The sequence below is a fragment of the Microcystis sp. M083S1 genome, assembly GCF_020246405.1.
In the GTDB taxonomy this organism is placed as follows: Bacteria; Cyanobacteriota; Cyanobacteriia; order Cyanobacteriales; family Microcystaceae; genus Microcystis; species Microcystis aeruginosa_C.
Window position 1 is genome coordinate 1 of record NZ_JADBTB010000027.1, and the last position, 53,011, is coordinate 53,011.

The 53,011-nt window shown below is 43.0% G+C and carries 52 protein-coding genes and 1 pseudogene; 28 read left to right on the top strand and 25 right to left on the bottom strand.

The features are described 5' to 3' along the window. The first annotated feature begins 573 nt into the window (after positions 1 to 573). Positions 574 to 1,035 (top strand): Hsp20/alpha crystallin family protein, encoded by a 462-nt coding sequence (locus IM450_RS02345; protein ID WP_287669394.1) that lies wholly within the window; start codon positions 574 to 576, stop codon positions 1,033 to 1,035. A gap of 102 nt (positions 1,036 to 1,137) precedes the next feature. On the opposite strand, the gene IM450_RS02350 is transcribed toward IM450_RS02345, so the two are convergent. The 3 genes from IM450_RS02350 to IM450_RS02360 all read right to left on the bottom strand — a co-directional run bounded on the left by IM450_RS02350 (position 1,138) and on the right by IM450_RS02360 (position 3,396). Beyond that, entirely contained in the window at positions 1,138 to 2,352 is a 1,215-nt protein-coding gene (locus IM450_RS02350) for a DUF790 family protein (protein ID WP_287669397.1), read from the bottom strand. A 78-nt stretch (positions 2,353 to 2,430) separates the two neighbouring features. Continuing rightward, a complete protein-coding gene (locus tag IM450_RS02355) occupies positions 2,431 to 2,775 on the bottom strand; it encodes a hypothetical protein (RefSeq protein ID WP_002804083.1) in 345 nt (114 codons plus the stop codon). Between the two features lie 426 nt (positions 2,776 to 3,201). Next, positions 3,202 to 3,396 (bottom strand): hypothetical protein, encoded by a 195-nt coding sequence (locus IM450_RS02360; protein WP_002761266.1) that lies wholly within the window; start codon positions 3,394 to 3,396, stop codon positions 3,202 to 3,204. A 358-nt stretch (positions 3,397 to 3,754) separates the two neighbouring features. Between IM450_RS02360 and IM450_RS02365 the strand changes: the two genes are divergently transcribed. The 3 genes from IM450_RS02365 to IM450_RS02375 all read left to right on the top strand — a co-directional run bounded on the left by IM450_RS02365 (position 3,755) and on the right by IM450_RS02375 (position 5,682). Then, positions 3,755 to 4,105: an STAS domain-containing protein gene (locus IM450_RS02365; protein WP_002761268.1), complete on the top strand. Its 351-nt coding sequence runs from the start codon at positions 3,755 to 3,757 to the stop codon at positions 4,103 to 4,105. A gap of 292 nt (positions 4,106 to 4,397) precedes the next feature. Beyond that, the gene (locus tag IM450_RS02370) at positions 4,398 to 5,327 is read left to right on the top strand and encodes a CoB--CoM heterodisulfide reductase iron-sulfur subunit B family protein (protein WP_272081885.1); all 930 of its coding nucleotides are present in this window, start codon (positions 4,398 to 4,400) and stop codon (positions 5,325 to 5,327) included. A 22-nt stretch (positions 5,328 to 5,349) separates the two neighbouring features. Next, positions 5,350 to 5,682, top strand: a complete 333-nt coding sequence (locus tag IM450_RS02375) for a hypothetical protein (protein ID WP_004160639.1) — start codon at positions 5,350 to 5,352, stop codon at positions 5,680 to 5,682. 113 nt (positions 5,683 to 5,795) lie between these two features. Here the strand turns inward: IM450_RS02375 and IM450_RS02380 are convergent, their stop codons facing one another. Next, positions 5,796 to 6,713, bottom strand: coding sequence for a glycosyltransferase family 2 protein (locus IM450_RS02380; RefSeq protein ID WP_287669404.1), 918 nt, complete (start codon positions 6,711 to 6,713; stop codon positions 5,796 to 5,798). Between the two features lie 261 nt (positions 6,714 to 6,974). On the opposite strand from IM450_RS02380, the gene trpA reads away from it, so the two are divergent. Continuing rightward, the gene (gene trpA / locus IM450_RS02385; protein WP_002804074.1) at positions 6,975 to 7,769 is read left to right on the top strand and encodes a tryptophan synthase subunit alpha; all 795 of its coding nucleotides are present in this window, start codon (positions 6,975 to 6,977) and stop codon (positions 7,767 to 7,769) included. 82 nt (positions 7,770 to 7,851) lie between these two features. Here trpA and IM450_RS02390 read toward each other — a convergent pair whose 3' ends face one another. The 8 genes from IM450_RS02390 to IM450_RS02425 form a co-directional block, all read right to left on the bottom strand. Beyond that, entirely contained in the window at positions 7,852 to 9,207 is a 1,356-nt protein-coding gene (locus IM450_RS02390; protein WP_287669406.1) for a tetratricopeptide repeat protein, read from the bottom strand. A gap of 143 nt (positions 9,208 to 9,350) precedes the next feature. After that, positions 9,351 to 9,509, bottom strand: coding sequence for a hypothetical protein (locus IM450_RS02395; protein WP_287669409.1), 159 nt, complete (start codon positions 9,507 to 9,509; stop codon positions 9,351 to 9,353). A gap of 470 nt (positions 9,510 to 9,979) precedes the next feature. Then, positions 9,980 to 10,204, bottom strand: a complete 225-nt coding sequence (locus tag IM450_RS02400; protein ID WP_272078265.1) for a type II toxin-antitoxin system MqsA family antitoxin — start codon at positions 10,202 to 10,204, stop codon at positions 9,980 to 9,982. Positions 10,205 to 10,209: 5 nt separating this feature from the next. Next, positions 10,210 to 10,491 carry a DUF4258 domain-containing protein gene (locus tag IM450_RS02405; RefSeq protein WP_287669413.1) on the bottom strand — a complete coding sequence of 94 codons (282 nt, stop codon included), beginning with the start codon at positions 10,489 to 10,491 and terminating at the stop codon, positions 10,210 to 10,212. Positions 10,492 to 10,647: 156 nt separating this feature from the next. After that, positions 10,648 to 11,382 carry a peptidylprolyl isomerase gene (locus IM450_RS02410; protein ID WP_287669415.1) on the bottom strand — a complete coding sequence of 245 codons (735 nt, stop codon included), beginning with the start codon at positions 11,380 to 11,382 and terminating at the stop codon, positions 10,648 to 10,650. A gap of 100 nt (positions 11,383 to 11,482) precedes the next feature. Further along, entirely contained in the window at positions 11,483 to 12,937 is a 1,455-nt protein-coding gene (locus IM450_RS02415; protein ID WP_287669418.1) for an HlyD family efflux transporter periplasmic adaptor subunit, read from the bottom strand. Positions 12,938 to 12,939: 2 nt separating this feature from the next. Then, positions 12,940 to 15,558, bottom strand: a complete 2,619-nt coding sequence (locus IM450_RS02420; RefSeq protein WP_287669420.1) for a peptidase domain-containing ABC transporter — start codon at positions 15,556 to 15,558, stop codon at positions 12,940 to 12,942. 7 nt (positions 15,559 to 15,565) lie between these two features. Next, complete coding sequence (locus tag IM450_RS02425) at positions 15,566 to 16,033, bottom strand: helix-turn-helix domain-containing protein (RefSeq protein WP_002804058.1); 468 nt, start codon at positions 16,031 to 16,033, stop codon at positions 15,566 to 15,568. A gap of 557 nt (positions 16,034 to 16,590) precedes the next feature. On the opposite strand from IM450_RS02425, the gene IM450_RS02430 reads away from it, so the two are divergent. Both IM450_RS02430 and IM450_RS02435 read left to right on the top strand, forming a co-directional pair. After that, the gene (locus IM450_RS02430; protein ID WP_002735961.1) at positions 16,591 to 17,190 is read left to right on the top strand and encodes a peroxiredoxin; all 600 of its coding nucleotides are present in this window, start codon (positions 16,591 to 16,593) and stop codon (positions 17,188 to 17,190) included. Positions 17,191 to 17,359: 169 nt separating this feature from the next. Beyond that, positions 17,360 to 18,619, top strand: coding sequence for an L-lactate MFS transporter (locus IM450_RS02435; protein ID WP_287669424.1), 1,260 nt, complete (start codon positions 17,360 to 17,362; stop codon positions 18,617 to 18,619). A gap of 420 nt (positions 18,620 to 19,039) precedes the next feature. Here the strand turns inward: IM450_RS02435 and IM450_RS02440 are convergent, their stop codons facing one another. Then, on the bottom strand, positions 19,040 to 19,324 hold the full coding sequence (locus IM450_RS02440; protein WP_287669426.1) for a DUF4926 domain-containing protein: 285 nt from the start codon (positions 19,322 to 19,324) through the stop codon (positions 19,040 to 19,042). Between the two features lie 139 nt (positions 19,325 to 19,463). Between IM450_RS02440 and IM450_RS02445 the strand changes: the two genes are divergently transcribed. Continuing rightward, positions 19,464 to 19,730: a hypothetical protein gene (locus IM450_RS02445; RefSeq protein ID WP_004161646.1), complete on the top strand. Its 267-nt coding sequence runs from the start codon at positions 19,464 to 19,466 to the stop codon at positions 19,728 to 19,730. A 396-nt stretch (positions 19,731 to 20,126) separates the two neighbouring features. Here IM450_RS02445 and nrtS read toward each other — a convergent pair whose 3' ends face one another. From nrtS to IM450_RS02465, 4 genes are read right to left on the bottom strand one after another with little or no spacing between them, the layout of a single operon-like run. Beyond that, on the bottom strand, positions 20,127 to 20,378 hold the full coding sequence (gene nrtS, locus IM450_RS02450; RefSeq protein WP_287669429.1) for a nitrate/nitrite transporter NrtS: 252 nt from the start codon (positions 20,376 to 20,378) through the stop codon (positions 20,127 to 20,129). Between the two features lie 3 nt (positions 20,379 to 20,381). After that, the gene (locus tag IM450_RS02455; RefSeq protein WP_002804048.1) at positions 20,382 to 20,945 is read right to left on the bottom strand and encodes a GUN4 domain-containing protein; all 564 of its coding nucleotides are present in this window, start codon (positions 20,943 to 20,945) and stop codon (positions 20,382 to 20,384) included. 53 nt (positions 20,946 to 20,998) lie between these two features. Further along, positions 20,999 to 22,129: a CO2 hydration protein gene (locus IM450_RS02460; protein WP_287669432.1), complete on the bottom strand. Its 1,131-nt coding sequence runs from the start codon at positions 22,127 to 22,129 to the stop codon at positions 20,999 to 21,001. A 31-nt stretch (positions 22,130 to 22,160) separates the two neighbouring features. Further along, positions 22,161 to 22,517: a DUF1823 family protein gene (locus IM450_RS02465; protein ID WP_002804042.1), complete on the bottom strand. Its 357-nt coding sequence runs from the start codon at positions 22,515 to 22,517 to the stop codon at positions 22,161 to 22,163. Positions 22,518 to 22,714: 197 nt separating this feature from the next. Here IM450_RS02465 and IM450_RS02470 point away from each other — a divergent pair, with 197 nt between their 5' ends. From IM450_RS02470 to IM450_RS02480, 3 genes are all read left to right on the top strand, one after another. Beyond that, positions 22,715 to 23,608: a DMT family transporter gene (locus IM450_RS02470; RefSeq protein WP_287669435.1), complete on the top strand. Its 894-nt coding sequence runs from the start codon at positions 22,715 to 22,717 to the stop codon at positions 23,606 to 23,608. A gap of 484 nt (positions 23,609 to 24,092) precedes the next feature. Beyond that, a complete protein-coding gene (locus IM450_RS02475) occupies positions 24,093 to 24,587 on the top strand; it encodes a type 4 pilin (RefSeq protein ID WP_287669437.1) in 495 nt (164 codons plus the stop codon). Beyond that, a complete protein-coding gene (locus tag IM450_RS02480; protein WP_287669439.1) occupies positions 24,565 to 25,227 on the top strand; it encodes a pilus assembly FimT family protein in 663 nt (220 codons plus the stop codon). Before IM450_RS02475 ends, IM450_RS02480 begins: the two co-directional genes overlap by 23 nt. A 152-nt stretch (positions 25,228 to 25,379) precedes the next feature. On the opposite strand, the gene IM450_RS02485 is transcribed toward IM450_RS02480, so the two are convergent. Then, a complete protein-coding gene (locus IM450_RS02485; RefSeq protein ID WP_002804032.1) occupies positions 25,380 to 25,763 on the bottom strand; it encodes a hypothetical protein in 384 nt (127 codons plus the stop codon). Between the two features lie 84 nt (positions 25,764 to 25,847). On the opposite strand from IM450_RS02485, the gene hslO reads away from it, so the two are divergent. The 5 genes from hslO to IM450_RS02510 all read left to right on the top strand — a co-directional run bounded on the left by hslO (position 25,848) and on the right by IM450_RS02510 (position 34,076). After that, positions 25,848 to 26,762, top strand: a complete 915-nt coding sequence (hslO, locus tag IM450_RS02490) for an Hsp33 family molecular chaperone HslO (RefSeq protein ID WP_287669442.1) — start codon at positions 25,848 to 25,850, stop codon at positions 26,760 to 26,762. Positions 26,763 to 26,825: 63 nt separating this feature from the next. After that, positions 26,826 to 28,781, top strand: coding sequence for a chromosome segregation ATPase (locus IM450_RS02495; RefSeq protein ID WP_287669444.1), 1,956 nt, complete (start codon positions 26,826 to 26,828; stop codon positions 28,779 to 28,781). 456 nt (positions 28,782 to 29,237) lie between these two features. Next, positions 29,238 to 30,449, top strand: a complete 1,212-nt coding sequence (locus tag IM450_RS02500; RefSeq protein ID WP_002804028.1) for a pentapeptide repeat-containing protein — start codon at positions 29,238 to 29,240, stop codon at positions 30,447 to 30,449. 110 nt (positions 30,450 to 30,559) lie between these two features. Continuing rightward, complete coding sequence (locus IM450_RS02505) at positions 30,560 to 32,218, top strand: Ppx/GppA phosphatase family protein (protein WP_287669447.1); 1,659 nt, start codon at positions 30,560 to 30,562, stop codon at positions 32,216 to 32,218. A 208-nt stretch (positions 32,219 to 32,426) separates the two neighbouring features. Next, positions 32,427 to 34,076 (top strand): alpha/beta hydrolase, encoded by a 1,650-nt coding sequence (locus IM450_RS02510; protein WP_287669450.1) that lies wholly within the window; start codon positions 32,427 to 32,429, stop codon positions 34,074 to 34,076. A 110-nt stretch (positions 34,077 to 34,186) separates the two neighbouring features. Here the strand turns inward: IM450_RS02510 and IM450_RS02515 are convergent, their stop codons facing one another. Both IM450_RS02515 and IM450_RS02520 read right to left on the bottom strand, forming a co-directional pair. Continuing rightward, the gene (locus IM450_RS02515) at positions 34,187 to 34,477 is read right to left on the bottom strand and encodes a DUF3082 domain-containing protein (protein WP_002804024.1); all 291 of its coding nucleotides are present in this window, start codon (positions 34,475 to 34,477) and stop codon (positions 34,187 to 34,189) included. A 53-nt stretch (positions 34,478 to 34,530) separates the two neighbouring features. Continuing rightward, positions 34,531 to 36,798, bottom strand: coding sequence for a GspE/PulE family protein (locus IM450_RS02520; RefSeq protein WP_287669453.1), 2,268 nt, complete (start codon positions 36,796 to 36,798; stop codon positions 34,531 to 34,533). A 320-nt stretch (positions 36,799 to 37,118) separates the two neighbouring features. On the opposite strand from IM450_RS02520, the gene IM450_RS02525 reads away from it, so the two are divergent. Then, positions 37,119 to 37,313, top strand: a complete 195-nt coding sequence (locus IM450_RS02525; protein ID WP_002804018.1) for a hypothetical protein — start codon at positions 37,119 to 37,121, stop codon at positions 37,311 to 37,313. A 26-nt stretch (positions 37,314 to 37,339) separates the two neighbouring features. Here the strand turns inward: IM450_RS02525 and IM450_RS02530 are convergent, their stop codons facing one another. Continuing rightward, positions 37,340 to 37,756 carry a DUF1816 domain-containing protein gene (locus IM450_RS02530; protein WP_002804017.1) on the bottom strand — a complete coding sequence of 139 codons (417 nt, stop codon included), beginning with the start codon at positions 37,754 to 37,756 and terminating at the stop codon, positions 37,340 to 37,342. 503 nt (positions 37,757 to 38,259) lie between these two features. On the opposite strand from IM450_RS02530, the gene IM450_RS02535 reads away from it, so the two are divergent. Beyond that, positions 38,260 to 39,372, top strand: a complete 1,113-nt coding sequence (locus IM450_RS02535; protein WP_002804016.1) for a sensor histidine kinase — start codon at positions 38,260 to 38,262, stop codon at positions 39,370 to 39,372. 142 nt (positions 39,373 to 39,514) lie between these two features. Here IM450_RS02535 and IM450_RS02540 read toward each other — a convergent pair whose 3' ends face one another. Beyond that, positions 39,515 to 40,069 (bottom strand): hypothetical protein, encoded by a 555-nt coding sequence (locus tag IM450_RS02540; RefSeq protein WP_287669458.1) that lies wholly within the window; start codon positions 40,067 to 40,069, stop codon positions 39,515 to 39,517. Positions 40,070 to 40,192: 123 nt separating this feature from the next. On the opposite strand from IM450_RS02540, the gene IM450_RS02545 reads away from it, so the two are divergent. The 9 genes and pseudogenes from IM450_RS02545 to tumE all read left to right on the top strand — a co-directional run bounded on the left by IM450_RS02545 (position 40,193) and on the right by tumE (position 47,804). Next, on the top strand, positions 40,193 to 40,465 hold the full coding sequence (locus IM450_RS02545; RefSeq protein ID WP_287669460.1) for a DUF1345 domain-containing protein: 273 nt from the start codon (positions 40,193 to 40,195) through the stop codon (positions 40,463 to 40,465). Between the two features lie 191 nt (positions 40,466 to 40,656). After that, positions 40,657 to 42,408 carry a mechanosensitive ion channel family protein gene (locus IM450_RS02550; RefSeq protein WP_002804012.1) on the top strand — a complete coding sequence of 584 codons (1,752 nt, stop codon included), beginning with the start codon at positions 40,657 to 40,659 and terminating at the stop codon, positions 42,406 to 42,408. Positions 42,409 to 42,486: 78 nt separating this feature from the next. Beyond that, positions 42,487 to 42,918 (top strand): DUF29 domain-containing protein, encoded by a 432-nt coding sequence (locus tag IM450_RS02555; protein ID WP_002804010.1) that lies wholly within the window; start codon positions 42,487 to 42,489, stop codon positions 42,916 to 42,918. A gap of 124 nt (positions 42,919 to 43,042) precedes the next feature. Beyond that, a pseudogene (locus tag IM450_RS22645) lies at positions 43,043 to 44,311 on the top strand (NACHT domain-containing protein); the annotation flags it as partial. A gap of 1,542 nt (positions 44,312 to 45,853) precedes the next feature. Further along, positions 45,854 to 46,201, top strand: a complete 348-nt coding sequence (locus IM450_RS02565; RefSeq protein WP_253851994.1) for a DUF1257 domain-containing protein — start codon at positions 45,854 to 45,856, stop codon at positions 46,199 to 46,201. A gap of 244 nt (positions 46,202 to 46,445) precedes the next feature. Continuing rightward, the gene (locus tag IM450_RS02570) at positions 46,446 to 46,670 is read left to right on the top strand and encodes a DUF433 domain-containing protein (protein WP_002804005.1); all 225 of its coding nucleotides are present in this window, start codon (positions 46,446 to 46,448) and stop codon (positions 46,668 to 46,670) included. Next, positions 46,667 to 46,999, top strand: a complete 333-nt coding sequence (locus IM450_RS02575; protein WP_287669465.1) for a DUF5615 family PIN-like protein — start codon at positions 46,667 to 46,669, stop codon at positions 46,997 to 46,999. Before IM450_RS02570 ends, IM450_RS02575 begins: the two co-directional genes overlap by 4 nt. 201 nt (positions 47,000 to 47,200) lie before the next feature. Continuing rightward, positions 47,201 to 47,431, top strand: a complete 231-nt coding sequence (gene tumA, locus IM450_RS02580) for an antitoxin TumA (RefSeq protein WP_002804003.1) — start codon at positions 47,201 to 47,203, stop codon at positions 47,429 to 47,431. Continuing rightward, a complete protein-coding gene (tumE, locus tag IM450_RS02585; RefSeq protein WP_002804002.1) occupies positions 47,421 to 47,804 on the top strand; it encodes a toxin TumE in 384 nt (127 codons plus the stop codon). The genes tumA and tumE overlap by 11 nt, the downstream gene beginning before the upstream one ends. A gap of 120 nt (positions 47,805 to 47,924) precedes the next feature. Here the strand turns inward: tumE and IM450_RS02590 are convergent, their stop codons facing one another. From IM450_RS02590 to IM450_RS02600, 3 genes are all read right to left on the bottom strand, one after another. Continuing rightward, positions 47,925 to 49,268: a chloride channel protein gene (locus IM450_RS02590; RefSeq protein WP_287669468.1), complete on the bottom strand. Its 1,344-nt coding sequence runs from the start codon at positions 49,266 to 49,268 to the stop codon at positions 47,925 to 47,927. A gap of 307 nt (positions 49,269 to 49,575) precedes the next feature. Beyond that, the gene (cobJ, locus tag IM450_RS02595; protein WP_287669470.1) at positions 49,576 to 51,021 is read right to left on the bottom strand and encodes a precorrin-3B C(17)-methyltransferase; all 1,446 of its coding nucleotides are present in this window, start codon (positions 51,019 to 51,021) and stop codon (positions 49,576 to 49,578) included. Continuing rightward, positions 51,018 to 51,746 carry a Uma2 family endonuclease gene (locus IM450_RS02600; protein ID WP_287669473.1) on the bottom strand — a complete coding sequence of 243 codons (729 nt, stop codon included), beginning with the start codon at positions 51,744 to 51,746 and terminating at the stop codon, positions 51,018 to 51,020. The genes cobJ and IM450_RS02600 overlap by 4 nt, the downstream gene beginning before the upstream one ends. 341 nt (positions 51,747 to 52,087) lie before the next feature. Here IM450_RS02600 and IM450_RS02605 point away from each other — a divergent pair, with 341 nt between their 5' ends. Further along, on the top strand, positions 52,088 to 52,795 hold the full coding sequence (locus IM450_RS02605) for a hypothetical protein (RefSeq protein WP_002803997.1): 708 nt from the start codon (positions 52,088 to 52,090) through the stop codon (positions 52,793 to 52,795). Positions 52,796 to 53,011 lie beyond the last annotated feature (216 nt).

Sequence of the window (53,011 nt, forward strand, 5' to 3'; positions counted from 1 at the left end):
ATGCAAGGGTGATGCAAGGGTGATGCAAGGGTTTTAAGAGATTCTAGCAGATTTAAGTGCATTTGGGAAGCTCTCAATCAAGCTAAAAGCCCTTTCCTGTAAGGTTTTTACCATTATTCAGCAAACCCTAATTAGGGTTTACTAAAAAAGTCTCTTGGTGGAGTCAGTTATCAGTTATCAGTTATCAGTTATCAGTTATCAGTTATCAGTTATCAGTTCACTGAGAAAACACCCCACTTCCCCCGCAACGGCTCGACTGAGCCTCACCGAACGTCCGAACGTCCGAACATCGCGCACGAAGTGGTCTCCCCATTTCCCACTCCCCAATTCATAATTTATAATTCCCAATTCATAATTTATAATTCATAATTCATAATTTATAATTCCCACACCCCACACCCCACTTCCCGACGCAAAACTTTTTCACCTAGCTCTAGTATAGAAGATAGTACGGGAATCTGGAAAAACTCAATAGCGAAAACCCTACCCCGGTCTGAGAATCTTTTATCTACCCTAAAAGTGTAGAGATAAACCAACATCTCTAGCGTTAAGAAAACTTCGGAGGTGACTTATATGGCACTTATACGTTGGGAACCTTTCAGAGAAGTAGAAAGCCTACAAAAAGAAATGAATCGCTTGTTTGACCGTCTTGTGCCGACTGATGTAGGCAATGGCGAAAAAATGGGGTTGTCCTTCATCCCAGCGGCGGAAATTACCGAAACGCCAGAGGCAGTTCAGCTTAAACTGGAAATACCTGGTATGGAAGCCAAAGACCTCAACGTGGAAGTAACAGCCGATAGTCTGACCATTAATGGTGAAAGAAAATCGGAAATTAAAACCGAAGAAGAAGGATTTACCCGCACTGAATTCCGTTATGGTAAATTCCATCGGGTTATTCCTCTACCGGTTCAGGTTGATAACAATAACGTGGCTGCTGAATACAAAGATGGCATTCTCAATCTCACCCTCCCGAAAGCGGAAGAAGAAAAAAATAAAGTGGTGAAAGTGTCCATCAATCCTGCCATTGCTCAATGATGTAGCTCTCATTGTCCGGTCTTGAGCGAAAGAGTTAACCTAGTCTGATTAAACCAAAGCGGGAGTATTAAATCATACTTCCGCTTTTAGCTTCTTAACCCTTTAATTTAAAACTTCTAACACTGCTTGGGGTGATAATTTATCTTTAAACCAGATAACCTGAGCGGGTAGATTTTGAAATTTAACTCCAGCTTTTTCTAGATTTAACCGTTCCGATACGGCTAAAATTAGATTGTTTGCTTGGGCCGATTTGACCTGTAAAAATTTCTTTTGTAGGTATTCTGGTCGCCAATAACCAACAATTTCCAGGAGAAAAACGCGACCATCGGGATGTACTAAACGGAAATCGGGAATCATCACTCCTCCGGGTAAAGGCAATAAATCCACTTCCCTTTCTAGTTGCCATTCAGTTTTTAACTGTAACCAACGTTTAGCGAAAGATTCCTCTAACATACTATCGTAGGGTTTACCCGGGGAATAATGGGACACCAGACCACAGTTATCCTCTAAATTGAACTGTTGTTTTTTAATAGTTCCTGTATAGGAATCTTTATACTGTAATTGTGCCTTCAAATTCCAGTGAGTCACATGGAGTAAGGCAGGAATTAATTTAGCGATTTCAATGCCATAACGACTATTAGCTTTAAATAAACTGGTGGGACCATCGATAGTAATAGTAAATCCCGTGTCGGCATCCCCTTCGATATAAGTCATTAAACGAAATAGTTTTAGATAGCGAAAGAGATATTTATATTCCCCCGGATCATTGCGATGGACGTTGATAATTAAATAACTGGCCCGATAAAAAATACCTTGAATTTGCGAGAGGTTAAAACGATGAATTAAGTTTTCGGGGGTGGGAGCATCAAATTGAGTGAGAATTTTATTCTCCGCTAAATCAGCATAGAGTCCTTTTTCTAGAGCCACTGGAAAAATTTCTTGATTTAATTCTTGGCTGAGTTGCTGGGCAATTTTCCCCAGAATTAGCGATCGATTTTGGGGAATAGGGACAAAGTTAGCCGCTTGTTCAAAAACTCTTTTTCTTAATTCCTGCGGTTCTAAGGGACTAATAATCTCAAAGGTGGCAAAATGATTGGTTAATAGGTGAGCAAATCCCCGTTTAATTTTATAATCGGGACTGTCTCCCTCCAAGATTAGGAGTTTTTGGCTTAATTCTCCCTTAGTTTCACCGATACTTTCCTGAAAACAGCTGATTTGTTCTTTGGCGATCGCCAGATAGTCGCCAGCGAGCGGTAAGCGTTTGGGAATAATTGTCTCGCCATTTTGACGGGAAATCAATAAATCGGTCGGTAACATGGCAAGCTAGAGAAGAATAATCAGATGGGGAGAGGTGGGACGACAGGGAAAGGTCGAAACCCCAAAAATCCCCCGATTCTAACTATTTTGGTCGATATAACGCTCTAAATCCTCGATTACACGGGTTAATTCTGCTTCTGTGGTTAAGCGTAGGCGATCATCACGAACCGTTAACAAAACTTTAGCCGAAAAAGGACTCGGATAAATATTGGGATTACAAAACACTTCCAGAAATACATCACCAGTGTGCTGATATTCCAGCGGTTTTTGGGGTTGGGGTTTACCCCCACTAGCGGCATTACTGGCGATCGCTTTCAGGCGATCGAGTAAAATGTTAATTTCCCTTTGCAAATCCAGAGCAGCACTGGGACTGAAACGAAAAGTAACGGAACCTTGCAAGAGATTAAGAGTTAAAGGAATCATCGAAAAAATCAGGTTAGGAGAAGGCCTGAAGTTAATTATATTAATTTGGGGAAATTTGGGGAAATTGGGTTTTGGCGGATGGTTCGGTAATCAGTAAACAGTAAACAGTAAACAGTAATCAGTAATCATACTAAATCCTGTTTAAAAAGTATAGGATAGTGGGGTGTGGGGTGTAGGGTGTAGGGTGTGGGGTGTGGGGAGAAACAATTCATAACTTGAGAGTTAATCACACTATTAAAAACGGATTTGGTATCAGTGAGGTTCTTCGTTACTTGGTCTGGTTCGATCGGGGGGCTTAAATCGACCAAATCTTTATCTGGTAAGATACTTAATTGATGCGTTCGTTCTTGAGCGAAAACAATTGACAAAAATCGCAGCAATGTCTTTCTCTACTGATAACTGATAACTGATAACTGATAACTGAATTTACCGACGCGGAACGAGATTAATCCGGCCTTCGTCCATTTCATCCATGAGTAACTCGAGGGCCTCATAATCCACATCGGAAACGTAGCCAAGACGAGCGAGGAGTTCATTAATTCCGTTTTCGATTTCTGGCGTGATTTGACGATAATATAGGGCTTGTTCCACTAATTGGCGGATAGTCGGCTGGGTATCCACAATTTTCTTACTCTAGTTCAATAAATCTAGTTTCTGTATCAGGCTTTACTTTATTTCAGCAAAAATACCAGTATAATGCTGGTTCATCATCAGTCATTCGGGATTAGAGCTTAAACCTAACGACTTTCCCCTGGTATTCGCCCTAATAAGCCTTGATCACTGTTCCTCTTTACTCCCCGGATCATCAGGTTAACCTAAAAGTGGTTCCTTCCCACAGGGGAAAGATTAAAAAAAGATTAATCTTTTCAGGAGAGAGGAAATTTATCAAGACCGGGGTTGCAAAATCAGAAAGTTAGGACATAATAGCGGTATCTGATCTCCAGTTAAAAGGTTCATTTATGAATTTCAAAGCCCAGCCATGAAAAGTCCTGTAAAAGTCCCGGAAATTGCTCTATTTGAGCCAAACGGCTATATTACCGCCGCTAACGTCCTAGAATTTCAAGAGCAGCTCACCAATCTGGTTAACCAGAGTCGCTCTATCACTTTTCTCGTGGATATGAGTAGGGTGGAATTCCTCGACAGCGCTGGATTAATGGCTTTAGTTACTGCCTTTCGTCTGGCTCAAAGTCAAGAAAAATCCTTCAATATCTGTTCTATTCCACCTTCAGTCAAGATTATCTTTGAATTAACCCAACTCGATCGGGTTCTCTCGGTTTTCCCTAGCCGTGCTGACTTTGATGCTGTTATCACCCTCCCTCAAGCGGCGTAAGCAGACAAAATAGGGTTTCTGGCCGTAATTTCTCGGCTGCACTCTCAATTCTACCGGTAAATCACCTCTTGACCGGACAGATTGCCATTGGTACAACCGACTCCTCAAAACAACAATTTTTCTCAAGGAGAGGCATTATACTGTTGAGATGGCTCTCCTCGTTTTTGGATATTATTTCGGGGGGCAAACTAGCATACACTTGTTGGGAGCAGCTCACAAAAGGGTGTCTATTAAGAAATTCCATGACTTTAGTGATGACAGAGGGGAAGGGGTCCAAGATGATAGATAGGTAATGAGTAGTAATTTCCTAGAATCCATGACAGTCAACAATCTCCAGTATGCTTATTTTCCCGGTTGTGTCGCCCAAGGTGCCTGTCGGGAACTATATTTATCCACGGCAGCCCTGACGGAAGCTTTGGGGATTAATTTAGTCGAACTCAAAAAAGCTGCCTGTTGTGGTTCGGGAACCTATAAGGAAGATTCGCAACTCTTGGAAGATGCCGTCAATGCGCGTAATATTGCCCTAGCGGAAGCCCTCAATTTACCCCTGTTGACTCACTGTAGCACCTGTCAAGGGGTGATCGGTCATGTGGATGAGCGCTTGAAGGAAGCAAAGCATAATAATCCCAATTATGTTGAGGAAGTTAATAATTATTTACAGAAAGAACATTGTTCCCCCTACCAAGGTACGACGACGGTTAAGCACCTACTCTGGGCAATTGTCGGCGATTATGGCTTAGATAATCTGGCGGCCAAGGTGATTCGTCCCTTATCAGGCTTAAATTGTGCCGGTTTTTATGGTTGTTATCTCCTGCGGGCCCAGGATACTCTCCCCTACGATAATCCTTTTCAGCCGGAATCTCTAGAAAATGTCTTTCGGACCGTGGGGGCCAATCCGATTTATTATCAAGGACGCACTCAATGCTGTGGTTGGCCCCTGTCCAGTTATGCCACCACCCAATCCTTCCAAATGGCAGGAAAACACATTTTAGAGGCCATGGCAGCGGGGGCCGATTGTTTAGTCACCCCTTGTCCTTTATGCCATCTTAATCTTGATTCCCGACAACCGGAAGTGGCAAAAGCGATCGGTCGAAGTTTAGGTTTACCCGTGTTACATTTTTCCCAATTAGTCGCTTTAGCGGTGGGAGTCAGTCCCGATCGTTTAGGATTAGATCGACACATCGTTTCCACCAAATCCCTCTTAAAGAAATTGGGGTTTTAGAACTCAATCAGGAGTGTTAGCAATGGATTGGTTAAAAAGAATTTTTGGCTTAGATAAACCGGCCGATGCCGCTAGTGCGATCGCAGGGAAAGCCGCTGCTGCGGGTATTCCCCCCGAAAGAGTCGGATTAGATGGAAAATACGACGAAAGCGGCCTAGCTAAACGAGTAGTTTTAGCTTTTGACGAGACACCGGATTTAGCTGATGAAGACAAATTGTGGGTCGCTCAAACTGGTAGTAAAGTTGTACTAAAAGGCAAGGTTTCCAATCAGGCGACTTTAAATAAAATGGTAGCAATTGCCAGTAAAGTGCATGGGGCAACCAGCGTCGATACCAGTCAAGTAACTATTGGGTGAAGTCAAACGGCTATATTCCCCGTGAAAATTAACCACTGAGTAGGTGGATTGGCATTTTTTTTGTCCCTAGGTTGTTGTTAGGTGATTGCCGGCTGATTAATCATGGTTGAATGTTAATCGGCTTTTCCTTTTAAGGAGACGAAATCGGGACTATGGGAATTACTATTGTTACCATTTTGCGGGGTATGAAAACGATTTCTCACTTCGGGGGGAGTGGGTAAACCCTGTTTCATTTCTGCCACTTTTAAGAGGATCAAATACTCATAAAAAGCTTGCAGAGTACACCAAGCAAAACCAGCTTTACCATCGAGAATTCCTGCCAAGATAAAATACATATAAAACCAACGAAGCAGGGGACGAAAAGGCAATCTTAGAGATAAATCTTTTAAAGCTCTCCGTCTATCTACTTCGGTTTCACCAAAAAATAAATTTTTCCAACTAACACCACCGTTAGCCAACTGATGTAGGGTTTCTGCTGCTTCATCGGTAGAATAACGATTATGTTTTTCAATCCAACGACTTAAACCTTTACTACAGGTATAATGGGGATAGGTTTCTTGTAAAAAAGAGGTTTTTCCTCGACATTCTTCTCTTTCCGTGTGACCATAATCGCTAAACCAGACTTGATCTTTTCTAAATAGACGCATTTGATAACGGGGATACTGGGTGCTGCGACGGATCCAAGTTCCCATAAACATAACTCTTTCGGCCACATAAAAAGCAGTAAATTCTGTCTGTTGAGTGGCCAGCAGACATTCTGCGTAGAGTTGGGGTGTTATCCTTTCATCTGCTTCGAGAATATAAACCCAATCGTATTTAGTCTCGATATTTTCTAGCATCCAAGTTCTTTGTTTACCATGGCTCTCGAATTGATGCTGAACCACGCGCACTGGATAACGAGAAGCAATCTCTACAGTACGATCACTACTGTAGGAGTCAACCACAATCACATCATCGGATAGAAGTGCCGATTCCACACAGGCGGCAATATCAATTTCTTCGTTATGAGTGAGAATGTAAATGGAAAACATAGATATATGGTGTTTGATTATACGAAACCCAATCGGGCAGTAGTCCTATTGTGTACTGGAAAAAGCGGAATGAAAACCCTTATTATCCAAGAAATTTTTTTAAAACTGTCAGACTGAGCCTATTCTAACCTCGATCGCCATTTTGTCAATATTCCTTAAGTATTACTCGAAAAACTCTTTACCTGAGCTTGTGGCGACCGGCGGTGAGCTATTCCCCGCCATGAGATAATAGACGGTGCTTTATGTCTTCAGTAATTTTCGATGACTGCTGTTTCCGAGTGTTTTCGTTCTCTCCGTTCCCAGGGGAATTGTGCCTTAATTCCCTTTATTACTGCTGGTGATCCCGATTTATCTACCACTGCCCAAGCTTTACGCATTTTAGACCGGGCAGGGGCCGATCTGATCGAGTTGGGGGTTCCCTATTCCGATCCTCTTGCGGATGGTCCGGTTATTCAAGCGGCGGCCACCCGCGCTTTAAATCGGGGTGTCAAGTTGGAAGATGTGCTAGAAATCGTCAAAAATGCTCAGGGAGAGGTGAAAGCTCCCATTATTCTCTTTACTTACTATAATCCCATCTATCATCGCGGGATAGATGTCTTTTTAGACCAAATAAAAGCAGCCGGGGTGAGTGGTTTGGTGGTTCCCGATTTACCCCTAGAGGAAGCGGCAAGTCTGCTGCAACCGGCTGCCGCTAAGGGAATTGAGGTGATTTTATTGGTAGCGCCTACCAGTCCCCCGGAACGAATACAAGCGATCGCCCTGCAATCCCAAGGTTTTATTTATCTGGTGAGTGTCACGGGAGTGACGGGAATGCGGAACCAAGTGGCCACCAGAGTGGAGGAATTGCTCGATTCTATCCGTTCTGTCACCGATAAACCCGTGGGGGTAGGATTTGGCATTTCTGACCCAACACAGGCACTACAGGTGAAAAACTGGGGTGCTGATGCGGTAATTGTCGGCAGTGCCATGGTTAAACGTCTGGCCGATAATTCCCCCAGCGAAGGGTTAAAATCCCTTGAAGAATTCTGTCGTAGTTTAAAACAGGCGATTCAGTGAGGGGTTAGAAATTCTTCTAAGGGAATTCCGGCTGCGGGGCGATCGAGGTAGAATCTTTCCCGAATTCCTCGATCACCTTGAGTTAAATTTGAGAGAGTTCGCGTTCACCCGCTAATTTCAGTGCAGAAGCTGCTTCAGGAATATAGGAAGTTTTCGTTTTAGAGACCATACCTCCCTGTTGTTCCAGTAATTGTTCTAGACGCATGGTACTCCAATCGGTCAGCATCGAGTTACCTAGCCGGGGGGCCAATTTGTTAATTTTCTCCACGGCGGAGATACCCAATTCATCCATCTGTAGGGAAGCTAGATAGCAATCACAGGCGATGTCTATCTCTCCTAATCGTTCGTGACATTGGCCGGCCATAAACCAAGCGATCGCCATTCCAGGTGGGCCGAGTCTAGTGGCAGAACGATAGATTTTCGCCGCTTCTTCAAATTTATTTTGTTTCAGTAAAATTTCCCCCAGTTGCAGGCGATAACGAGAGTAAAGAGGTTCCATCGCCACCATTTTCTTCGATCTCTCTTCGGCGAGATCAATATCGCCTAACCAGAGAGCTTCTTTTGTTCGGCTCTCAAAAACCGTCGTCAGATTTTCATGGGCGGCAATTCTCTCGGTCTCGTTTTTACACTCGCGGGTTAGTTCTTCCGCCAGGGATTGACAGATATCCATTTCACGGACAACCGTTTCTCGTTCACCCCGCAGAAGTGGAGCGAAAACAGCCGCACGCTTGAAAACACTGGTTAAATGTTTAAACTCGAAATTTCCTCTGATCGTTTCAAGGTGATCGAGTTTTTCCCTTGCCACTTCTCGCCAATGAGCTACTGCGGCTATGTCTCGAAATACAGTAGCGTGTAAAGCGATTAGTTCTACGGCCGCCCCGAAAACCTTCAGGCTTTCTTTAGAAGCGTATTGAAAGATTCGTTGAAAATCTTCGAGATTTTCTGATGTACCAATATCTTCTTGACAAAGGATTTTAGACATCGCCAGGCTGTAAGCTAATCTAGCGAACGTGGGGTCTCTGCCAATGTTTTCATCGCTAATTGCGGGAATATAGCGAGTAATCGCTTCATGAAAGCATAAACTCGATAATAAATTAATTGTTTTCAGTTGAGTAGCGGGTGAAAGCTCACGATAATGCTCTAAATGCTCGCAAAGAACTCTCCAACGTTCGGTTCTCAACTCATCGGGGAGGGTGAGAGGATCGTTAATTGGGTATTGAAAAAGACCGGTCTCTCGAATCAATTGCTCTCGAAAAGAAGCGGGGTGAACGAGAGTAACCGGGTTCACGGACGACGTATTAGTATCTCGCACTTCGGAGACAAGATTTCGATAACTATAGTCAATTCCCTGAATATGCCAAGCGCCAGATTGATAGGGACTAAGATCGAAATAAGGGCGATGGCTCCAAGTGATCGGAAAATCGTTTAAAAATAGCATACATATTCTCAAGAAATGCGATCTTTATCTGGTTAGTATTTCCACGATAGTCAACGCAGTATTTTGGCTTGTTAAACTATCGTGAAAATCAAAAAGAGAGAACGATAAAAAACTGAAAATCTAGATTTTTTATCGATTAGATATTAGCAGATTTGAGGCCATCGACAACGACCACCTACCACTTGGCGTAAAGTTTTAAAAGCAGTGATGCTTTCTTGACTGTCGTTAGCGGCATCGGTGCGAAGCTCGATAATTTCGTTAGTCACCGTGTTTTTGATCTCGTTGATTTTGATGTTAGCCATGAGATGTATTCTCCAAATTTTCGCTAAATGAATGAATCAAATTATTGATTCAAGGAAACAATAACAATTTTTTTCAACACCAGATCAACTATCAAAATCGAACAAAAAAAAGATAATTGAGTTATTTTTGTTCTTTTTTAAAGACTATTTTTTACAAAAACATCATCAAAACCGATTAAACAACGGGCTTCCAAGCTATTTAAAGAAACAAAAATAAGTAATTTATGTACAAAAAACTCTGAACCTGTCTTGTTGGAAGCAAAGAGAACCAACCAAGCCAACTTAATTGAGTTATTTATTTTTTAATTAACTGGGAATTATGTTAATAAATAAATTCAGAGATTTTTAAAAGTGTATGTATTAAAAATACCTTTGTTTATTTTTAGGCTTAATAAACTCACTCAAGAATAATCGGATTATTGGTATTTTATTAATCCATATTGTATTAATTTTATAGTTTTATAGTGTACTTAAGCGACATAGCGAATAATCTCTACTTCCGCACCTTTATTAACCGCATCCTCGGCCTTCTGTAAAACCTCTGCCGTAACCGACTCGCTTAGATAATACTCCCCGCAATTTTGACAGATATCGGCGGGGACTTGTTTTAAAATCACGATACAATTATCTCTCTCTAAAGTAACAGTTACGAAACCCGATCGAGTTGTTCCGCGCTTACAGATGACACATTCCATATCTTTTATCTCCTTTTTCTAAAATTATCCGTCCATAACTCTCGATCAGGAATATAGGCGGTCACTACATACGCTGTTCTTGTACTCTCATCATAGGATATAACTACATGAAGCGCTCTACCATCAATAAAATCTAAAACTAGATAACTAGGGAAAGGCGTATCCTCTAAATTTTCCTCGATAATTTCCCCATAGGCGATCGCTTGTCTGACCTCTCGATCACCGATACGCCTGAAAAACATCTGCCGTATCGCGTGACTAGAAAAGATTAAGTTCTCAAAATTCAAATTCTATCCTCTTTGTTGTTATTAAATAATGTTTGTTTTAATTTTGTTCATCAAGGATGATATAATATTATCACACATTCGATTATAAATGAAAGTTAAGTTTAAAAATATTTAACCGACCGTTCGCGGGGTGAGCATAACCCACCCCATCCACAATTAATTACTTAACTCGTATTCTATTTCCTGAATCTTATCCTTCATCCAGCCGTTAAACAAATCAACACCGATTTTCAGAGCCAACTCCTCGGTTAACTTCGGCTTAAGGATTTCCTCGACGAAAATCAGGTGAAAAGCTCGATCGCCTTGCAGCGGTTTCAACAATCGAGAAGAATCCGAGGCGAAAATTGCGGCCGAAAGATTCGGTCGTAAATCCTTACGGTAAACAGTACCGCGATAACCACCCTTACGTCGTAATTCCACATCCTCGATATAGCGATGCGCTACTTCCTGAAAGCTGATTTCCTCCTCCTGAATCGATTCATACAACTCCTCTGCCATCGCCTGATCTGCTAACACCACCTCGTAGATCACCGCGCCGGTATAATCTAGCTGGTGTTCGACGAAATAGGATTCAATTTTGTCTGCGAAAAGATGTTCGGCTAATTTACCCGATAGTAAATTGAATTGAACGATCTCCTCGAAATCATCTAGGGATAAGCCCTGTTTTTGCAACCAATTCCATGTATATTTGGCGTTATGTAATCCTTTGGCGAGACGGAATTGATCGGCCGCCTGTTGTAACTCGTCAGTTGTGTTTTTAATCCCCGCTTCCGTGGCAGTTTCGGTGATGATTTTCCGAGCGATAATTCCCTCGGCCATTTCGGGGACTTTCCCCGATAGCTTAAGCTGTTGGATAAGGTCTTGATTGGTGATTGTGATACTATGGGACATAATGACTCCTTAAACAGTTATGCGAAATTAATTTCCTAGTTGAGATAGGCAAGAGGGTTAGCGAGGAGTGTAAGTAATTTGGCTTCGATACCTAAAAAAACTAGAGTTTTAACCCATCTTTTTGCAGATCCTTAAAGGGATCGAGGATGTAATCGATCACCCGACGCTGACGGACGATCGCTTCTGCGGTAGCCGTATCTCCCGGATTGAGGGGAATACATTGATTTCCCTTTTGAATACAGGAGCGATCGAGTTGAATTTCTAGCTCGAAAACGTTAATTTTTCCGTTGGGCGTTTCCTTTTCGATCGCCGTCGGTGATTTCTTGGTAATCTTGCCGCCGATAATGCCGTAATCCTGAAAAGGATAGGCATCGAACTTGACTTTTATCGGCATACCGGCGCGGAGAAATTGACTTTGATCCGTGGGCATTTCTGCCTTGAGAATAAACCGCGATCCCTTCGGTGCTATCTCCGCAACCCGCGTTCCCGACTGCACCACCGCACCCGCGCGTTTAATCGGTAATGAAAAGATTGTGCCGTCGGTGTTCGTCTTTAAAACCCTCTGACTTAGTTGGATTTGGAGCGCTTGCCGTTGGCTCTCGCTTTGGGCGATTTCCGATGCCAGTGTTGCGATCTCCGTGTCTAGATTGTTAATCTGCTCCTGTATCCTTAAGAGTGCCAACTCGTTGGAATGGCGGAGACTTTGATAACCCCGCTGCCGCTCCTGTAATTGCAGACGCGCTTGGGCGATATCGGCGCTCGTTTGTTGACTCGTCTGACGGTGGTTGCTTTCTAATTCCGCTAGTTTATGTTGATTTTCTTTTACCTCCGCTTTTCCCCGCTCGTAGAGTTGTTGGCGCTCCTTGGCATTGTCCTCGCGCTCGATGAATTGCACCTCCGATATCGCGCCATCCTCCCACGCTTTTCGGTAGCGATCGACTTCTTTTAAAGCCGTTTGATAACGACTTTTGAGAATCGGATAATCGGTCTGACTGCGTGCGAGGGCGGTTTTCGCTTGATTTACCCGCGCCTGTTGTTCTTCTAGGGATATTTTCGCTTTCTTGATTAATGCGTCCACATTCTCCCGCGCTTGCTCGATCGAGGCTTCTTTTTCCGCTGCTGCCGCGCGATTTTGTTGGCTTTGGGTGGTTAAAGAAATCTCTAACTGACTTTTGACAAGTTTCTGTTGGGAAAGACGGCTTTTTTGTCCTTCTATTTTCTCCTCAATTTGTTGTATTTCCTTGCCGATTAATGAGGAATCTAGGGTTAAAATCGGTTGTCCTGCTTTCACCTCTTGGCCTTCACGGACATAGATTTTTTCCACTTTTCCCGTCGCGATAGCATCGATTTTGACTGTTTCTCCTTGGGGTTCCAGTTTTCCTGGTCCGACACCCGTTTCATCGACTTTTGAGAATATCGCCCAGGGGAGAATGATCGAGACGAAAATAATCAGAAAATAGAGTAAACCACGCGTCCAGGGTAGGGGTAAAGTATCGATCAATTCCTTGGTCTGGAAAGACCAGTTATCGCGCTCTCTGTCTAGATTGGTGGTCATAGTTATTCACTCAATTGATTAGAGTTCAAATTACGGTAAATACCGGGACGGGCCATTAATTCTTCGTGGGTTCCACTATCGACTAATACCCCTCGATCGAGAACGAGAATACAATCTGCGTTCCGCACCGTAGAGAGGCGATGGGCGATAATCACCATCGTGCGATTCTGCCGAATTTTCTGGAGATTTGTTTGAATAATCCGTTCCGATTCGGTATCGAGGTGGGAAGTGGCTTCATCGAGGATTAATAAGCGCGGCTCTCCCATTAGCGATCGAGCGATGGCGATCCGTTGTCTCTGTCCCCCGGAAAGTAGCCCTCCACCCTCGCCGATCTGGGTTTCGTACCCCATCGGCAGTGATTGAATAAAGTCATGAATTCCCGCTAATTTCGCCGCGACCACCACATTTTCTAGGGGGTGATCGGGATGACCTAAACTGATATTTTCCCGAATCGTGGAACCGAAGAGAAAAGTATCCTGATCGACGACTCCCACCTGTTGCCGGAGGGAACTGAGGGCGATCGTACTCAGATCGTAACCGTCGATCGAGATTTTCCCCTCGGTGGGGGGATAGAGGCCGATCAGTAATTTCGAGATCGTGGTTTTTCCCGAACCGCTCCGACCGACGAGGGCAACGGTTTGACCGGGTAAAATCTCAAAACTGAGGTTTTCTAAAACATTGCGATCGCTGTCGGTGTGGTAGCGAAAGCTGACATTTTCAAAGCGAATATGTCCCTGTAATTCCGGGAGAAACTGACGGGAAAGTTCCTCTAAATTCTCCTCCGGCTTTGCGTCTAGTACATCGTTAATCCGCTCGACGGCGATATTGACTTCTTGAAATTGCGTCCAGAGAACGGTTAAGCGTTGAAAAGGCGCGATGATCTGGGCAAAAAGCATATTAAAGGCGATCAATTGTCCGATCGATAATTGATTTTGAATCACTAGATAGGCACCGAAACAGAGTAACCCTGTCGTCGCTAAAGATTCGATCAGATTACTGAATATCTGGAGATTATTGCCGATGATCTGCCCGGAGAAATTTTTCTTGACCTCCACCGAGAAAAGGTCTTCCCAGTGCCAACGGGTCGATCGCTCTGTGGCGGTAGATTTGACGGTACGAATACCGGTTAAAATCTCGATCAGGTAACTGCTTTCTTTAGCGATCGCCTGAAAAATATCCCGGGATATTCGCTGGAGAAAAGGGGTAGAAATTAACGCCAGCAGAAGGAACGGTGGCACAATCGCTAAACTGATGAGGGCTAATTGCCAGCTATAGCGGAACATCACCGCCACGTACACGAAAACCGTTAATAAGTCAAGTAAAATCGAGAGAGCTTCCCCAGAGAGAAAACGCTGAATCTTGCGATTTTCCCCGACGCGGGAAATAATATCGCCCACATAGCGGGACTCGAAATAACCGAGGGGAAGGCTGAGGGTATGGCGGATAAAACCGGTGATTAATGCCGTATCGATGCGATTAGCGGTGTGATCGAGGAGATAGGCGCGTAAACCGGTAATTGCCACCCGAAAAACCCCGAAAATTAGCGCACCGATCCCCATTGCCCAAAGGGTAGTTAAGGACCCCTGCACGATTACCCGATCGAGGATTAACTGGGTGAAAATCGGCGTAATTAAGCCGAATATCTGGATAAAAAGCGAGGCGACGAAAATTTCCAGCAGTACGAACCAATGGGGTTCCAGTAAGCGATAAAACTGCCAGAGAGAGGTTTTATCCTCTTTCGTGTCCCGGAATTTCTGGTTCGGTTGGAGCAGCAGGGTGAATCCCGTCCATTTACTGGTGAATTCGGCACGACTTAGGGTTAATTGCCCGATCGCTGGATCGCCAATAATCACCTGTTTGGGGGTAATTTTCCAGATAACAACGAAGTGTTTGCCTTCCCAGTGAGCGATCGCCGGTAGGGGCTGTTTCCCTAATCCCTCTAGAGTCGCTTTTACCGGACGGGTGGAGAGGCCGATATTTTCCGCCGCGGTGATCAGTCCCTTCAGGGATGCCCCGTCGCGGTTGACGTTGGCCATTTCCCGCAAACGGTTGACGCTGATTCTTTTGCCCCAATAACGGGCGATCATGACTAAACCGGCCGCCCCGCAATCGGAGGCGGACTGTTGCTCGAAGAAGGGATAACGGCGGAGGGATTGACCGATCCAGTGACCTAACCGCTGCGCCGGAGAGGGAAAATAGGCTCGATCGCTTTTTTTGTCCGTTTCTTCTGTCTTCGTCCCAAGAAGTTGCTCAATTTCCCGCGCCCGTTGTAGTAATGTTTTTTTCAGGGCGGGGTGTTTTTTCAGGATCGGCTTCAGGGCGGACTCGGGGATAAGAAGTAGTTCCGCCTTTGCGGAGACTCGAACCGAGTAGGGAAGAAAACCCGATCGGGGAAAGAGGGAGAATTCACCGAAAAATTCGCCGGTTTTGAGCGCAATCATCTCTTTTTGCTGCGAGTTCGCTATACGAACTTTGCCGCGAACCACTAGGTATAATCCGGGCTGTAGGGGCAGTGTACCTGCTTCGGGAGAGAGGGTGATCGCCGTTTTCTGGAGACTCCGCCACTGGGTTTCGGACAGGAATTCTGGCCAGGGATTGACGAGGCTGTGAGTATCGAGCATAGTTGTTTTAAGCTTTGGCTGAAGGAGAAAGATCGACGATGCGGATCGGCTGTAGCTGTTTGCGGAGGCGATTGATGTGGGTGGGGGTGAGTGCGACCCCGAATTCTTTCTCTAGATGCCGCGCTAACCAAACTCCCGACCATCGCTTAAAGGAATAGCCGAAATCCCGGGGGGATTTACTAATCAGTTCCCTCAGGCGATCGAGGTAAGGTTGATCAACTTTTGAAGGGCGACCGCGGCGGTATTTCTGCCAGCGCTCGATCTTGCCACTCTCGGCGATCAGTATCCATTTACTAGCGGTGGCGGCAGTACAATCGAGAAGCTTACGGATCTCGGCCTGGGATTTGCCCTCGTCAGCGAAAAGAATGATTTGAATCCGTTTGCGATCAACATCAGAGATATTTGGTTCTGTTAAGATTTCGAGAAGTTGCTGACGTTGGGGTGGGGATAGATATTTACCAGCGCTTGATGACATAGTCTTTGCAACTATAAGTAAAAGCAGACAGCAGCAGGTCGGAGCGTTGAGGCAAGAAAGTTGTACTAAGTTGTACGATGGGCTGACTTCCCCAGGTGACGATCTCTTTCGCTGTCCTTAAATTCTTATTTTGGCTGCGAAAGTGAACATTATGAAGTTTATTAAATCCGACATTCCGCAAATCTTCATATACTTTTATATATTTTTACATTCCCCAAGATGTTTTGACGAAAAACCTTCATTGTAGAACCTACTATTGAGAACATTTTCAATAATTGATTTTTTCTGAGAAAAAAAAATACAATTCTTAACCTTGATAAAAATCCATGATTGTAGCTATTGAATGTTAAGAAGTGCGAAAAGTGGGTAAATTGTTTTTCTCTCGCCCGATCAAACCGCTCTAACACCTAACCCCCATCACCCCATCACCCTATCTCCCCGCTGGCCACTGATAACTGATTGCTGACTACTCAAAATCGTTATGACTATGATATAGTTGTTAAGGAATGTAAAAATAGTTGCATTTTCCCAGAAACTAGATTAAGGAGATTAAAAGCATGACCGCCGAAGGTTGCTTAAGAGTCGGACAAGCGGCGCCGGATTTCACCGCGACCGCCGTTTTCGATCAAGAGTTCAAAACCATCAAATTGTCGGATTATCGGGGTAAATACGTCGTTTTATTCTTCTATCCCCTCGATTTTACCTTTGTTTGCCCCACGGAAATTACCGCTTTCAGCGATCGAGTTAGCGAATTTGCCAGCATCAACACCGAGATTTTAGGGGTGTCCGTCGATAGCGAATTTGCTCACCTAGCATGGATTCAAACCGAGAGAAAATCCGGCGGTGTCGGTGATGTGGCCTATCCGTTGGTGTCGGATCTAAAAAAAGAAATCAGCACCGCTTACAATGTTCTTGATCCTGATGCGGGAGTGTCCCTGCGCGGTCTGTTTATCATCGATAAAGAAGGTGTTATCCAACACGCTACTATTAATAATCTTTCTTTCGGTCGCAGTGTCGATGAAACCCTCCGCACTCTGAAAGCGATTCAATACGTCCAATCCCACCCGGATGAAGTTTGTCCCGCCGGTTGGCAAGAAGGGGATGCTACCATGGTTCCCGATCCTGTGAAGTCAAAAGTTTACTTCGCGGCAGTTTAGTTAAAAATCCTCAGAAGTCCCTCAGCTATAGATGGGGGGAAACTTTTAAAGGGGGGCGAAATAATTCGCCCCTTATTTTAATCGGAAAATTTTCCAGAAAATTGGCCCCATTAGCCATGACCTCATCTAGAATACTGGCCAGCAAGTCAAGAAAGAGTCACGGCGATCTATGACTACCAGTAATTATGATTCCGAGTTGACAGTTTTGGGATTACCCGCAGCCAAAGGTAGATGGTTATTAATACCTCTAGGAATGGGTGTTTTACTCTGTTTAGGGACGGTGTACTCTTGGAGTATCTTTAGAAAACCCCTAGAAACAGAGTTAAATCTCAGCGCCACGGAAAGCTTACTACCCTACACTGTGGCCCTAGTATTTTATGCCGCTTCTATGCCGATCGCCGGTTTTTATATCCCCCGGGTAGGTACTCGCAGGATGACGGCTATCGGCGGAATTATCGTCGGTTTAGGCTATATTCTCGCTAGTTTTGCCGCTCATATCCAGACAATTATTCTGACCTACGGAGTTATTGCCGGCACGGGAGTCGGCATCGCTTACGGTGTTCCCATGGCAGTGGTGGCACGCTGGTTTCCCGACAAAAAAGGTTTAGCGGTGGGTTTAACCATCATCGGATTTGGCCTTTCTCCCCTGATTACCGCACCTTTAGCCAATCGATTAATCAATGAATATAGCGTTAGACCAAGTTTAAGATTTTTGGGGATTATCTTTACAATAATTATTGTGATTATTGCGATCACAATGAAGTTACCCCCTCAAGACTGGCAACCCCCCGCAAATTTAGCTAATCGAAAATCCGACTTTCCGGCCAATTATCCAGTGAGTATGCTGAAAAGTCGCTCATTTTATGGTTTATGGCTTTGCTATGCCATTGGTGCTTTAATTGGCTTGAGTGCTATCGGTATTTCTAGTCCCGTCGCTGAGGAAATTATTCAGATTGATCCGGGGTTAGCCGCTAGTAGTGTTGCTATATTTGCCTTGTTTAATGGTATTAGTCGTCCTTTGTTCGGTTGGTTAAGCGATCGCTGGAAACCCCATTATCTAGCGATCGGGGCTTATACACTCATTTTGATTGGTTGTCTGTTGATGGTCAAGGCCGAAAAAGGGGCAGTTACTAGCTATCTAGTGGCTTTTTGTCTATTTTGGTTTTGTTTAGGGGGATGGTTAGCCCTAGCTCCCGCTACCACTCTCAACTTCTTTAATCCTGACCACTACGCCCAAAACTACGGTATTGTTTTTACTGCCTACGGTGTCGGTGCTTTGATCGGAACTTTAGTAACCGGTAGAATTCGCGATTGGTTCGGTACTTACACTTATGCTTTTTATGCCATGGCTGTATTGGCAATACTGGGTATTTTTCTCGCGAGTGCCTTACTGAAAAGAGAGCGATCGCATCTATCAAATCCTAGCTAAGGGAGTTAATCTTACCCTAGAGTAGATACTGCTGCTATTTTACACCAATTAAAAGTAAAAGTAGGCTACAGATAACTAGGATAGGGGGCGGGGAAATGGGAGACTTGACCAGTTATCAGTAAACAATAATCAGTGATAGGGTTCTTCTCGACTTTTTGTGATATTTTTTACTTATGTATGTAATAATTTTTGCTTATAAAATATTGAAATGTTTACTGGAAAAGACTTTTAGGACTATTTTGCTGAAGAAACTATCAGTATAGACCCCGTTTCCACACAGAAACCAGAAGAGCCGTGATAGGATAATTAGTGGTCTGTCAAGATTAAATTGAGGGATAAATCTCCTTCTGATTGTCTTAATCGACCATTTTAAAACTGAAAGATTATTAGATTCCCACTCGCTATTGGAAGGGGATAGATTTAGGTCAAGGTCATCGTTTGCTTGGCAGAAAAAGTCAACACCAATTGATGAGGATAGACAATTTCTACGCCGATTGTTTCGAGGAATGCTCCCTTTTCTGTCTGAGTTGCACAGACAAAATTTCCCTGCTCATCATATTTAACCCAATCTCCAAATAATTCTACTAGATAAGCTTCCCCATTTTTGAGAATTTCTACAATTGTCCCGATAGGAGCTATTCCGCCATCAATTAAAGGTAGATATTCCCTTAGTATAACACCATCAAACAATTGAAACTTACTCATTTTCAATCTCCTAAACTATCGGGTACTGCTGTGACAAATCTGGCCACATCTTCTCCTCTCAAAACAATAGACCTCGACCTAATCTAATAAAATCACAATAATAGGATATTATAAAACAAAAACCAACTTAAACACTAATATGATTAAACGAATTAAAGCATTGAATGAGCTAGAATTTGACTCGGCAAAATCGGGGGAGCCAGTCTACGGAAAATATAAAAAACTATTCGTTTATATAGAGTTAGGTAAAGAAGAGGAGTATCGAGGAAACCCTCAAGATAACCAGAAAACCCAATACCGACTTTTTCGTCGGTGTAAGGTGGAATACTCGAAAACGGAAGAAGAATCAGAACAAGGTATCTACCAATATGACGAAACAAATATCGATGTCATTTTGTACTGGTAGAGGTAACATTGGACGGTATAGGTCTTTTAATCGCTCTTTTTCTGCGTGATTGTCGATCTTGAATCAAATCTCGGTTTTCCTCGATGAAAGAAATTAACTGATCATCAGGGATTTCTCGGAACTCGCCAGTTTTCAATAAAACAGTAGCCATGGTAAATCGAACTCCTGAATATTCGTCTTGATCGCTATGAAAGCAGATCTTGTCTTGATCATATATCTATTTTTGCTTTATTCCAATAGAGCGATCGCTAAAGAATGATAAAGTAGTTGCTAAAATATCTAATAGAGATCTGTGTCACCCGAATATTCGTCTCGATCGCTATCATAGCAGCCCTCTGCTAACAGGGAGTTCCCTAGAGTCAAAGAAATCACCACTTAGAGGTATATTCATTGCCTTTATTGCTGGGATTTTTTCGGCCACTGCTGACGGCGATAACTGCTATACTGCCCATGAACATTGACCAGATAGGGAACTAGATAAGTCAGTGATGCCGCCATCCAGCGATCGCTTGTCATGCGGCCGCTGATTATAGCATAACCGTGGTTAATTGTCAATAAAATTGTCCCCACTACTACAGCCACTCTTATCCCGGTGGGGGCAAATTGGGGGGACAATAAAGCCCGAAAATAGCCGATAATTCCTTTCATTGCCTATAAATCGCACTCTATCAGGCGAGTAAAACAAAAAGTCACCATTTTTAACCCGTAGGGAGACTTCCACCAGAGAGCGGGAAAACAGCCTTCTGGAGCTGCTAGACTAAAATCCCAGTGATCATAATCATCGATACGCCACTGCTCTTTATCGCGCCATCCTACCAATTCCCCAAATTTTCTAATCGTTTCCGCGTCTTGGGTACGCAGGGTGTTAATATCACCCCCGGCGGCAAAATATAACTTCACCTGATTGCTAAAACCGAAATGATCGCCGCTATAATTTTTCCAAAGGCGATCGAGTACTCGAATCACATTAACGGGAAACCGCATCATATCCTCTGGGGTTAAAGTATCGCGGGTTCTGCCAGCAGTTTCGAGGATAACTCGGAGAGTTTCTGCGTCTGCTTCCCTAAAGTTACCCTCAGCTAGGAATTGCTGTAATTTACCATAGCGCTCGATGTCCGGTACTAACATCTGCCGCGCTTCGATGAGGGCAACCCGTTCGCTTAAAGATTGCAATTGAGCTAAAATATCCTGAAGTTGGACGTTAATATCTGACATAAATGTAAGGGGGTTTGTTGACTGCAAAAATTACCGATTTATCGGCAGAATAATTATTGATTTACCGATTCTAATCTTGACTTGACAAAGCGATTCATCCATGCTTCTAGATAGATGCGATTGGCTTTTTGTTCTTTTAAATCTGTGGTAGTTAAAGGGTAAGGTGCTAATCCTTGAATGGCTGCCGTTGTTACACAAAACATCGACTTTTGAAAAGTTTCGCAAATCTGGACTAATAAATCTTCCTCTTGACGAAAACTCTTTTTATAAATGTCGTGCAGATAATCTGGTAAAAAGTGACGCATATCCTGCATTAATAGTGTGGGAGGAATCCCTGCACCTCCGATGGGTAAAGGATCTGCATACAAAGCACCATAGGCAAACATTCCTTGATCGTAGGGAATTTGATAGGCTTGGGCATTATAGGAAATTGTACCGGGGAAAGGTGTTCCGCGAAAGAAAACCGCCTCAACGTAGGGGATTGCCGTATCCGCAAGAAAGGTTAATCCTGCCGATTTGGGGATAAGATCATAGGTTTGTCCTTTGATTTTTACTTGATAGACAATTGCTTGACTAGCATTATCGACTAAATTTTTCTTAATGTGTGCCACCACTTCGGGAATACTGGTAATTTTTCCGGCATCGTAGAGATCGGATAAACTTAAAAAAGTATCGGCCATAATTCGCCAAAATTGACCTAAACCGCTATAGTAGGCCATCATTCGCATTTGTTCTGGCAAAAATTCAGGGAAGGCTTTATTTAAAATTAAAACTAGGGGATTATTCCTAAATTTAGCTTGAATAACCTTGGCTGTCACTTCCCGAAAAGCGGCACCATCTACATAACTATCTAAACCACCCCCACCATGCCAAAACATGGCTTTCATACAGTATTCAGCATACTCAAAATTAATGCGATCATGCCACCAGTGTTGTAGTAATTTCTGCCAAGATACTTGACCATTAAAATATTTAAAGAAAGGGAAAAAAACCAAAAACTGATTTTCCGCAATATAAATTAAATTTTTGGAATAAGCATCTAACACCACTCCGTAACTTTTCAGGATACCCACTACCTCGATCAAATTCTGGGGAGTATCTTTTAACAATGCTTCCCCAGCAGTGAGACGCTCAATATAGGATGCTAGGGGATGAGAGGAGGACTTGACAGGGATAGTAACCATGCTAGAAGCTTGATAAAATAACTTTCCTCATCTATTTTAACCCATAAAAGCACAACCAATTGGCAGCGGTGGCACGGCGAGTCATGCGGGGATTGAATTCGCCAATTTTATAACCAGTAAACCCCAATTTATCTTTTAATAATTGTTTATTTTCTGGCAAGATCGATCGAGTTAATTTGACTGTTGGGGGACGATTGGCAATAAAATCTGGGGGTTCGGGATATTCACAGCGCCAATCTTCCTCTACTTGACTATTATCCCATTTTCCTTGACTTTCATCGTAGCGATAACCTAAACTTTGCCAGACTAATTTATTAACGGTTTCGTCGTCAATTTCATCGTTAATAATCGCCCAAATTGTCTCTATATTTAATTCTGGTAGTTCCATAGATCAAGTAAATGGGTGATGGGGTGTGGGGTGTGGGGTGTGGGGTGTGGGGTGTAGGGTGTGGGGTGTGGGGTGTGGGGTGTGGGGAGAATAAATAAAATAATCTCCTATCTCCTGACTCCTGATAACTGACAAGGTTAACGGCTAAAATAACTGGTAAACAACATCATTTATCTTTGCGCCTAACCTAGCCTATTTTGCCCCCTTCTAACGCCAAAATTATTTTTATCTTAACTATCGGTGTGGTGTCGGTTTCTGCATCGGCAATTTTTATCCGGTTAGCGATCGAAGCGGTAGGTAATGCTACGATCGCATTTAGTTTATTTTTAGCGACTTCCCGTCTGATCTTGGCTTCTGTTGTCCTAATTCCGAACTGGTTGACCTTATCACGCCAAAAAGTCCCTATTAAAGCCTATTATTACGCAGTGGGGGCAGGATTTTGTTTAGCTCTCCATTTTGCTACTTGGATTACTTCTCTATCCTACACCTCGATCGCCGCTTCTACCACTTTAGTCACTACTAATCCCCTCTGGGTTTCCCTGTTGGGTTGGTGGTGGTTTCGAGAAAAACCGACTAAATTAACCTTTATCGGCATTTTTGTGGCTCTAACGGGGGGATTATTGATTGTTTTAGCCGATCGAGATCTCAGTAGTTCTTATCCTAACCCTTTATTGGGCAATAGCTTGGCTTTAATTGGGGCAATTCTCGTTAGTGGTTATATTCTCCTCGGACGGGAAGCACAAAGAAAGGGCTTAAATATTAAGAATTATATAACTGTAGCCTACACTACCGCAGGATTAGCCTTATTACCTTCTGTTTTTTTATTTGGTCAAGATTACGAAAGCTATCCCTTATCCGTGTATGTTTATGTGTTAATGATGGCGATTTTTCCGCAATTAATCGGTCATACTAGCTTTAACTGGGCTTTGCGATGGGTAGCACCGACAATAGTAACGATGGTAATTTTATTAGAGCCAATCGCCGCTAGTCTGTTAGGAGTGTTCATTTTTGGTGAAATACCAGCCCAAGAAGTCATTTATGGCGGATTAATTCTATTAATCGGCGTAGGCATTGCTATTTTAGGCGGATAAGCTGTTAGTGTATCTAATATTACTGGTTAAGTGTAATCTCGATCGCCGCTTGTGATCACAGACAAAAGCTAGATTAGTGTACAATGCTAACTGAATGAGAGTTTAAGTAGGTAGGTCTTAAAAACTTGCGGATGCCCCCCTTATCAAGGGGGGATTAAGGGGGGATCAGCACCCCCTTATCAAGGGGGGATTAAGGGGGGATCAGCACCCCCTTATCAAGGGGGGATTAAGGGGGGATCGGCACCAAAATCCATCTTCAATTTAATTATAACCAGCTACTTAGACAATCTGACTCACTTGAGAAATAGCGTTTGCGGGGAATTAATTTCCTGACTAAAATTAGAAATATCCGATTATCTTGTTACTCTGTAGTTGAGATATAAAAAAGCCAGTAGTTTTCAGGAAAAACTGGGGGGGTTGAAAAGTGAAATCAAAAGGAAAGGCGATACAGACAAAACTGTCATCATCCGAGTCGGGTTTCTCGATGTTAGAAGTGATAATTGCCATTTTAACTATTGCCGCCTTCTTAACAGTAACCCTAGAGTTAATGGCATTCACTGCCTTATATAAAGTTCGGGCAGAAAGACAGGCTCAAGCTAACTTTTGGATACAAGAAGATTTTGAGGATGTCAAATATTTAGCTTCGACTTTAGATGATAGCTCCAGTTATGTCAGTCCAGATGTGTGTACACAGGGTTATGCCACAGCCTTAAGAAGACAACTAACGGCTACTCCCCCCCCCACCACCCCTATACCGACGGAAAAATTAGTGGCGACAAGAACAATTGTCGGTAAAAAATATTCTCTCTTTCGGACTTTTAATATTACTAACCAATCGGCTAATCCCCATCGTCTCCGTATTGATTATCAAGTCCAATTAGCAACAGGTCAAATTGCTGACGATTACCGTAACCAAGAAAATGTTATTGCCAGAAGTTCTGTTGAGGTGATTCCCGATGCGTCGTTTAAATGTCCATAAAAATCAGGGTTTTACCCTGTTAGAAATTTTGGTAGCTTTGGCAATTATGGGAATTCTTGCCGCCTTAACTGGACCTAATTTATCAGCTTGGTTAAATAGCAATAAAGTCAAAGAAGCCACCGATGTTATACAATTAGCCCTAGAGGATGCCCAAAGACAAGCTATCCGTCGAGAGAGAATTTGCACAATTAATTTTACTAACCAGACTGGTACTAATCCCACGGTTTACTCGCAAATAACCGCCAGTGAAGCAGGTTGTTTAGTGGCGATTAATGATAAGGCGAGTCCCTTGATTCCACCAGGACTATTGCCAAAGAATGCTAACGAGCGCTCCTTAAGTCTGCCGCAGGAAATATTTATGGTGGTGAATAATTTTCCCACCCTGGGTAGCAGTCCGGGGATTCGCTTTTCCTTTCGGGGTCATGTGCCAGATTTAACCTTTGTTCCGCCAGAAGATCAAGCGATAATCGTATTATATCCCGCCGCCAATGCCACCGCCGATCCCTATCCCAACCAAGAAAGAAAATGTCTAGTTATCGCTTCTATGCTAGGAATAATTAAACAAGGCACTTATAATGGAACTTCTCTAAGTAACCTCGATGCTCGTCAATGTGAAATCCGTCTCGATGGAACGAACTGAACCCTAATCAGTTATCAGTTATCAGTTATCAGTTATCAGGTGTGAGTTATCAGTTATCAGGTGTGAGTTATCAGTTATCCGTTAGCAGATGTGAGTTTTTAGTTTACTGATTACTGTTCACTGTTCACTGATTACTGATTACTGTTCACTGATTACTTTTGATTGCTCAGAAATAGTCGTAATTTCAATAAACTGAGAGTTTGACCGAGATTGAGGGGAAGGAGAGAAATGCCTTCTAAACGGGATTGTAACCAACCATCGCCCCAATACCATTCGTGATAGCCATCGATACCTTGACTCAAAAGCAAGCGTAAACACTGGTCATCGGCCGATAAAACCTGATGTTGTACGGGAATTAAACCTAACCAAGAGGTAAAAGTCAAACCTTCCTCTAATTTATCGGGTAGATTAGGCGAGAGCATTTGCGGCCACAGCCATTGACGGAGATGAGCAGTTTTGAGCAAACTATCCCGGATAGCCTGTTCACTGGCCGAGATTTCGATACGCAGCTGACTTTGTTGAAAATTGCCGAACATATTATTGTCTGATAATTTTTGTTAAGTTAGTTAAAGAATAACCAAAAATCGGGACAGCGTTTTCCAAGGATAACAGTAAGTAGTATGGCAGATAAATTAATCCGCGCCACGGCCGCCGATGGGGGAATTAGAGTAGTAGGAGTGATTACCACCCGTTTAACCGAAGAAGCTCGCCAAAGACATCAATTATCTAACGTAGCCACCGCCGCTCTCGGTCGCACGATGGCATCGGCTTTACTCCTGGCTTCCAGTTTAAAAAAACCCGGTTCTAGGGTCAATATTCGCATTAAAGGCGATGGACCCCTGGGGGGTGTTTTAGTTGATGCGGGACTCGATGGCACGGTGCGGGGTTATGTGGACTATCCCCAGGTGGAATTACTCCCCAATGCGAAGGGTAAATTAGATGTGGGTCGCGCAGTGGGTAACAAGGGTTATGTGCGAGTCTTACGCGAAGAAAAAGGCGAGGGGAGAAATGAACTTCAAGAAAGCATCGTCGAGATAGTTTCTGGGGAAGTGGGGGAAGATATCGCCTACTACCTGGACCAATCGGAACAAATTCCCTCCGCTTTGCAAGTGGGGGTTTTTGTCGGTACGACCACAGGAGTAACGGCAGCTGGGGGAATTTTATTACAAGTTCTCTCCAAAGAAGCATCCCGGGATGAGGTCTTAGTGGCCCGTTTAGAGTCGAGATTGCGAAAATTAACGGGATTTACGCCCCTTTTACGCGCAGGAAAAGGACTAGAAGATATTTTTCAGGAACTTCTCGGAGATATGGGTCTAGAAATTTTTCCGGCTGTGCAGCTGCTGCGTTTTGATTGTGATTGTTCTTTTGAACGGGCCCTAGGAGCTTTAAAATTCCTCGGGGTCGATGAATTAAAAGACATTATCGAAAAAGATAAACAAGCGGAAGCCATCTGTGAGTTTTGTCGGGAAGTGTATAATGCCAACGAGACACAATTAATCGAATTAGTCCAGTCTCTACAGGCTGAATCTTGCTGAGAAGTCGGGCAATGAGCGCCATTAGGGTAAAATCTATCTAAAATACCTGTCGGGGAGTCGTGAATGTTTAAAGGAAAAGAATTAACCAAAAATCTAGTCAAACGAGAATCGATTGACTCCCTGACTCGTTGGCCAGAGAAAACTAAATCTTTTCTTTTTCTCTTTTGGTACCGATACCAGCATCGTTTCACCTGGAAAGTTTGGGCGGCTTTATTTGTGGTGGTCTTTGGCGGTGTTGGCTTTCTCGCCACTTGGCAGTTATTCAATATGCAGAAGTCGCCCAATTGCCCGAAAATCTTCTGGCCTGTCGCTTCTGCCTCCCTGCGTCTCTACTGCGCTCAACTTTCCGCCGATAGTCGCACCGTGGCAGGTTTACTCGAAGCAATTGCCCTAGTGGAAGCTTTACCCGAAGACCATCCCTTACGCTCGCAAGTTAATCAACAGGTGGAAGAATGGGCGCGAGATATCCTGAATTTGGCGGAAAAAGACTATCAAGCGGGAAATTTAGAGCAAGCAATCGCTAAAGCTCGTCAAATCCCCAATAATATGGCAGTAGCGGCAATTATTGAAGAAAGAATCGCTAAGTGGCAAGGAACTTGGGCGGAAGGCAACGAGATATTAAGCAAACTAGAGGAAAATCTCCGTGCTTCCAACTGGAATCAATCTTTCCGTCTAGCAGTGGATTTATTAAACTTAAATAACGAATATTGGGCAACGGTTAAATATAATGAAGCGCTCGCTAAAATTACCGTCGCCCGGGAAGATAGCAGTAAATTAGATAATGCCTTTAATCTCTTTGCCCGGGGCGGTCTCGACCATTGGTTCAAAGTCATCGAAGAAGCTAGAAAAATTCAAGCCAGCAGTTATGCCTATCAGGAGGCACAAAAATTAATCGGGAAAACCGAGGATAAACTAAAAGAATACGCCGAAAGATTAATTGAGCGGAAGCAATGGCAAGCTCTCCGGGATTTGGCTAACCAAACCCCCAAAGACCTCAAAATTAAAGAAGATGTCAGCGATTGGTCTATCTTGTCGGAAGCGGCCTTAGATGCGGAAGCTGGCACGGTGGACGGATTGGAAGCCGGCATACTGGGACTAGAAAAAATCGACCCTTCTCGACCCCTCCATCAAACGGCCCTGGCTATGAGGGAGCGCTGGCAGTTACAGGTACAGGATATAAGAATACTGTCTGAGGCTAGAGATTTAGCACAAGCAGGTACAATCGAGCAGTATAGCGCCGCTATCGCGAAAGCGGGCGAGGTTCCCCGGAATAATCCCCTCTGGTCGCAAGCACAGCAGGAAATTGGCTCTTGGAATCGTCAAATACAAGTCATAGAAGACCAGCCGATTTTAGAACGGGCCCAAGAAATTGCTCTCCCCGGCGATATTAATTCCCTCAGTAACGCTATTATTCAGGCCCGGGCTATTGGTAAAAATCGGGCCCTATACCGAGATGCCCAACGGGAAATTGGCAACTGGCAAGTGCGGATTGAACGCATGGAGGATCAACCTATTTTAGATCAGGCTCAAGCTTTGGCCAATCTCAAAGACTATAGCACAGCCATCGAAACTGCCAATCAAATTCCTCCCGGTCGCGCTCTTTCCTCGGAAGTTTCCCAAAATATCCGTCGTTGGCGCCGAGAGTTGCAGGCCCGTCAAAATCTCCAGCAGGCTAATCAATTAGCAGCGACGGGAACCCCAGAAGGTTTAACCCGGGCGATTGCTTTAGTTACCAATATTTCCACTACAACCGATGCGGGTGTGCAACGGAGTGAATTGCTGGAACGTTGGAGTTATCAGCTTTTGTCTTTAGCCACGGACCAAGCTAATAATGGCCGTTATCTGGAAGCTATTCGCCTTGCTGAATCCGTATCCCGGGAAAGTACCGCCTACAGTTCGGCTCGCTCCCAAATGCAAGGCTGGCGCAATATTCTCCAACCCCCGGCCCCACCGCCAATAGTTGAATCGACTCCCCTTTCCCCAGAGTCCCCGATAGAAACACCAAGTCCGGGTCAATAATCAGTTTTAGAGGCTGTTTTTGCGGTGTATTACCCCTAAAAAAGTCCCTCATCCCTATTGGTCTGTCCAGTTAAATCTGTACTATACTAAATCCTGTTTACAAGGTATAGGAGGGCGGGGGAGCGGGGAGAAACAATCCATAACTTGGGAGTTCATCGCACTATTAAAAACCGACTTAGTATAAATTGCCAAAAAATACCCAAGCCAATTTTTAAAAGATAATAAGTAGGTAGGCGTTAAAAATTATCAAACACCCCCCTTATCAAGGGTGGATTAAGGGTAGGGTTGATTCATGAATCAACCCTACTATGAATCAACCCTACTATGAATTAACCCTACTATGAATTAACCCTAGGGATGAAGGGGGGATAAATCTTCAATTTAATTATAACCACTTACTTAGGTGTTATGAATTAAATTAATCAATCAAGCAAAAAACATATCTCCGTAATTTCTATGAGAGCAAGTGAGGTAGTGGATTTATATGCCAAAGGGAAACGCGATTTTACAGGAGTAAAATTAAAAGGACAGTGTTTTCACGGAAAGAATTTATCGGGGGCTAATTTTAGTCAAGCAGATCTCCGTGGCACTAATTTTCAAGGGGCTATTTTAGAGAGAACTAAATTTACCGAGGCCAGGGCAGGATTACTAAAGCGCGGTCGGCTACAATTAATTTTAATTTCTTGGTTAATAGCGGCTGTCTGCGGCTATCTGTGGGGATTAGCTGGTTATTATCTAGCTTTAATGCTGGTGACAGATGTAACCGAATTTAAAATCATTGGTGCGGTGATAATCACGATTTTATCCCTAATTTATGGAAGATTTTATCGTCAACGAGTTGGGGGATTGCCCTTAGTTTTATCCTTAATTTTTGGCCAAGCAATAAGTTTTATTCTAGCAATTTTTATCAGCTTAATTTTAACTTTATTAACAGTAATTATCCTAGCTTTTCAAGGAGCATTAGCAGGGATAGCCGTGATGAATGGAACTTTTTCTATAGCTTTGATGGTTGGGGTTTGTGGTACTTTATTCACCGCGTATCTGGCCTGGTTATCCCTAGAAGAATCGGGAGAAACGATCACGAAATCCATGGCAATTGCTTTTTTAGCCAGTAAAGGTACAAATTTTTGCGGGGCAAATCTTAAAGAAGCCGATTTCACGGGAGCGCAGTTAAAAGCCACTGATTTAAGGGCAAAAGATTTAACTAGAACTCGATTTTATCTGGTATCGGGCATCGAGCGAGCGCGTTGGGAAAAGACAATTCTGGACGAAGTTGCGATTAGAAATCTTCTGGTTACTGGTCAAGGGGAAAATAAAGCTTATATTGGCTATAATTTTCGTGGACTGAATCTCTACGGGTTTAACTTCAAAAATGCCAACCTGACTAGGGCAAATTTCAGCGAGGCAAATTTAGCCTACGCTAATCTAGAAGGGGCAAATTTAGCCCATAGTAACGTGATGAGAGCCAATTTACAGGCAGCCACCCTGACGGGTGCTTGTATCGAAGCTTGGAAAATCGCCGAAAATACCAATCTAGAAGGGGTTGATTGTGATTATATCTATTTAGTCGAGTCCGAAGGAGAGCGCCGTCCCAGGGAGGGAGAATTTGGGGAAGGGGAATTCCGACAATTGGCCCTGGAGCAGCGAAAATTGTATATTGACGAATAGGATAACTGCTAGACAAAGCTAAAATTGCGGCGCCGAGGCGGACAATTAGAGGGATAATAAGACCAGCCCTAACACCTATCCCCCGACTGGTAACTGATCACTGATAAGCGATGGTGAATATTTCTAATCAAGTTATACCCAATCGGGGACTAGCGCCCCAGGCAAAAGCGTCCGATGTCCAAATCCTAGCGGCGATCGATATTGGTACGAATTCGGTTCACATGGTAGTGGTGAAAATTGAACCGTCTTTACCTGCTTTTACGATTATTGCCCGAGAAAAGGATACAGTCCGTCTGGGCGATCGAGATAGGAAAACTGGTAAATTAACCCTAGCGGCCATGGAAAGAGCGATCGCCGCTTTAAAACGCTGTCACGATCTAGCTATTAGTCTCCACGCGGATCAGATTATTGCCGTTGCCACCAGCGCCACCCGGGAAGCGGCCAACGGCGACGAGTTTTTGGCTTTAATCGAGAAAGAAGTCGGTATTTCTGTAAATCTCATCTCCGGACAGGAGGAAGCTCGCCGGATTTATCTCGGTGTCGTCTCGGGAATGGATTTCCAAAATCAAGCCCATATTATTATCGATATTGGTGGTGGTTCCACGGAATTAATCTTAGCTGATAGTCAAGAAATTCGCTTTCTTAGTAGTACCAAAATCGGCGCGGTGCGTTTGAGCCAAGATTTCATCACTACCGATCCCATTAGTACCACAGAATTAGCCTATTTAAGGGCATACACCAGGGGAATGTTGGAGCGAGCAGTAGAGGAAATTAAACATCATTTACAGGTGGGAGAAGTGCCGCGTTTAGTGGGAACTTCTGGCACGATCGAAACTTTGATGACTATCCATGCTTTGGAGAAATTGGGTGAAATTCCCAATCCTTTAAATGGTTATCAATTAACCCGCAAAGATGTCAAAGAATTGGTCAAACGTTTCGCCGCTTTGGACTATAACCAAAGACTGGCAATTCTGGGGATGTCCGATAAACGGGCCGAGATAATTCTAGCTGGTTCGATCGTGCTTTTGGAAGCGATGACCATGTTAGATGTTGATAAGTTAGTTCTCTGTGAAAGGGCCCTGCGAGAAGGGGTGATCGTCGATTGGATGCTGACGCACGGTTTAATTGATAATCGGTTACTTTATCAGAGTGAAATCCGTCAGCGCAGTGTCTTGAAAATAGCGAAAAAGTATCAAGTTAATTTAGAATCTGCTGAGAGAATAGCGACATTTTCCTTGTCTTTGTTCGAGCAAACCCAAGCACAATTACATTCTTGGAATCAGGAGGCTAAAGATCTATTATGGGCGGCGGCAATTTTACATAATAGTGGTTTATATGTTAGTCATGCTGCCCATCATAAACATTCCTATTATTTAATTCGTAATGGTGAACTGTTGGGCTATACGGAAATAGAGTTAGAAGTTATCGCTAATATCGCCCGTTATCACCGCAAAAGTAAACCGAAGAAAAGGCACGATGATTTTATGAAATTAACTGAATACTATCAGTATATGGTCAGACATTTAAGTGCTATACTGCGCTTGGCTGTGGCTTTAGATCGGCGACAAATAGGAGCGATTAAAAAGATTGAATGTAAGTACGATCCTGAATATAGAACCCTACATCTGCATCTTTTTCCCAATAATGCTGAAGATGATTGTGCTTTAGAATTGTGGAGTTTAGACTATAAAAAACCTGTTTTTGAGGAAGAATTTGGGGTGAAAGTGGTGGCAACTTTGGCATTTTTACCCTTAAACCATGAGCGTTGATCGGTTATCCCCGACTACCGCCGGTAGCTTAAAATCGGCAAGATTGGAATTTTCGAGACTTTTTACCTATTATTCTAGGTCAAGATTATCGATCGAGGTAAATTGATAATTTTTGTTGATAGTCAAGCAGGAAAACCGTTAAAAACTGCGAAGTTACTGTTATAATCCAGGGGGAATAGGAACGCAGAAAGAAAAGGAGTAGAAAAACTTGTTGCAATTAGCTAAAATTGGTCGCTTGATCGCTCTTGGTTGCTTAGGAACGATACTGACTAGCTTTCCTGTCCTCTCGGCCGAGAGAATCACTTTTATCTTACCGCCCTTTAGTCGTACCCTAGAAATTAGTTCCCTAGAAAAGTTCGCCAAAACTGGCAGAATTGACGCTAATCTAAGACAATATTTAGGTAATACAACCGCCGAACAACAAAGAGAATTTCGGCAAGCTTTAACCACAAGTAAAGAAATTAATCCCGTCCTGATCTCGCGCTTTTTTAACACCACAATGGGGGAAGATATCCTCAACCTTTTAGGGGAACTGATCACTATTCAAGGGGGGATTAATGGTAAATTCGCCCTGCGTTCTGCCCTAATTAAATCAGCTTTTGAACCGGGAGGGGTAACTATTCTTAACCTGCTGCGTAATCTGCCCACTAATATGCAGATTGATGTGACAAGAGTGCAAAGATTAGCTAGGGCGATCGATGTCGTCCTGAAAGCCACCACAGTATTCACGGAAAAGGTGGCGCAATTATCCTTAGAAGAAGCTAAAAAGGCTGGTGAAATTAATTTTACCGCCATGACCGACCCTCGACAACCGGGACCGCGACAAGTAGAACAAATGCGGCTGGATTTAACCGATGGCCGTCGTCAGAGGGAACTTTATCTGATCATTGTGAAACCCAAGGGGCAATTAACCCAGAAAACCCCCGTTATCGTCTTTTCCCACGGTTTAGCTTCCCGTCCCGAAGATTTTCTCCGACAAGCGGAACACTTGGCCAGTTACGGTTATCTCGTCGCCATGCCCCAACACCCCGGCAGTGATACCCTACAGGTGCAGAATCTGCTCGCCGGTTTATCGCGGATGGTTTTTTATACCAACGAATTTGTCAATCGTCCATTGGACATATCTTTTGTGATCGATGAATTGCAAAGACGCAACGCTAGGGAATTTCAGGGGCAATTAGATTTAGATAATGTGGGAGTTGCTGGACATTCCTTCGGCGGTTATACAGCCTTAGCTGTAGGTGGAGCGACGATCGATTTCGAGAATTTACAACGGGACTGCCAAAGAAGATTAGCTTTTCTCAATGTCTCCCTCTTGCTGCAGTGTCGTGCTTTGGATTTACCCCGAGAAAAATACAACTTTCGCGATCCGAGAATAAAAGCGATTTTTGCGGTTAATCCGTTTAATTGGAGTATTTTTGGCTCTAAAGGACTAGCTAAGATCGAAATTCCCACTTTTGTAGTCGCAGGAACCTACGATCCCGCTACCCCCGCTATTTTTGAACAGGTGCGCTCTTTTCCCCTCCTCAATACCGAAAATAAGTATTTAGCTCTGATTGAAGGTCAAGCTCACGTTGATTTTTCGGTACTAGATGCGGGAATTAACGAAGCGATCGAATCCGTAGCCGATCTTACCCTGCCCGCACCATATCTGATCGATAGTTACGCCCATTCCCTATCTTTGGCCTTTTTTGAGGTGTATATTCGCAAAAACCCCGGCTATAAACCTTTTTTACAGGCGGCCTATTCCCAATATCTCAGTCAAGGCCAGGAGTTTAGATGTTTTCTGATTACCCGCGCCTCCTCGGCCGCTTTAGAACAACTCATCGAAGATTTTATCGCTCAAAATGTCCGTTAATCAGTTATCAGTTATCAGTTATCAGTGATCAGTAAACTGATCACTGATAAGCTCCCCACTTCCCCACTTCCCCACTTCCAATTCATCATTCATAATTCATAATTCATAATTTATATTTGTTGAGGGCGTTTAAGGAGTAATTGGATAGCCAAAAGAATTAAACCAATGGTGACAAAAACAAAAATAAAGGTTCCTAGAGAAGCTAAACCAAAAACTAAAGTCCGGACAGCACTGCCAATTCTCAAGGCGATCGAACTGTGAGCAACCATTGGTTTTGAGTAAAAAGAATGACCGATCGCTGCCGTGAGATAATAGAGAATTGTCCCCAGTGCTGCCGAAATTGCCGCACCAACCAAACAGCGAGTGGGAGTAACTTTCTTGGTTTCTAATTCTGTGGTCATTACTTTTTAGTTCTCAAATATTGTCCAGCTTAAATTTTAATTCTTTTCCCCGACTAGAACCAAGGATCGAGGACGGAAGGAAAAGAGGTATTGACTTCCGAGGAGACGATCAGATACTGATTTGCGTCTAGTTCCCGTTTTAACTGTTCCCAATCGCCGGGGTCGGTTAACTTCTCATAAACAGGGGCAGCGGAAACGATCATTTCCTTATCCGATGACCGGTTTTGGGAAGGAAGAACTGAATTAGTCAAATCAGGCAACTCCTGGCCGAGAATAGTCGGATTTGCGCTCTCAGGGGAAGCTGTGGGCGAATTTAGGCTAATTTCCCGCTTTAGTGACTGTAATTCACGGTTGAGAGCCTGTAATAACTGCTCGATCGCCTCGATTCTCCCGAAAACATCCGGGGGAATCTCAGGATTATTGGCAGCAGAGAGGGAGGGTAAAGTTAATTGATCAGCCATGACACGCTCGATTTCCTCTAGGGTAGTATAACCTTGGCCGACTAATTCTAAACCGTAGGCGAGGAGAGACTTGAATCCTGCCTGTGTTGCCGCTTTTTTGAGCATATCGGCGGATTTATTCTCAGCGATGCAAGTTTTCAGGTCAGGGGTAATCGTGATTACTTCAAAGACCCCAATCTGGGACTGATAACCGATGCCGTGACAATGACGGCATAATCTGCCTTTTTCCCGCGCTTGGATGATTTCTTCGGCAGTGAGGGAATTAGCTTTATAAAAGCTGTATTGAGCAGCTTGGGCGGGAGAAAGACCAAATTTAGCTAATTCTTCTCTTTTTGGCTGATGTTTCAGCCGACAAACTGGACAAACCCGTCGCACCAGTCTTTGATTGATCACTCCAATTAGGGTATCAGCCACTAGGGCCGGCTCCGCTAACTGATTGAGGCGAGCGATCGCGGCAAAGGCATCATTGAGGGGTAAACTAGAAATAACTAAATTTCCGGTCAAAGCCGCTTCTAGGGCATGGGCAAGGGTGGAAGAATCCGCCAAGCGATCGATGCCGATGATATCCACATCTTGATTCCGGAAAGAGGGCAAAATCGATGCATAATCTCCACCTTGACCATCAGCGATTTCCACTTGGGTAATACCGTTAAGGCCGCGTTCGATCGAGGTTTCTAGGGTAGCGATATTAACCCCACGCCGGTTTCGATGGGCTAGTACAGAATAGAAACTGGTGGAACAGCCACCTCTGGCCGGTGCGGTGAGCAGAATTAACCCCGCCTGGCACTCGATCATGGTGCCTACCAGTTTACAGGTTTCTTGGCTAGTAATCAACTCATCGAGGGGCCAAAGTGGGGATCGAGAATCAAAAACCCGCAGGAGAATTTTTTCTCCCTGTTGACGGGGTAGGGTGTGGAGACGAAAATCTATTTTGCGACCGGAAAAAGTTGTGGTCATTTTTCCCTGTTGGGGTCGCGATTTCTCGCTGACATCGAGGTTAGCCAGAATTTTTAACCGTGAGATAATCGCCGGGGTCGCTTCTGGAGAAATCGGTTCCCAGGCAGAACGCAGGAGACCATCTTGGCGAAAACGCACAGTTAATTGATTTTCTTGGGGTTCTAGGTGAATTTCCGTCGCTTTGCTTTCAATGGCTTGAACAAGGATATTATTAACCACACTGATGATCGTCCCTTGATTGGCCTGTTGAACCACTCCTAGATCCTCGTCGGCTAATTCGCGGTTGAGATGGGACAGAGATTGGGAATCTTCAAAAATATCGGTTATGTCAACTCTGTTCTCTAGATCTTGTTCTTGGGGAAGAAGATGGCCAGATGGGGCTTCTTCTTGACGATAACGATAGATTTCGACCAATTTCTGGTAATCTGCCCGATCAATGACACGACGCTCAAACTGCAATTCTTTATCCCGGAGGATACGACGTAAATCATCGAGAATTTCCTGATTAGCGGGATCCACCATGGCTAGGTGAAGGACATTGGCAGCGGATTGCTGTTTTTGTAGGGGCAGGATCTTATAACGACGGCAAATTTCAAAGGGAAGGACTGTGCGAAACAGATTCTCGATTTCTCTCCAGTCGATTGTCTCAATTTCAGGGTCAAGATATTCTACTCCATACTTGGCTTTTAATTTTGACAGTTGTTCGAGTCGGCAGTATGCCAGTGCCTCTTTGGGTAAAGGACGACCGGTGATCAGGGGTAAAATTGCCAGTAGAGATAGATGACTTTTCTGCTTCTGGATTATTGCCTTTTGTAGTTGCGGGATAGTGATATAACCCGATTGCACTAACTTTTGGACAAAGGAAGGCAGGTTGGTCTGAGGTTTCTCGTTTGCTGATGACATGGAATAGAGCCAGTTAATATTGTACAGCCCACTACTCTATTATGCCCATTTTCTCACCGCAGCCAACAGGCGGAGGATTTTTTGGCGGCAAGGGGCAATGGGCAATAGGCAAGAGAAAGAAAATTTATCGTCGGCTACTTAGCAAGGATTGATAGTGAACACTCATTGTATATTAATAAATATAAATAAATATGAAGTAATTTAATTTTCAAGAAGAATGAACCCGATCTTTTTTAGGATGGGGGTAAAACTGATTTTCAATTTCTCAGGTTGAAAGATGAATCCAGATTAAGCTATCTGAACCATAAGAGGACAAGCCAATGTTTGAAGATTTTACCTATATTACCGATGAGGCTTTTTTAGAGAATTATTGGTGGGAAGAACAAATTATCTGTCCCCACTGCCAAGGCAAGGGAAGAATCTATCTAGAGACGGAGAATGAATCCGTCCCCTGTAAATTCTGTCAAGGTAAAGGCATTATTAAACGAAAACAGGAGGAAATTAACTATTCCTAAAAATCTGTATAATTAGATACCATAAATTAAAAATATTCTTGAGTTAAAACCTCGGGCTGACATTGTTTAATTTCGCTGTTAATTCCCACGGCGGATTCCGATTGTAGGTCTTCGACATAACCGGATTGATGGGACAAAGCTTCAGAAAAACTCTCAAACGGACCGAAATAATAGAGACATTTCGGCTGACCGGTAGTGATCTCTACCCACCAGGGTTGGGGGGGTAAACTAGGCTTGATCGAGACAGTTTCTGGGTCAAGAGGCTTTATACTGAGAATCTTGGCACCTTGGCGCAGGAGGCGCTGTGTTTCTTGACTCATGCGGCTTTTAGGTATTCGCAGGACTGTTCGGGAGAAGCGTTGAGGCAAAGAGCCAGAAGAACCCGAAAAAACAACTTCATAGAGAAATATTTGATTCTCTCCCTGATTATTAGCCTCTAGCATACAGAAAAGATTCTCTTTTTGGGGTAAGGGTTAAAAAAACAGACGCTACTTTGAGCAGATGACTCAAGCAAAATCATCTCCTAACAGAGTAGCGCATCTTGATACGATAGCATAGAGCGGCAAAAAGTTAAGTTTTGACCTACTCTCCCCTCACAGCATAGCTTAACGGGAGATTGTTAAACCGAGAAATCATGAGCGAGGGTTAGCCATCCCTGAAGATATCTATGAGGATTTTTTCTCTCGTCAGTTTATTCAAGATGCTGTAGCCGAATATATAGCATTTATCTTAATGGTGAGGTACAAAGTTTTCGTTTTTTGGAGTCGGTTGTCAATGCCAAATCCTGTTATACTTCATCTTCATGATAAATATAGTCATTTCCGATAAGTCTGATACAGTCTAGACCGACAAAATCCTTAGGAACTCTGGGATTGATATTCTCAATCTTAATTTAAATGACTATACTGTCAATAACATTGACAACAAATAGAGTTTTTAAACAAATATGCAGCCACCAAAATTAAGCTTAGGAACCAGATTATTTTTATCGCATCTCCTCGTTATGGTGGTGGGATTAAGTAGCTTTATTATCATTGCTAAATTATCTTCTCCGCGAATGTTTGTTTTACGTTTGGAACAGTTAGAAAGGCAGGGATTTTTTACCGTGCGCTCGGCGAGAACTTTCTTGGTTAGGGGTTTTGAGACGGCTTGGGATAGTAGTGCCATTTGGTCATTCATTGCGGGAGGAAGTACGGCTGGTTATCTGAGTTTTTTGGTTTCTCAACGCATTATGAAACCGGTAAAACAAATGAAACAAATCACTAAAAATTTTGCGGAAGGGGATTTATCGGCGAGAGTTCCAGAAAGCGAAATCCCAGAATTAAATCAATTAGCCATCAGTTTTAATCAGATGGCGATTAGTTTAGCTGATGTGGAAAAACGTCGCCAGGAATTAATCGGTGATCTTACCCACGAATTACGCACCCCTTTAACTGTGGTAAGGGGATATTTAGAAGAATTAGCCGATGGTGCGATCGAACCTAATCCAGAACTTTATCAGAAATTAGTGAAAGAAACCCGCCGGTTAGAACGTTTAACCCACGATCTACAGGAGCTATCGCGAGCGGAATCTGGTTATCTCTCGATTAAACTGCAACCTGTTAATTTATTAACTTTGTTAAATTCTCTTATCGAAAAATTTGCCGATCAATTATTAGAAGATGGACCGACTTTACAGTTAGATTGTCCCCCCAATTTACCATCTGTCATGGCCGATCCCGATCGCCTCGAACAAATTTTAGTTAATCTGCTCGGTAATGCCATTCGTTACACCGATCAGGGTGCAATTACCCTGCAAGTGACAAGGGACAAAAATCGCCTACAAATTGCCGTTATCGATACGGGAATCGGCATCGCAGCAGAGGATTTACCCTTTATTTTCGAGCGCTTTTGGCGGGCTGATCGTTCTCGTTCCCGTTATTCTGGGGGTAGTGGTATCGGTTTAGCGATTACCCGTCGTTTAGTGGAATTACACCAAAGTCAAATGGAGGTAGAAAGTGAATTAGGTAAAGGCAGCACTTTTCGTTTTTACCTAGCAATATCTCCGAATTGGGAGTAGGGGTTTTTTCAGTGATCAGTAAACAGTAATCACTAAGGGGAGAGGGGAGAAGGGAGCGCCGGACTTGGAAGAGGGAGTTTGAGCATTTGTACTAAAATATCTAAGGGGTAGTTTAAATGCAGTATAACTGATAACGAGATGACTATTCAGGAGAAGACAAGTCGCGGAAAATCTGGCTGGCGATGGCTGCACTCCGGCGAATTTGTTCAATTTCGGAAAGACTTTGCCAATCTTCGGTTTCTATAGTGGTTTCGCTCTGGCCATTACGCATAGTATAGGCGTAGGGACGGGCAAAAACCTCTAAATCTTCTGGAGACCATTGGGGAAAAAGCTTGCTAAGACAAACAACAAGGCGATCAAAGTCATCTAATTGACTATTAACTAGATTTTCAGCACTTTCTACTAGACGATTTAAATATTCGGCTGGCAGTAAAGAGGCAAATTTATCAAAGATATTAGACCGGGATGAAACGGAAACTGTCGGGAATTTTTGGTGTAAACTGCTAAAGAATCTATGAGCTTGTGCCTCGATCGCCGTCGCTTCTAGTCCTTCACACAGAGAAAAAGGCGTTTCCGTGACGTCTAAGGGATCATTACTCTCAACAGCGGTTACATCCCAGGGATAGGTGACTTCTTCTTCGATCAGGATTGCCAGAAGTTCCGCGGTAATCTGTTCGGATAGGGATAAATGGCCCATAAATAACGCTCCATATTTTGGCCTTTGTGATGCTCAACGAGTAACTACATCTCGGTTTTGACAATTCCCGAAGCTTGCTACGGCGTTTTATTGACTGGTGTGACTAGATGATTTTACTAACTTTTGCTGACATTTGGTCAATTGATCTACAGCCAAGAATATGCAGTGCGCTACTATGATGATGGTAAAGGCCTAGTTTTTCTCGATTGCGATCGACCTAATTGGACGGAATTTCCCTGTCAAGGTTTTTGTATGGCGGCTTGTTATCAAACCTCCGATACAAGTATTAATAGTACGGCAAGGCGGCGGCTGGTAGCAACCCACGGGATGCCTTCCTATTTTTTATCCGTCTCGATTATTGCTATTATTTTGGGAATGATTGGTAATTTACTCTAAGCCAAAAAGATATTCTAGTAAGGAAGTTATGGTTCATAAGAGCTTTCGTAAACGCCATAGCAGTGAAATTAAATCTAGAACTTCTGACTTAATTCCCTCTCCTGTCTCAGCCTAGTTTATCTACACCTCACCCTGGGAAAGTAATACCTAAATCTTACCCGACTACACACAGAAAAATCTGAATTAATCCTATGAAATTTGTACCATTTGTCGATATTAATCAAAGATATTTAATGCTAACTACACCATCTAGAGCTAGAGGATGGATGAAAAAAATTGGGCATACTTTGGTAATATTTGTTGTAGTTTTACTACTGACTCTCACCTCTCCTCTTTTGGGAATAGCTCAAAATCCGACACAACCGGAAAACAAAATTGACGGCTTTCCAGTTATGTTAGATGGAAAACCCCTCTTTTTTATCCGACGGGGAGTTTCTTCATTTTCGGCGGAGGAGAGAGCTAACGCTATTACCCGGAGAATTGAAAGAATTGCTCAAAATGATTCTATTCCTATTGAGAACCTGACAATTGAGCAGATTCCTGATGATAACTCACTTTATTTAAGTGTAGATCAAGAAGTAATTCTAACGGTGACGAAGCAAGATGCAAAAGCCTATCGTTCAACACCGGAGCTTTTAGCTCAACAAGCTTTACAAAAAATTCAGGTCGCTATCGCTCAATATCGCCAAGATCGAAAACCCGAACAACTACTTAAGAATATCATTTATACGGTTATATCCACCTTTGCTTTCTTGATTATTAGCTTTGCAGTTATCAAAATTTCAGGGAAGCTATTTCCCTTCATTAGACGTTTGATTGAATCCTTGACGCCAGGCATTAAAATAGGGAATGTTGAGATTATATCTTCCTCTAATATAAGCTTTTTTTGGCTGCGAGTTCTTCGGATAATTCGCTTACTTGTTCTCTTTTTATTATTATTTAATTATGCCACATTTGTACTTCGTTTATTTCCCTGGACAAGAGTTTTTGGCGAGAGTATTTTAGGTTATTTTTATCAATCATTAGAACTGGTTTTATCGTCCATTGGCCAATATCTTCCCAATGCCTTTATTATTGCCATAATCATTTTTATAACCTACTACTTAATCCGGCTAATCAAGCCATTTTTTACGGCAATAGAAAGAGGAAATCTGGTTATTCCTGGTTTTTATACTGATTGGGCTAAACCTACTTACAATCTCCTATTAGTCATAATTATTGCCTTAGCAGCAATAGTGGCTTTTCCCTATTTACCCGGTTTTGATTCCCCTGCTTTCCGAGGTGTTTCTGTTTTTCTCGGTCTTCTTTTATCCCTTGGTTCTACTTCGGCTATTGCCAATGTTATCGGGGGAATTATTCTTATTTATACCCGTGCCTTTCGCATCGGAGATCACATTCAGGTAGGAGAGGTAATTGGCGATCTAATTGAAAAAAACTTCCTAGTCATTCGCATTTGCACTCCCACTAATAAAATTATTACTATTCCTAACTCATCTTTATTAAGTAGTAATGTGATTAACTTTAGTATTTCCTCGCGGGAATTAAACAGAAATCTAATTATTCAGACAACGATTACCCTAGGGTACGATCTGCCTTGGCGAAAAGCCCACAAAACCTTAATTGAAGCTGCTCTAGAAACTGTGCATATTCTCAAAGAACCCGCACCTTTTGTCCTGCAAACTAGCCTAGATAATTTTTACATCAGTTATCAATTAAATGCTTACACTAACCAACCCAATTTGATGGTAATAATTTATTCAGAACTCCATCAGAATATTCAAGACAAGTGTAATGAAGCCGGGATTGAGATTCTCTCTCCCAGTTACACTTCCCTACGAGATGGAAATACAACAACTATCCCCGAAAATTATTTACCTTCCGATTATGTCGCGCCTCCCTTTCGTGTTCAATCTTCAGACAATCAAGAAAACAACACATTATGATAGTAAATCCGTTTTTAAGCCCTCACTTTGGGCGGATTATTAATATAATGTTAATTGAGCTTAGAAGGAGATAAATCGATGACGGCATCCTATGAGCAAGACTTTGGACTTTGGGCCGAACAAATGGCCGATTTATTAGCTTCTGGTCGGTTTTCCGAGTTAGATATTGAGAATTTAGTCGAAGAGGTGCGGGATTTGTCGAAACGGGAGCGCGATCGCTTACTTGCTAGTCTCAGATTAATTTTGCATCATTTATTAAAGTGGGACTATCAACCTCAACGGCGATCCAGGGGTTGGTTGGGAACTATTCAGCGAGAAAGAGCTAATATTAGGCTTTATTTGGACGATAGCCCCAGTTTAAGGCGATATTTAACCGATGAAAGCCTATTTAAACTCTATGCTGTTGCTTGTTGCGATGCCTTTAGAGAGACGGGATTAGAGTTTCCCCCAGTTTGTCCCTACGGTATTGAGGATCTTTTAAATCGTTCTCTTCATTTGTCGGAACGATAGACGAAAAACGATTAAAGTTGGTAAGCTTAGATAGTATCCACAGAATCTTAAGTTTATCGCCATGGTTGACTGGTTAATTGTCTGGGGGGTTACTCAAGCCGCAGGTTCGCTTGTTCGTTCAGTAATGCAAGAGTTGGCAATAGAGGGTGCAAAAGATTACGGAAAGGAATTTTTTAAAAATAGTCTAGGTAAAGTGTTACACTTACCTGAAAAAGATGTTCAAAAAGAAGCTTATGGCAAAGCAATGAAGGAGTTTTTAGAACTCTTTCAGCAACAGTTAGAAATGACCGATCTGGAAGATGATCAAATTAAAAACTTTGAAAAACCTCTCAAGACTTTTATTAAAGATGACCAAGTTAAACCTATTTTAGGGGATGCTTTTGATATTGATTGTCAAATTCTTGATACTTTGACGTTAGCTCAATCTTGGCAAAGACTCAATTTACCCCCGTTACCTGCTGAATTTAACTGGGAAAAACTCGGTAAATTTTATTTGAGAAAAACTCAGGAAATTATTCAAAATTCTGAAAAGCTAAGAGCCGTTTTTTTAGTTAAGTTACAGAATAAAGATAGCCAAAATATTCAAGAAATAGCAGGAGTTAAAACAGATTACAATTTAGATAACTATGCGGAAGGATTAAAAAAGGAATATGGCCATCTTAAATTAGAGTGTTTAGACACAACGACTTATGAGCAAATCAAACTCTGGCGAATGTTTGTGCCGCAAAATGTGAGACGATGTAAACAGTTTATTCCTCAACTTTATGAATTACCTAAAGAAGTGCTGCAGGAACTTGTAGATAGGGGAGAAATTACTCAAGCGGAGTTAGAACAAATACAAGCAGAACTAGAACGAAAACGGCGAGAATATCTGAATGAAAAATTAGATCCTGTTTTGAATATCATCAATTCTTCTGAATACCCAAGAACTGTAATTTTGGGTGATCCAGGAGCAGGAAAATCAAGTTTATTACAGTATTTAGCTTTAAATTGGGCTGAAAAAGAACTCAGTCATCGTGTTTTGCTTCCCCTTCCTCTTTTGATAGAATTGCGTATTTATGCCAGAGATAAGAATGAAAAAAAGTGTCAGAATATTCTAGAATTTTTCCATCAAGGTAATCTGATTTGTCATCTCAATCAACTTGCTTTAGATGATAAGCTTAAAAAGGGTCAAGTTGTTGTGCTTTTTGATGGCTTAGATGAAGTTTTTAATCCTCAATTAAGAGAAGAAATTGTCACGGATATCAAACGTTTTAGTATTCAATATCCTCAAGTGCAGATTATAGTAACTTCTCGCTGGTTAGGATATAAAGCAGAAGAATTAAATCATGCTGGTTTTGAACATTTTATGATCCAAGATTTAGATAAAGATCAGATTGAAGATTTTATCAAACGTTGGCATGATTTAGCTTTTGAAAATCGAGATGATAAAACCCAAAAACAAGAACGTTTACAAAAGGCAATTAAGGAGTCAAAAGCGATTCGGCAATTAGCAGGAAATCCTTTATTATTAACGATGATGGCTATTCTGAACCGAACTCAAGAATTACCAAGAGATCGCTCAAAACTTTATGAAAAAGCGTCAGAGGTGTTATTACATCAATGGGATTTTGAAACCAAGGAAGGATTAATTGATCCTGAACTGAAAAAATATCTTTACAATATTGATCTAAGAGATAAAAGGGACATTCTGCGTTTAGTCGCAAGTGCCATGCAAGCAGGAGAAAAAGGGTTAGCTGCTAATTTAATCTATAAGGAAGAATTAGAAAATGTTTTGACTCAATATCTTGAAAAAACAGGAATTAACAAACGAGATGCCAGTGATCTGACTGATTTAATCATCAAACAACTGCGCTATCGTAATTTTATTCTTTGTTCTTTAGGTGGCAATGCTTTTGCTTTTGTTCATCGAACTTTTTTAGAATACTTTTGTGCTTGCGAGTTTTATGAAAGATTTAAAAACCGAGGATTACCAGACGGAATTAGTCTTGAGGATTTGAAAACCAAAGTATTTGGAGAACATTATTCAGATCCTGTTTGGAAAGAAGTTTTATGTTTATTAATGGGGATGCTAAGTGCAGAATTTCCTAAAGAAATTGCTGAAGAATTAATTAGTTATCTCATTGATATAGAGGAAAAAGATCAGGAATTTACTTATCTTTTTTTGGCAGCAGATTGTTATGGAGAATTGCGAAACCAGTCTATTTATGTTGAACTAAGTCAGCGATTGTTAGATAGTCTTCAATCATTAACTAAATCGTCTTATAGGTATGCTGATACTGATTTTAAGGAAAAACCAGTTGCTAAAATTGGAGCAATTTGGCAAGATGATCCGACAGGATGGAGTGTTCTTCAAGCTATAGCAATTGAGCAAAATTACTGGCGTGGCGCAAGGGAAGCTGTTAATCAATTATCTAGAATTGCTAAAATTCATTCTGAGGCGTTAGTTTATCTACAGGAAGTTGCTAGACAGGGTGAATGGAAAGCAATTGAAGCTTTAGCAACCCATTGGCGAGATAACCCTCAAACTTTACCCATTATTCAACAACAAGCTAACAAGGGTGAATCAGAAGCAATTCAAGCTTTAGCAACCCATTGGCGAGATAATCCTCAAACTTTACCCATTATTCAACAACAAGCTAACAAGGGTGAATGGAAAGCAATTCAAGCTTTAGCAACCCATTGGCGAGATAATCCGCAAACTTTACCCATTATTCAACAACTAGCTAATAGTGAACGGGAAATTGGTGGACTTGTTAGAGTATTAGGTAGAATACCAATTGACTCAGAAATAGGAGCAATTATCGAAACCATATTAGCTAGAAAGGATCTAGATTCTGACATTAAAGAAATGTTTCGAGAACTTCTTGGGCGTAATAATTTCAGAGAGTTGAGAAATCCTGATCAAGATAGTCAGAACAAAAGAGAGCAGGATATTCAGAACAAAAGAGGCGGCGGCGGTCATTTTTCTGTTTTAACAACTAAAATAACTGATCCTGAAATTTTAGTAAAATCTTTGCAGGATTTAGGAATAATAGTTAAACGTGAAGCAGATGTTCGTGGTGGTTCTAATGGTCAAAGAGTTAGAGCAGATATTGTTGCTGTGCTAGAGGGAGATTATGATCTAGGTTGGAGTCGTAATGGTGAGGGAACTTTTGACTTGATTGTTGTTTTCTGGGGAGTTGCCAAAAAACATAATTCAACTGAATTGATTAATAGTATCAATGCAAAATATGCTGTTAATAAAACCCTTAAAGAAATTAAAGAGAGAGGTTTAAATTAGCGCGATCTAATCTACTAATCTGGTAAGGTGCGTGTTTGCGGCTACTAATTCTGATCAAAAACCAAAATTAACAATCCGCACCCGACGCACCAAATTTATTATTAAATTGGTGCGTTACGCTTTCGCACTTTACACCCTAAGAGTGGTACGAAGTTGAAGGGTGATCGTTCTTGTCGGTGCGGTGGAGTGCGATCTCTGTCATCGAATAAGATATAATTGGGAAGGTAAAAATAGTTAAAGCATTATGAGTTACCAAAACATTATTACCATTGAACCTGGAAAACGCAGCGGAAAACCCTGCATTCGAGGAATGCGTATAACTGTGTACGATATTCTAGAATATTTAGCAGGAGGAATGACAGAAGCAGAAATTCTTGAGGATTTTTCAGAATTAACTTCCGAGGATATCAAAGCTTGTTTGGCTTTTGCTGCTGATCGAGAGAAAAAATTATTTATCACCTCCTTATGAAACTGTTATTAGATGAAAATTTGTCAGATCGGATTATTGATAAAATAATTGATTTATATGCTGATTCTCAGCACGTTAAGACTTTAGGACTGATCAATACTGATGATGCACTTATCTGGGAATTTGCCAAATTCAACGATTTTGTAATTGTCTCTAAAGATGCCGATTTTCATCAGCGTAGTCTATTATATGGTCATCCACCAAAATTTATCTATCTTCGTATTGGCAATAGTCCCACTGCAAAGATTATCGAAATTTTAAGAGTTTATTTTTTAATTATTGTTGAATTTTTTGATAGTGAAACAGAAAGTCTGTTGATATTAAGTTGAGTGTGATCGCTGATCTTGTAGGGTGCTTTAGGTGGCGATAACTTCTGTTAAAAAACTCAAATTAACAATCTGCGCCCCACGCACCAACTTTATCATTAAATTAGTCCGTTACGCTTTCGCGCTTCGCACCCTACGATTTATGTTTTTGTTTGAGCGTGATCGTTTATAATCAAAATATCATTATTTTAGAGTAAAAGAAAAATGCGTAAACAGACCATTCAATATACATCATCTTTAGATGCTTTGATTGCTGTTGCCAAGCGACTTAGCGTCTATGAGAACCAACATAAAATGGATTCCGAAGATTTTTATAACGAATACAATCAGGGAATATTGTCAGATGATATAATATTTATAGAATGGGCAAACGATTATCGTCATTACCTTGCTTTGCGTCAAGAATTAGAACAAAGATTAAACCATGCTGCTTAAACTTTTATCTGATTACCTCAATCAAGTAGAGCAAGCAATTGTGCAGTGTGAAAATGCTTATGTAGAACCTTATCAAGAAGAAGTACTGACATCACAAAGAGCTAATTTAAGAATTGGGTTGCGTTTCAAGCAGATCCATTTATTAGAAATAAACGAAGCTATAGTAATCACAGACAATTACTTAGAATTCCTAGATTATCGTTACCATTTCCAAGATGAAAAAAACAACCTAGTTTTTCGCTATGATAGTACCCCTCACTTTCCCAATATTTCTACTTTTCCCCATCACAAGCATTTACCAAACGATGTAATTAGTTGTCACAAACCTGAAATTACTCAAGTCTTAAAAGAAGCAACAGAGTTATTGAGGTAAATAAAACGTATTTAATGCGATCGCTGATCTGGTAGATTGCGTTGGGCGGCAATCCCAAAAGTAGGGGCGCAAAGAACTTGCACCCTCTGGATATCACGGTAATTCCCCTGACGGTGGCTTCTAGCGGAACATTGCCCGCAGGGAACTAGAGATTTGATTGGCTACCCGTGCGGCCACCAATCCCGAAAGGGCAGCGACTACCACTGTAGCAAGGCAGGTTAGCTGGGCTGCCCCCGGGCCACCCACCCCCAGTACCATCGCCATGGCGGTCAAAGGTAGGCGATAGCCGCCAGCAATACCGGCCGCTGCCCCCGCCGCACCCGCCAGATCCCCCGAAATTTCAAAGGTGGTGGCGAATACCCGGCCAGTCAGGTCGCCGATCGCCAGAAAAGGGACAAACACGCCGCCACAGCCCCCGGCTAAAACCGCAGCGGTGGTGGCCGCAGCCCGGAGCAGAGCCACTGCCAACAGGTGGTAAGGAGTTGTTTCAATGTTTTCGGCCCAGAGGATAGCGGCTCCCCCTGGTCCAAAAGCCGCTGCTGGAGTCGCCACCTGTCCGATCACGATCGCCAAGAATAGCATCATCAGGCCACCAATGAGGAGACGAGTGCCAGGCCTGTCCCGCAAGCCTCTGGCCCAGTAGATCGCCTCACCGGTGAGGGCTGTAATCGTGCCAGCGATCGCTCCGATCAACAAAGTGGCAGCCACCGCATCCCCGAAGTCAGTCGGGGCAACCTGCGGCACGACCAGCCGGATCAGTTGCAGCTTAAAGGCAGCGTTGACCCCCCATCCCACCAGTCCCCCGGCTAACATCGCCGCTGCCCGCTCCGGGGTGATCGGAACCTGACGTCGCTGACTCAACTCAAACATAAAAAAGCTGCCCACCAGAGGGATTCCCATCAGGGCAGAAACACTTGCCGCACCGCCACCGATGGCCAGGGGCCGCACCAGTTGACCCAGGGCTGGATTTATGCTGCCTAACCAAGTTCCCGTCGCCACGCCAATATGAGCCGCCGGTGATTCTGTTCCCATGGGCGCACCCAGTCCAACAGTGGAGAGAATGGCCAGGGCCCGCAACGGTGCTAGATTCCAGGGGAAGCGCTCTTCGGCACCGGATGCGTTCACCACGTCACCGGTCAGATCGGCGCGAGCAATGTCATGGGGGAAGGAGTACCAGTCCATGAGAGAACCCCAGCGGCCAGAGGCAGTCGCCCCGCGGGGAGCTAAGGTCTGCACAGGTTGGCCCCTACCCAGTCCAAACAGGACTAGCACTGCTAAGGTAACGCCCACCAGAGGCAGCAGCAGTAGCCAGACGTTGCCTAGGTTAGAGGCAATTCTGAGGGTTTGCTTAATTGCCTCAGTCAGCAGTACCGCGGCCAGAGAACCGATCAAACCGCCGAGCAGACCAGCAACGGCCCATGGGCCTACCCTGGTTAAGAGAAGTTGTAGTTTGTTATTTAGCATCGCGCAAGGAAAGTTAAGCTTTTATTGTTTTGATAGCAAGTCCATTTCAGTAGTCAAGTAAAACACCCTGAAAGTTTTTACTATACACTAAGTCCTTTCGATGGGACGCTTCTCGGCAGACTCCCCCTCAACAGGAGAATTAATTGCCGGATTCTCTTGTCTCGTGCCAAGGTTCCATCTTGCAATGGGAAAAGTGAGGATCTTCCTTCCTTCCCCGCGTTACAAGGGAAATCCTTGCAACGAGATATCTGTAAATATCTCTTGCCGATTGCCTATTCCAACCAAGAAATTAATTTTGCACGACTACCTAATAGTGACGTGGAGTATAAACCCACTGCTTGGTTTTACCCTGCTCAATCAGGCGAGTTTTGCTCGATCCGATCAAAATTATGGTTCGCATATCCGCATCGTTAATAGTCATATCCTCTAGGAATTTCACCGTCACTGTTTCCCCTTTTCGTCCTAAATTACGCGCTAATACCACGGGAGTTTGCGGCGATCGCCATTGTAATAAAATCTCTTTTGCCTTCTCTAATTGCCAAGTGCGCTCTTGAGACACAGGATTATAAAATGCGATCGCTAAATCTGCCCGGGCTGCTAACTCAATACGCTGAGAAATCACCTGCCAAGATTTGAGAATATCCGATAGGGAAATCGCACAAAAATCATGGCCTAAAGGTGCGCCAACCCTCGCAGCCGCCGCCTGCATGGCCGAAATCCCCGGACAGACCTGAATGGCGATCGCATCCCATGCCGGTTTTGCTTTTTTTTCTAATACCTCAAACACGGCCGCGGCCATGGCATAAATTCCAGGATCTCCGGAAGAAACTAAGACAACCGATCGCCCCTTAGCCGCTAAATCTAAGGCCATTTCCGCGCGATCGAGTTCCACCCGATTATCCGATTCATGGCGGACAATTTCTGGTGTTCGCAGGGATTCTACCAAATCCAAATAAGTTTTATAACCCAGCCAATCCGTGGCTTTTTCCAACACTTCTCGAACTTCTGGCGACATCCAATTTAGCGCCCCCGGTCCAGTTCCGACTATGGCTAATTTACCTTGACTTTCGTTGGCAAAATCCCCCAGAGGTAAACTGGATTTTTCCTTAATTTGCTGGCTTTCATCCCACAGATAAACTAAACAGTCACTGCTAGGTTTTGCCAAGTTTAAGTTATTTTTATCGGTAATCTCAATGCTCAGTTTTGCAGCTGATGAAATTGGTAAATTACTATTTTTTAACCAGTCCGCTTTACCGATTAATTTTACTTTTTCACCGGCTAATAAATCGGACAGAAACTTCTTAGCATCATCGGGATTAACTAACTGATAACCGGGTGGTGGCGATAATAAGGTCGTTTTAAATCTAATATCACCAGTGGTGGTAATTGCGGGGGAAATTTGCAAAACCGAGGCAATTTGACGAGCGAGATCATTAACCCCTTGTAAACCCCCCAACAAAGGCACTACGGCGCTGCCATCTTCTGCGATTGCTAATACAGGCGGTTCTTGCCATTTATTAGTTAATAAAGGTGCTAAAGTGCGAATTAAAATACCCGCCGCACAAATGCCAATAATTGGCGTTCCCGTCTGGAAAAATTCTCGCACCGTTTCGCCAAAATTAGTATAGGTAAAATCAGCCGAATGGGTACGATTTATTAACCCATAAATTATTGCTTCAGGTAAGGCCATTTGCACTTGACGAGCAACGGTGATACTGGTTTCTCCTAAAATGAGAATAGCTGGAGGTTTCATTTAGCTTCCCCCGACTGCGCTGCAGTTAACTTTTGGATAAATTCTTGATGTTCTACCGAGTTAATTCCAGCTTTTAAGATGTCTAACACCCGTGACATATTGCCGTTGAGCATGGCTGAAATATCTAACCACAAACCCGGAAATACTAGAGAGCAAATCACCCCTTGTTGGTTGGGTAACAAAGAAATATAATCGCCATTTTCTAAATTAAACCAATCAATTTTTTGGTCAAATACTTGCCAAACAAGGTATTCTTGAATACCACTGCGTCGATAAGCACGTTTTTTATCCCCTAAATCTATGGCGGCACTACTAGCGGCAATTTCTACCACTAATTCCGGCGATCCTTCTAGGTATCCCTCTACACTTAGGGTTGATTTTCCCCCGCTTTCTTGACTAATTAATAACACCCCATCCGGCTGTAGTTCGTTGTCTATATCCAAGCGAACTGTTGGCTCAATACCCATTTGTATTTGGGGGGTAGCAGCTTGATAAACTCCCAACCAAGTGATTAAACGTCCGTGGGGTTCAGCATGAAATTTAAACCTTAATGGGGATGCCATATACACAACTCCTTCGATAAGTTCGGCTTTTTTTAATCCTGGCATAGCTTGATAACGGCGCTCGAATTCGGGACGAATTAAGCGATCCCCATTTTCTAACGGGGGTAAATGTTGCGTGGTTACAGCCTGAGAATTTAAGGATTTAACCGGGGAAGAAGTCATGGTGGCAGTCTTTGGGAACAAAACAGCATTGATTTTATTATAGATTGTTTCATTGGACTTCTTGCGGGATTTAATTTTTAACTGAAATTTCGCCAGAAGTCCTGCGCTTTTAGCGATGGTATGAATGGCGACCAACAGATAGACAATTACCCAAAACTATAGCATTTATCTTAGTGGTGAGGTACAAAGTTTTCCTTTTGGGAAGTCGGTCGTCGATACCAAATTAGGTTACACTTCATCTAGTTATGAGAAATGCTGTCATAACTGATATAGCGCACCTAAATGAAAGGTAAACGTCCTCTTCTAGAGCCTACCCGTTCACGAATAACCGATAACTGATAATGTTGGTTCCCCTTACCCGTCAATCGATCGAGCAAATTGTCCCTATTATCGCCACCGGCCCCCAGTACGCTCACTATTGGGGTAAATGGTCTGATTTTCTGCGCCGTTTATTCATTTCTATCATCGCTCTCACCGCAGCTTGGTTAATCGGTAATTTATTCGGCCCCGGTGGTTTAACGATTAAACTGATTTTCGACATTATCGCCGGTTTATATTGGCTCTGGGGTCCGGTTTACTGGGCCAGTGTTCGCAATAATACTTATCGTCGTCTTCCCTACGGGGGGTTTTGGCGCGGTCGCGTTTTCGATGCTTTTGTCACCGAGGAATTAATCGGGGAAGAAGAAAGGGTCAATAAACGCGGGGAATTAGAGATTATCGAAAATCGCCAACGCTGTATTAATCTAGAAATCGGTGATCAAACGGGGTTTTCGGCGATCGTTCGCGCTCCCCTCAAACGCATTCATAAATCGATCCGTCCCGGGATGGTGGCCGAAGCTTTGTTAATGTCTCAGGACCCCGATTTAGGGGATATAAATCAGCTTTCTGATGTCCATCTTCCCCAACTCGACCAGTGGATAGGGGAATATCCCGTGCTGCGACGGGATATTTTTCAGCAAGTTAGTCGCGAATTGGGAGGGGGAAAAGAACCCCGGCCAAAACCTTCTCGTTATTCTAATAATGTCATCCGAAGACGCAAAACCCGTTAATTGTTCGGCGATCGCTGAAAAGACACCGGTTTCCCAGTCATCTATATATATAGGGTTTGCGGCAAAAAGTTTGTTGGTGGGGGCAGGGTGTGGGGTGTGGGGTGTGGGGTGTAGGGTTTTACCGATTTTGAGGTAGTCAGTTACCTAATTTTCAGGGAAAAAGTACCTGAATTTTACCCCCGATCCCTCCAATGGTCGGCACTTTTTGAGGTCAAA

Bases quoted from the DNA above. Each gene is read 5' to 3' on its own strand.
- IM450_RS02345 (WP_287669394.1), top strand. From the start codon at position 574: ATGGCACTTATACGTTGGGAACCTTTCAGAGAAGTAGAAAGCCTACAA.
- IM450_RS02350 (WP_287669397.1), bottom strand. From the start codon at position 2,352: ATGTTACCGACCGATTTATTGATTTCCCGTCAAAATGGCGAGACAATT.
- IM450_RS02355 (WP_002804083.1), bottom strand. From the start codon at position 2,775: ATGATTCCTTTAACTCTTAATCTCTTGCAAGGTTCCGTTACTTTTCGT.
- IM450_RS02365 (WP_002761268.1), top strand. From the start codon at position 3,755: ATGAAAAGTCCTGTAAAAGTCCCGGAAATTGCTCTATTTGAGCCAAAC.
- IM450_RS02370 (WP_272081885.1), top strand. From the start codon at position 4,398: ATGAGTAGTAATTTCCTAGAATCCATGACAGTCAACAATCTCCAGTAT.
- IM450_RS02375 (WP_004160639.1), top strand. From the start codon at position 5,350: ATGGATTGGTTAAAAAGAATTTTTGGCTTAGATAAACCGGCCGATGCC.
- IM450_RS02380 (WP_287669404.1), bottom strand. From the start codon at position 6,713: ATGTTTTCCATTTACATTCTCACTCATAACGAAGAAATTGATATTGCC.
- trpA (WP_002804074.1), top strand. From the start codon at position 6,975: ATGACTGCTGTTTCCGAGTGTTTTCGTTCTCTCCGTTCCCAGGGGAAT.
- IM450_RS02390 (WP_287669406.1), bottom strand. From the start codon at position 9,207: ATGCTATTTTTAAACGATTTTCCGATCACTTGGAGCCATCGCCCTTAT.
- IM450_RS02395 (WP_287669409.1), bottom strand. From the start codon at position 9,509: ATGGCTAACATCAAAATCAACGAGATCAAAAACACGGTGACTAACGAA.
- IM450_RS02400 (WP_272078265.1), bottom strand. From the start codon at position 10,204: ATGGAATGTGTCATCTGTAAGCGCGGAACAACTCGATCGGGTTTCGTA.
- IM450_RS02410 (WP_287669415.1), bottom strand. From the start codon at position 11,382: ATGTCCCATAGTATCACAATCACCAATCAAGACCTTATCCAACAGCTT.
- IM450_RS02415 (WP_287669418.1), bottom strand. From the start codon at position 12,937: ATGACCACCAATCTAGACAGAGAGCGCGATAACTGGTCTTTCCAGACC.
- IM450_RS02420 (WP_287669420.1), bottom strand. From the start codon at position 15,558: ATGCTCGATACTCACAGCCTCGTCAATCCCTGGCCAGAATTCCTGTCC.
- IM450_RS02425 (WP_002804058.1), bottom strand. From the start codon at position 16,033: ATGTCATCAAGCGCTGGTAAATATCTATCCCCACCCCAACGTCAGCAA.
- IM450_RS02430 (WP_002735961.1), top strand. From the start codon at position 16,591: ATGACCGCCGAAGGTTGCTTAAGAGTCGGACAAGCGGCGCCGGATTTC.
- IM450_RS02435 (WP_287669424.1), top strand. From the start codon at position 17,360: ATGACTACCAGTAATTATGATTCCGAGTTGACAGTTTTGGGATTACCC.
- IM450_RS02440 (WP_287669426.1), bottom strand. From the start codon at position 19,324: ATGAGTAAGTTTCAATTGTTTGATGGTGTTATACTAAGGGAATATCTA.
- IM450_RS02445 (WP_004161646.1), top strand. From the start codon at position 19,464: ATGATTAAACGAATTAAAGCATTGAATGAGCTAGAATTTGACTCGGCA.
- nrtS (WP_287669429.1), bottom strand. From the start codon at position 20,378: ATGAAAGGAATTATCGGCTATTTTCGGGCTTTATTGTCCCCCCAATTT.
- IM450_RS02455 (WP_002804048.1), bottom strand. From the start codon at position 20,945: ATGTCAGATATTAACGTCCAACTTCAGGATATTTTAGCTCAATTGCAA.
- IM450_RS02460 (WP_287669432.1), bottom strand. From the start codon at position 22,129: ATGGTTACTATCCCTGTCAAGTCCTCCTCTCATCCCCTAGCATCCTAT.
- IM450_RS02465 (WP_002804042.1), bottom strand. From the start codon at position 22,517: ATGGAACTACCAGAATTAAATATAGAGACAATTTGGGCGATTATTAAC.
- IM450_RS02475 (WP_287669437.1), top strand. From the start codon at position 24,093: ATGTTAGAAGTGATAATTGCCATTTTAACTATTGCCGCCTTCTTAACA.
- IM450_RS02480 (WP_287669439.1), top strand. From the start codon at position 24,565: ATGCGTCGTTTAAATGTCCATAAAAATCAGGGTTTTACCCTGTTAGAA.
- IM450_RS02485 (WP_002804032.1), bottom strand. From the start codon at position 25,763: ATGTTCGGCAATTTTCAACAAAGTCAGCTGCGTATCGAAATCTCGGCC.
- hslO (WP_287669442.1), top strand. From the start codon at position 25,848: ATGGCAGATAAATTAATCCGCGCCACGGCCGCCGATGGGGGAATTAGA.
- IM450_RS02495 (WP_287669444.1), top strand. From the start codon at position 26,826: ATGTTTAAAGGAAAAGAATTAACCAAAAATCTAGTCAAACGAGAATCG.
- IM450_RS02500 (WP_002804028.1), top strand. From the start codon at position 29,238: ATGAGAGCAAGTGAGGTAGTGGATTTATATGCCAAAGGGAAACGCGAT.
- IM450_RS02505 (WP_287669447.1), top strand. From the start codon at position 30,560: ATGGTGAATATTTCTAATCAAGTTATACCCAATCGGGGACTAGCGCCC.
- IM450_RS02515 (WP_002804024.1), bottom strand. From the start codon at position 34,477: ATGACCACAGAATTAGAAACCAAGAAAGTTACTCCCACTCGCTGTTTG.
- IM450_RS02520 (WP_287669453.1), bottom strand. From the start codon at position 36,798: ATGTCATCAGCAAACGAGAAACCTCAGACCAACCTGCCTTCCTTTGTC.
- IM450_RS02525 (WP_002804018.1), top strand. From the start codon at position 37,119: ATGTTTGAAGATTTTACCTATATTACCGATGAGGCTTTTTTAGAGAAT.
- IM450_RS02530 (WP_002804017.1), bottom strand. From the start codon at position 37,756: ATGCTAGAGGCTAATAATCAGGGAGAGAATCAAATATTTCTCTATGAA.
- IM450_RS02535 (WP_002804016.1), top strand. From the start codon at position 38,260: ATGCAGCCACCAAAATTAAGCTTAGGAACCAGATTATTTTTATCGCAT.
- IM450_RS02540 (WP_287669458.1), bottom strand. From the start codon at position 40,069: ATGGGCCATTTATCCCTATCCGAACAGATTACCGCGGAACTTCTGGCA.
- IM450_RS02550 (WP_002804012.1), top strand. From the start codon at position 40,657: ATGAAATTTGTACCATTTGTCGATATTAATCAAAGATATTTAATGCTA.
- IM450_RS02555 (WP_002804010.1), top strand. From the start codon at position 42,487: ATGACGGCATCCTATGAGCAAGACTTTGGACTTTGGGCCGAACAAATG.
- IM450_RS02570 (WP_002804005.1), top strand. From the start codon at position 46,446: ATGAGTTACCAAAACATTATTACCATTGAACCTGGAAAACGCAGCGGA.
- IM450_RS02575 (WP_287669465.1), top strand. From the start codon at position 46,667: ATGAAACTGTTATTAGATGAAAATTTGTCAGATCGGATTATTGATAAA.
- tumA (WP_002804003.1), top strand. From the start codon at position 47,201: ATGCGTAAACAGACCATTCAATATACATCATCTTTAGATGCTTTGATT.
- tumE (WP_002804002.1), top strand. From the start codon at position 47,421: ATGCTGCTTAAACTTTTATCTGATTACCTCAATCAAGTAGAGCAAGCA.
- IM450_RS02590 (WP_287669468.1), bottom strand. From the start codon at position 49,268: ATGCTAAATAACAAACTACAACTTCTCTTAACCAGGGTAGGCCCATGG.
- cobJ (WP_287669470.1), bottom strand. From the start codon at position 51,021: ATGAAACCTCCAGCTATTCTCATTTTAGGAGAAACCAGTATCACCGTT.
- IM450_RS02600 (WP_287669473.1), bottom strand. From the start codon at position 51,746: ATGACTTCTTCCCCGGTTAAATCCTTAAATTCTCAGGCTGTAACCACG.
- IM450_RS02605 (WP_002803997.1), top strand. From the start codon at position 52,088: ATGTTGGTTCCCCTTACCCGTCAATCGATCGAGCAAATTGTCCCTATT.